Raw genomic sequence first — 43,500 nt, forward strand, 5'->3', positions numbered from 1 at the left:
TGAATAAGTATTCCATCACTTCTGGGGCTGTTGTTGGTGACAGGCTGACAGACATCAACGCTGCCAAAGCTAATGGACTTTCAGCGATAGGGTGCAATTTTGACTTTGCTAAAGTAGAAGAGCTTGCGCAGGCGGATGTGGTGATTGATGATCTCTTTGAATTGAAGGAGGTAGTGAATAAGACTTTTACCATAAATTTGAAGTAGAAACGTAACTTAAGAGAGGAATAAAATGAAATACATCGAATTCGGCATCGGAAACAAATGGCTATTGAGGACAGAAACGGAGCTAGAGGATGGCAGTGAATATGAGGAAAAAGGCATCAAAGGTCCAATAAAGTTACAGTCGGTATACATTAGGGTCTGGATTGGGAGAAGGGTATTTGTTTTGGACTCAAGTGATGGGTTGAAACTGGCACGAAAAGACCGGAATGCAGTAAAGGTGGTTATTGGGATGGTAAGTGGATAGGTAAATCTGTTATGAACAAGTTTAAGGGCGGAGAACTAAAAGGTTTTCCGCCTTGAATTTTGAATAGCGGGTGTCGAAAAATGTCTATTGTTGTCTTTTATGCATAAATTCAGATTTTTCACCGCAAAGCACTTTATGCGATGGTAGGGCCTTTCCGTTAGCCCTATAAAATAAAGAAAAACAAAGGATGGCCCAGAATTTACTCTCTGTTTGCATCTTTTAGTTCAAAAAGCACCTGGTTACGCCGGTACTTCTTACATTTTAAGCCCTAGAGTGCAAAATAAGCAGCAAAATCTTTACTCGAGACTGAATTATAAATAGTTTCCCAATATTCGTTGACAGGAATATTCCTCATGGGGTATATTGTAAATATGAAAGTAATTAATGTGTTAGCTGAACCAAAGCGGATGCTTATTGTTGAACTTTTGCGCCTAGGCCCTCTATCCGTGGGGGAGATTGCTGAACATTTGGGACTCAATCAGCCTCAAGTCTCGAAACACCTCAAAGTTCTCGGCGATGCCGGCATTGTGGAAGTGCAGCCAATAACCAACCGCAGAATTTACAAGCTCCGGCCAGAACCCTTCCAAGAACTTAACACCTGGGTGGAGTCCTATCTCAAGATCTGGGATGAAAGGTTTGACAATCTTGACGACTATCTCCTAAAAATGCAAGGAAAGGATTCTATTTCTGAAGACAAAAAGACCGAATAAGACATCATTGGAGAATAGGTGGAGATTGCTACCAGCTTTGATTTTCTGAAAAAAGTTAATAATTTTATCTAAGGGAGGAAAAAACATGGCCACAAAAATGATCTCAAAAGTAGAGGGTAACGTACTTGTTCTTGAAAGGGAGTTTAATGCTCCAAAAGACTTGGTCTTTAAAGCATTTTCGGAGGCAGAGCATTTAAAGCAATGGTGGGGACCGCGTGGTTGGGTTCTTACTGTATGCAACCTCGATTTTAAAGTCGGTGGCGTCTGGCATTATTGCATGAAATGCGTAGATGAAAACCAAGGTGATTTTTTCGGATTTGAATCTTGGGGCAAAGGGGTATATCAAGATATCATCCAAGATGAAAAGATTGAGTATATTGATTATTTCTCAGATGCAGAAGGTAATGAATCGAAAGAAATGCCTTCTACTCAAACCATTTTATACTTCGAAGAAAATGCAGGAAAAACAAAGCTCATCAACCGTGCCGTATATGCATCTCCAGAAGCACTAAAAACCGTCCTTGATATGGGAATGGAACAAGGAATAACCGAAACTTGGGATCGTCTGGAAGAGCATGTTACCTCCTTAAGATAAAAATTTATAAAAGTGATATCCACGAAACCGAGTATAAAATCGAACATGATTTTATACTCGGTTTTTTTATGTATGAGTGAATTCTTGGATTAATCCGAGTTTCCCTGCATGATTTGGTGCTTGATTGATCCACTAAATTTTATTGAAAAAAAGGGAATTTATGGGTGGGGGGAGAATAGAGTATGAGAAAGGGGGAGATTCATGATGTTTTGGGGAATTGTATTTCTTTTTGTCGTCTCATTTTTACTATTCGGCTATTTAATGGATAAAAGAACGGATCGATACAAGTCCATGAATGATAAGAAAATGAAGGAAGGTATTGAAGCAATTAAAGACGAAACACAGAAGCATCATATTCCTAACAATAATAATCATTTTGTTCCTTAATGACTACAGGGGGTGCACTTTGAAAAGAAAAATTCTCATTCTAGTCCCCCTTCTTGTGAGCTGCCTGAACTTATTTGTAGTTTTTAATCAAAGCAAGAATGATGAACAACCGAAAATCCTTGCTGAGCTTGAAGAAAGTAGACACAGTGACGGAACCGTGCTGTTCACCTTCAGCCTAACAAATATAGGTAAAAGCCAAGTTTCATTAGAGTTTCCGACATGGTTGGAATACAACTTTTCTATTTCCGATCAGTCAAACAATGAAATCGGTGAAAAAAATTGGGAACATTTAGATCTAGATAGGAACCCTACTGAAGGGAGAATATAAGGACTAGAACCTAATGAGAAGATTCAATACCGGTTACGAGTAAGTGAAATACCAGCTGGCAATTATGAAATTACCTTTAGTTCAGCTTCCGGTTATGGGGGTATTCAAAGTAAGGAGTTTATTGGTGAAGATGATTAGGTTGAACAAGAATGATGAAAATGATTTAATTTCATGATAAATAAAAGGAGAATATCGTGGGGAAGGGGCATGATGAAAAAGGATTGAAAGGGGCCAGGATTTTGAAAAAAATTATCTTCTTCATTCTATTATTACTTACTGCAGCATGTTCAAAAGAAACAAACATAGAAAATCAGATAGATAGTTTGGAACTAGTGAGTAGTTCTACTGTTACATATAATGTAAATGGGCAGGAGTTTCAGATCATCCCTTATTATCAAGGATATCTGGATTTTATCCATAATCAGAAAACAAATTAGGGGAATTTGGAGGAGAGCTTTCTAAAATACACGGTAAACCCTCTTAGTACAGCTATATACGGCTATAACCACGGTTTCACCCTTGATGACCCCCACTTTTATCCCCCAAGAAATATGGAGAAGCTCCAAACTTCCATTCAACAGCTAGATCAAGATCACGAAAAGATTACCCAGGCTATAAAAGACGCAATCGATGATTCTGTACGGATTTTGCCGGGTGGCGATTACCAAATTTATATTATTCCAAGTAACCCGGAAAATAGTTTGGCCTACATGAACGGCGCGGCAGGTTTCGCTACAAAAAAAAATGCAATGGTCCTTCAGGTCGATCCAGATGAATATACAGTAGAAAGCGTAAAAACTTTATTTGCACACGAGTACCATCATCTTGTTTTCATGGATGTGACAGATTACAGAATCCGTAAACCGCAGCTCCTTGATATCCTGATAATGGAGGGAAAGGCGGATGCATTTACCAGCCTGGTTTATGAGAACTACTCTGCCGGTTGGATAGAACCTTTAAATGAAGAAGAAGACCAAAATGTGAAGCGGTTCCTCCACGAAAAACAAACCTCCTATGACCATAAAGACTATAGTATCCTCCACAACGGTAATGCGCCGCTCGGTATTCCGCAATGGTCACATTACAGATTGGGCTATCATATTATGCAAGAATTCATCAGCAACCATCCAGAAATGTCTGTGGAGGAATGGACAAGGTTGAAGACGGAGAAGATTTTGGAGGGTAGTGAGGTTGAGATAGGGGAGTAAAAGTAAGGATATTATGAGAGATTTAGATAATATCTAATGTTAAATAGAGAAATTCATTTTCCACTTCTATACCATTTTAATTGGAATATATATGGTATGGAAGGAGGGGGTATCTATTAACTCTACTAATCGTTCTAATCATGCCACAAAGAAAATCGTCGTTTTTTATATTAATGGCACCTTTCTTACCATTCTTATTGCATTTATCATCATTTCTTCTATTAGTACGGTCTTTTCCAACAGAATGTCTTCTGAAATTATAACCAATTGGATGAAGGACATTGAAGTGGAGGATCTCTTTCTAGCGATTGTACAAACTCAAAACCAATATTTTGTGGGGAATGATGTGGAAGTAAAACAGATACCTATAGGAAGCATGCTCTTTCAATTAGCGACAAATATTAAACCGAATGATGTCAGAAGTCTCTTGGGGAATGAGATTCCTGGTTTTTTTGCTTATGATTATAAAATTCATATTGCAGGTGAAGGGACGGATTATACCAATTTGCTTCATGAATCATCTGCCCCGATGGAAGTACTTTTAAAAGAGAGGGAAATTGCAGAACAATCCCTCTTGGATGCAGATGAGATCAATACTCCTCCCGCCCCTGAAAGAATGCTTGAGGAAGAATTGGTTTATATCTATCATTCGCATAGCTGGGAGTCCTTTTTACCATTACTAAAAGGTGTATCAGATCCAGATGAAGCTACGAGCAACAATTCGAGTGCAAATATCATCGCAGTTGGAAATATGCTAAAGAATTCTCTGATGGGTGCAGGGGTAAAGTCAAAGCATAACACTTCCAATGTAACAGAGCAGTTACATGCTAGAGGTTGGAATTACTATAATTCTTACCAGCTTTCAAGAGAAGTGGTGAAGGAGGTAATGTCCGCAAATAAACAGCTTAGGTATGTGATTGATATCCATAGAGATTCGTTTAGAAGGGAAGAAACCACGATAGAAATTTCTGGGAAAAATTATGCCAGATTGCTATTTGTGGTGGGAGAAGATCATGCAAACTTTGAAAAAAACTTGGAATTTGCAGACAAGCTATACTATGCAATCGAGGAAAAGTACCCTGGTCTTTGCCGAGCGGTATTGGTAAAAAATAAATCGCAAGGGGACGGCATTTATAATCAGGATCTTTCGGAGCGCTCCCTTTTATTGGAGGTTGGTGGAGTGGACAACAATCTGGAGGAATTGAATAATGCGGTAGAAGTATTTGGGGAAGAATTCAGCAAGCTTGTATGGGAAGAGAAGAATGCAGGTCAATTTTAGAAGAGGAGCTGAGGAATATCAAAAACAGTTACCGCTGGCTTTTCTTTACATTTGCATCCACCCTCATTTCTATGACCTTCTTCCATTGGCTTGCAACAATCGCTGTTTTCATAGCGGGTATGATCCTTACATCGATTTCAATTTTTGAAGAGTTTAAAAGGGAAGAGCGGTAGTTTAGTATACAGAGACCAATCTGACCACAAGTTTGGGTTGAGCCTAACAGACAAAGAAGCAGAAGTGAAGTCACTCTGCTTCTTTGTCTGATTCCTCCTTTTCCAATCATAGATTAATATTCTGCCCTTTCATCAGTTCCACGACATATCCACCAATCTGCCGGCCTAGTCGCAGGCCTTCGTCATTGTCAGCTTTAAAATGCACCCCAGCATAGAGGCGGGACATTGCAGCATCTTCAGCAATTGATTTAAGATTTACTGCTTCCTGCGGGAAAAAATATCCGATGATGACTTCCGAAGCCCCTGCTATCACGGCATGGGCGGATGGGTAGGCAGGGAACCGCGGAGTGTCAAGGACTGGGCGGAAGCTGCGGCCATATTGGTTTGGGCGTGCCACGTCCCAAAGATATTTCAGGTACCAGGAGATCACGAAGACGTCATTCATCGCTGCCTGGTAGAACCCTTGCATCCTTGCGATGGTCGGTGAGCCTTTTGGATATTTCGTGCCAAGCTCGTAAATCAGCCTACTGTACTTGGCAGTGAATTCGCCTGTTGCCCAGTACCGTGCGCTCTGGATTTGCTGTGGAGTGATGGTATTCATCGTCTGTTCTACTATTTGAAGTTCTGCTGGCCAATCGATATCAAGGGGATTTTTTATCTGCCATTGAATCTGTCTGCCAAAGGGATCGATAAATCTGCTCGCGCTCTCCCTCCTGAAAAAAAACATCGGCCAATACCCCGACTCTGGTGCTCCTCTTGGTGGAACCTGTTCGCCCTGATAAGGATACTCCGACCATTTTCTATAATTGGAACGCATCCGCTTCAGCCCCTTCAGAATGTACTTCTAATTCTTTATGAAAGATAGCGGATTTATATGTCATTTGAACAAGGGGACAGGTCCTTCGGTTCTGATAAATAGAGGAATCTGAAAGCTTTTGGCGAAAGATATACTTGAATAATAGTTTGTTAGTTTACATAAGGAGAAAATCGATATGAATATTATGGTAAGACAGGAGATCCCAAGCGATTATCCCTCAACGGAAAGAGTTATCCAAAAAGCTTTTGCCAACGTGGAAGTCAGCGATAAAACTGAACATGACATGGTGGCGAGGCTGCGTAGATCCGAGGCATTCGTACCTGAATTGTCCTTGGTTGCAGAAGACGAAGAGATAGTAGGTCATATCCTTTTGACAAAAGTGAAAATAAAAAAGGAAGAATACAGTACGGAATCCTTGGCTCTAGCACCTGTTTCCGTACTTCCTGAATATCAGAACAAGGGAGTCGGTACGCGTTTAATGAGTGAGGCTTTGAAGGTGGCGAAAGAATCCGGTTTTCAGTCGGTCATTGTGTTAGGTCATCCAGCCTACTACCCGAAATTCGGATTCAAGCCTGCTTCCCTATGGGGCATAAAAGCTCCTTTTGAAGTACCGGATGAAGTGTTTATGGCATTGGAACTAAAGGAAAACGCGTTGGATGGGGTTTCAGGAGTAGTGGAGTATCCGCGTGCCTTTTTTGAAGGGTGAGTGGGACAAGGGACCTGTCCCTACTCACCCCAGCGAAACTTGATTTCCTTCATTTGGTAAAAGTGATCTTTATATTCGTAAGTAATATAAAAACTTCCGATAAAATTACCTGGACCGATCTGAGCTCCCATTTTCGCGGTTAATTGGTTGCCAATCACATCAAAGCTTATCAAATTATCAGTCACAATATCTGCAAATAAGCCTTCAGGTCCTGTCGCGATTTTTTCAATGTTATATGTCTTTTTTCTATTACGGATGGTGATGATTGCTTCGGAATTGGTCAACTTGGTTTTGACATTTCTTAGTAAGATCGTCCTTGGATCATCTACGATTATTTCTCTATACGTCTCTCCCACATTGGTTTGCGTTTGGTGAAGGACATGTACGTTTTGCTCTAAAATACCTGTTCCATAACCTTGGGTGAGTACGATGATTAAGTCTTTTTTGCCGTCCGTATTAATATCATGGTAAAAGAGTTGTGGAGCGTATGTTTCGTTCGCTACATTTCGCCAATAGGGGAAATACTTTGTCCCCCCACTCACATCCAGACGGAAATCCACTAGTTCGCCATCTCTTTCCTGAGCATATAATGTAAGGTTGATTTCTGGTATATAACCGATCATCTTTTCTTTCGGATCGTTTAGGTTGGATGCAAGAGTTATGTACGGGCTTTCTAATTGCACGAAAAGTAATAGAAGCGTTATGAAAATGAATAGTTGCTTTTTAATAGAATTCTCCCCAATCTTTAGATAATTTCATTAAAGTTTACCCACTTTCTGAAAGAAATATTTTGACTTTAGAGGGAAGAATGAAAAATTATTTAATAGAAATAGCTTGCGAGATTAGGGCACATAAGGAGGAAATCACTATGCATAAAATAGTTCACTTAAAGGAAAATCATTTCATGGAAGCAATCGCATTATCTGAATATGCATTTCAATATAAGGTACCGGAAGCGGACATCCCGAAACGGATGGAGCAGGTGAAGAAGCATTCCATACTTGGGATTTTTGAGGATGAGCAGCTTGCTGCAAAGCTTCACCTTATTCCTTTGGAAGTACATACAGGTGAGCAGAAATGGAAAATGGGGGGCATTGCAGGGGTTGCCACCTATCCGGAGTACCGCCGTAAAGGCTATGTAAAAGACCTAATGAAACAAGCGTTGGAGCAGATGAAGGAAGAGGGATACCTTGTGTCCATGCTGCATCCTTTTAAAATTTCCTTCTACAGGAAGTATGGCTGGGAGCTTCTGACGAATCGAGTCAAATGTACACTTTCCAAAACGGATCTGGTTATGCAGGAGCATGTTCCTGGAAACGTTAAACGTGAGATTAAAAATCATCATTATCAAGAATTGAACGAGATCTATAATCAATTTGCCACTCGATTCTCAGGAATGCTCGTCCGCGAACTTTCATGGTGGGAAAACATATGTGACGGGGAATCTACTGCAATCTACTATAATGATAATCAGCAAGCGATTGGTTATATTCTTTATTCTGTCAAGGATTCCAAAATGAAGGTCGAAGAATTTGTCGCGCTGACTTCTGAAGCAAGGAAGGGCCTGTGGAATTTCATTTGCCAGCACGACTCGATGCTTGAGCAAGTGGAAATGACCCTGGAGGAAAAAGATCCACTGCTATTCTCGCTCAAGGAACCGAATGTGAAGGCGGAGATTGCTCCATATTTTATGGTGAGAATTGTTGATGCGGAAAAATTTCTTAAAGAATACGCTTTCCAGTGGAGTGACAAAGCGGTAGTGCTTCAACTATCGGATCCATATGCGAGTTGGAATGAAAAAACTTTTTCCTTGAAAAATGGAGAAGTAACAGTAGTTAGTGACAAAAATTTGATAGATGATATCTCTATTATTAAGTTGGATATTAATGCTTTATCTACCATTCTATTCGGATACAAACGCCCTATGGAATTGTATCAGCTGGAACTATTGGATGGAAGTTTAGGGGAGATAGAGAAATTGGAAAGTCTCGTTCCACATCGCCCTTCATTCTTTTATGACTTTTTCTGATTTTAAGTGGGACATGGGACATGTCCCCGAAAGGCGGCTTACATCATATTAAACACACCACAAATAGACGATTCAAATGCCCTGGAGGGGGAATTGGATGAAGAAATTTATCCATATATAAGTTCTCCAGAGAAGCTAGAGAGTCTGTATAGAAAAACACTCTTCATAGTGGTGCTTTCGCAGATCTTTGGAGGAGCGGGCCTTGCCGCAGGGATAACTGTGGGGGCGCTTCTGGCACTGGATATGTTGGGGACGGATGCTTTTTCTGGAGTTCCCGTTGCACTGTTTACACTAGGTTCGGCTGGTTCGGCACTAATAGTAGGGAGACTTTCTCAAAAATTCGGCCGTCGTTCTGGTCTTGCAGCTGGTTTCATAACAGGAGGCCTTGGTGCGATAGGAGTCGTACTGGCAGCCATAACAAGTAATGTCCCGCTACTTTTTGCTTCATTCTTCATTTATGGGGCAGGGACAGCTACAAATCTTCAGGCTCGTTATGCCGGTACGGATCTTGCAAATTCCAAACAGAGAGCAACAGCAGTCAGTATAGCACTGGTTTCTACGACCTTGGGTGCCGTGGCTGGACCGAATTTGGTAGGGGTAATGGGTGGTTTCGCATCTTCCATTGGCATTCCTCCGTTGGCAGGCCCGTTTATTTTAGCTGCAGCAGCTTTCATGATTGCCGGTCTTATTCTGCTTACTTTTCTTCGACCAGATCCATTTTTAATCTCAAAAAAGTTGGAGGAATGGAAGAGAAGAAATACCGACAATTTCTCTGATACAAGTATTCTCTCAACATCGAAAAAAGGAGTTGTAGTCGGAGCTTCCGTAATGATCCTGACCCAGGTGGTGATGGTTGCCATCATGACCATGACTCCCATACATATGGGGCATCATGGTCACGGATTAAGCGCAGTGGGTCTTGTGATAGGAATACATGTTGGCGCAATGTATTTTCCCTCATTGGTCACAGGTATATTAGTGGACAGGGTGGGACGTACTACAATGACCGTAGCTGCGGGAGTAACACTTCTTCTATCAGGTATCGTAGCTGCATTTGCACCTCCAGGCAGCCTGATCGGAATCATCATCGCGCTTGCCCTGCTTGGTCTGGGTTGGAACTTTGGCCTGATCAGCGGAACTGCAACTATCATCGATACCACCACCCCATCAACAAGGGCAAAGACACAAGGATCCGTGGATGTGCTGATTGCTTTGTCCGGAGCTTCTGGAGGAGCACTTTCAGGAATGGTTGTCGCTCACTCGAGTTATGCAACACTCTCACTTGCTGGAGGATTTCTCGCACTTTTACTACTTCCAGTGGTGATTTGGTCACGAAAAATATAGGGGTGGTGTAGGGGGTTGTATAAAAAAGTAAGAAATGTCATCAGGTATAGAGATGTTGCGCTGATTTGCCTTTTTGCTTCCGCTTTTTTTCTTCCTCTTAGCCGATGGAGCCGCACGCATCTCAGTACGACAGGAACGATAATAGGAATTATTCTACTACTGATCTTTTTAGTAATCTGTCTTGTTTTTTGGCGCTGTCCGAATTGCCGTAAACGATTGCCGCTTCGCTTCGAAAAAGATGATGATTTTAATTACACATATGTTTGTCCTCATTGCCAAGCAAGATTTTTTGATGACGGAACGATGGAAGAAAAGAAAGAAGAAAATAGGAGTTGATAACTATGTGTGGGATTAACAACTAAGCATAAGGAAAGAGATTTATTATTGGCGGTTCACAGGGAAGTTCTGTTGGAAAATGCAATGAAGGATCTAACTTCCGACAAGGATGTATTGGCAATTTATCTGAGTGGTTCCCTTGCAAAAGGCAGTTATGACGCCTATTCGGATATTGATCTGCATACGATTGTGAAGCCAGAAAAAAAGTATCATTTTATAGAAGAGAAACGGAGTAGGTCAGCTAAATGGGGTAATATACTTTACTTCGAGGACAGCAATCCAAGGTCCCCTGTAGTTGTTACCCATTACGACTGCTTTGTAAAAGTGGACAGTTGGTATCATGCACCCGAAGAAATAGTCCCTTCCATCTGGTTAAAAGGATTGAAGGTTCTATATGACCCCCACAACTTGATCAGCGGTGTTTTTGAAGAGTCATCAAAAATGGAGTATGAACCTTCCAAGGAGGAAGTGGAGTTTTGGAGAGGGAAAGTTGTTGCTTATATTCACGAAACTTATCGAGCTGCGATGAGAGACGAACTTTATTATGCAATGTCAAACCTGGATATGGTTCGCTGGCTTGTGGCAAGTGGATGGTACATGGAGAAGAACCAGCACCTTGATAGCGCATATGGAATCTGGTCGAAGGTGGAGGGGAAACGAAGCAAACTGAACAAAGATCAATTGGCATTGCTTGCTTGTTGGGAATGCGGACGTGACCCGGAGCTCATCTTGTCTACGATCGTGAAAATGTATCCTGAAATCGTCAGGCTGAACAGAAAGCTTTCTGATAAAGTGGGAATAGAGGAGCAAAGGGAGCATTTGGAGAGATTAATAAAAATGGTGATATAGTGTAAAAATAAGGCGACATCCAGTAATCAGGATGTCGTCTTTTGGTTTAACTCATCTTTTTCAATCTCTCCATCTCTTCACTCACCACAAACGCCAGATCATCATTGCCAAACAGTGATAACACACCTAAAAGCGTTTCGTTGCTGATCTCGCCGGCTTCTTCTTTTGAAACGGTCAGTTCCAATGCCTGTAAAAGAGCAGGATTACTCCCTTGATTCGGGTAGGCTTTCGTATAAAGTACCGCAGGATCCAGGTCATGGTTGATGCACCACTGTGCAAACACAAGGATCATCATGTTTTCTTCTTTTTGGTAGTTTTCTATAATTCTCTTTTCGACTTCTTTTTTATCCATCTGTCATTACTCCTTTATCAAATGCTACTAGGGGACAGGTCCCGTGTCCCACCTTATTATATCAAAATGGGACACGGAACCTGTCCCCATATGATATAATTACCTAGGTAACTATTAAAGCGGGAGTGTTTACTATCGTAGCCAATCATAAATTATTCCACTCAATTCATCAGCTTTCACGATTTCTGACGAAAGAAGCAAATAAAGCACTACAGCCATTCGGATTGTTTTCCGCACAATGGTCTGTTATCTATGTTTTAAAAATGAAGGGGAGCTTAACGCAAAAAGAATTATGTGACTATTTATCCGTTGAAGCCCCTCCTCTTACAAGAAATGTTCAAAGGCTTGTAAAAGAAGGGTATGTGAGACAGGTACCAGGAAAGGACAAAAGAATGAAGTTTATTGAACTGACGGAAAAAGCGCAAGCGGAATTTCCGGTATGGGAAAAGGCTGTAATGGAAAAGAATCAATTGCTTCTCAGTGATTTCCCTATGGATTCACAGGAAAAGCTTGAGGAATTGATTTCCGACTGGCTGAAAAATAGAGTGGTGTCCGAGGATGAGTAAAGAAAGATTATGGACAAAAGACTTTATCGCTATTTGGATATGTAACTTTTTAGTGTTTATGACGTTCTACTATTTGCTTGTCACTTTGCCGGTCTTTACACTCCAGGAACTTGGAGGAAGTGAGTCTGCAGCGGGATTGCTGATTACCGTCTTCCTTATTGCCGCAATTTTGATTAGACCCTTTGCAGGACGATGGGCTATTTCGCTTGGTAATAGGGCAGTTCTTCTGATCGGATTGCTGCTATTTGTATTGTGTTCCGGTTTATATATGTTTCCTGATACAGTTGGAGGGTTGATGTTTATTCGCATTCTCCATGGTCTTGGTTTTGGTATTGCAACGACAGCAACTGGTGCATTCGTTGCAAATATTATTCCGGAGAATCGGAAAGGAGAAGGGATGGGATATTATGCCCTTTCTTTGAACATCGCGGTTGTGGCTGGGCCTTTTCTCGGATTGACTGCTGTCCAGCACTGGGAATCAAACGCTTTATTTGGGATTGTATTTGCGTGTAGTTTACTGGCGATAGGTATGACTCTTTTCCTTTCAAATTCGGAGAAAGATCTGAGACGAGAACAATCTTCGGCAATAGTAGGGAAAAAGCAGACAATCCTTGAAAAAACAGCAGTACCAATCTCCATTGTCGCTGCGCTATTTGCTATCATCTATTCCTCCATACTTTCCTTCGTACCTGTATACGCAAAGGATTTGGGAATCATGGAGGCTTCCAGTTACTTTTTCGTTGTATATGCCCTCCTGATGATTCTATCGAGGCCTTTTACAGGAAGATGGCTGGATCTGTATGGCCCGAACATTATTGTCTATCCTTCTATCATTCTATTCGCAGCAGGAATGTTTCTTTTGAGCATGGCAGAGACAACGCTTGTTTTCTTGCTGGCCGCTGCACTTATTGGGTTGGGCTGGGGCACCCTTTTTCCAACATTTCAAACAATTTCTGTTCAGAACACTGCACCGGAAAAAAGGGGAATGGCGATGGCAAACTTTCTTTCCATTTTTGATTTTGGTATTGGTATGGGTTCATTTATTGTTGGAGTAGTTGTTGTACAGTTCAGCTTGCATTCCTTTTATTTCTACAGCTCCTTTATCCTTTTATTTGGAGTGGTGATCTACAATATGATGCATGGTCGTAAGGCTTCATTTAACAATAGTAGCAAAACGGTATAACCATTTTGGTTTGCCGTTTTTATTTTGAATTTGAAATTCACCCTTATGCCCGTGCTTGAGGTAAAATATAGAAACACGAGATTTAAGAAAAAAGGTGGGGTTTCAATGGATAGTCAAATAAAAGAAAAGATTACGCATCTGAAAAAAGCAAAAAACATTGTGGAGCTCGATAAGGGTTTTTCATCTGACAAGAAGTATATCATTGATAATAAATACCTTTTAAGATTGTTCCCGATTGAGGATGTAAAACATAGAAGAAAAGAATACGATACAATACATGCGCTATCAGCCTATTCAAATTATGTTCCTTCAGGTGTGGCTTTCAATACGTTGGAGGAAATTGATCAAGCATATATGATCCTCACCTTCCTGCCGGGAGAAGATGGGGAAGTTGCCATGAAAGGGTTAACGGAAAAAGAACAGTATATTGCCGGATTTCAGGCGGGCAGAGAATTGAAAAAGCTGCATGAACTTGAGGCGCCATATGACTATGAACCATGGCATATCCTTAAAAAGAAAAAAAGTGATAGATATATAGAAGAACTTAAGAAGATAGATATAGATGAAAGGCTAAAGCGATTGCTTGAAAACTACATCCGAAAGAATGAACATTTAATGAAGGAACGGCCAAATCGTTTCCAACATGATGATTTCCATCCATCCAATCTTGTCATACATCATAAAGAGTTTGCTGGTATCATCGATTTTCAAAGAATGGACTGGGGAGATCCAATCCATGATCTGCAAAAGCTTGGGTTCTTCTCCAAGCGTGTGAGTGTCCCTTTTACTAAAGGAGTTGTCGATGGATATCATGAAGATGGAGGGGTGACCCGGGAATTTTGGGAGCTTTACAGTTTATACAGTGCGATGCATGTCGTGTCAGCCATTGTCTGGGGCAGGAAAATGGGTCCGGAACAGTATGAGGTTCTTTATGGTTATTCCATGGATGTGTTGAGCGACCATGATAACTTTACAAAGATTATTCCGGATTGGTACAGACACTGAATAATAAAAAGATTTGGCGCTTTCTCTAACTGGAGAAGCGTTTTTTTAACAAAAAGAGGAAATTATTTTATTTTGGTGAATAATAGAATAATAGATAAGTATGACAAAATTAATATATGTAGGTGTTGGTATGCAGACAATAACGAAAGTGACGAAGAGGCCATGGTTTCTTGGAATATTGGTTTTGGTATTTCTAAGTTTGATACTATGGAATATTCCAATCGAAAAAAGAAAATATGGGCTTACACAAAGCAATCTCGCAACGGATTATACTGGGCTCCTTCCTGAGAGAGTCGAACGAGTAATGGAGGCTAATAACCGCCCGGACTTGCAGAAAATTATCAAAGAGGCTAATGAGAAGGGGTACAAAATTTCCCTTGCCGGACTGCAGCATTCACAGGGCGGCCATACCTACTATAAAGATGGTGTCGTGCTGGATATGCGCAGCTTGGATAAAATTCTGGAAATTGATGAAGAGAACAAGACGATCCGAGTTGAAGCGGGAGCGTCTTGGGAGGATGTCCAGGAAGCAATCACACCATATGGCCTTGCGCTGAAAGTTACACAGTCCCAATCGATTTTTACTATCGGAGGCTCCCTGTCTGTAAATGCCCATGGTAGGGATATCCGATTTGGCCCGATGGCTGGGACGGTGAAGGAAATGACCCTGCTCACCCCGACTGGTGAAATCATTTCAGTTACACGGGCGGATTCCGAGGAATGGATGAAATACGTATTCGGGGGATATGGTTTATTCGGAATCATATTGGATGTCACATTGGAATTGACGGAAAATGACGTCTATACCATCCGGACGGAGGAATTGAAAACTGAAGAGTATGAAGATTACTTTAATGAGTTAATGGACGATGATAAGACCGCCATGCACTACGCGAGGGTCAGTGTAGCACCAGAAACGTTTCTCGAGGAAATGTATGCTATCAACTATGACTACACAGGAGAGATTGACAAGGAAACACCTTTAAAAAATGAACAAGGAATTCGCATAAGTAAGCTTGCCTTGGATATTGGCCGGAAAGGCGGCAAACTCGAGGACCTGTTCTGGGAATCGCAAAGGCATTATATTGGTTCAATCGATGGTAAAAAGATTACTAGGAATAATGTGATGCGTTCAGAGTCAACTTTCATGGAATACACCACGCCGGGACGTGTTGAGGTGCTGCAGGAATATTTTGTTCCTGTCGATTCCTATGAAGAGTATCTTCAGGATCTGAAGAAATTGCTCGCTTCCAATGACAGCAAAGAGGACTTCAAAGTGCACAACATCACTGTCCGCTATGCGTCAAAGGACGAGGTGACCTCATTGAACTATGCTACAGAGGATATGTTTGGACTCGTGATTCTCATTCAGCATGGTTTGCAGGAAGAAGAGATCGAGGGGGCAAAAGACATCATTCAGAATTGGACGGATCTGACACTCGACCATGGCGGGACCTATTATCTTCCTTATTACCGCTATCAGACGAAAGAGCAGTTTAGGAAGTCTTATCCTGATTGGGAAGAGTTTCAGGTGGAGAAAATGCGTAGAGATCCGAATGAAGTCTTCCAGAACCTTTTTTATGACTATTATCTTAAAGAAGGAAGCACATCATGAAAAATATCCCCCTTATTGTAACAGTTGGGCAAGTCGCCATCTTGCCATATTACATCATTTGGCTGAAAGAAGCCTCCATGACGTATACACTATTTGCATGGTTCTTTGCTATGTTCTCTTTTGCAGCAGCATGGGGATATCGGGTTTATCAGACGAAAAAAAATAAGGGGCGACCCTACATATTTTTTGTTTACGCAGGGATGGGGACGGTTTATCTCGCAGTGGGGCTTATTCGTACCCCGTTTGACTCCCTACCCTATGTTGTACTGCTGATCCAAATTTTATTGGGATTCCTGCAGGGATATTTCCGGGCCTGGCATATAGAGCAAAAGGAATATCATTTACATGCGGTGCATCATTATTTACTTGTTGGATGTGCAATGATAGGGCTGTCGCTTGTATATGTGCTTTCGCCAAGCTTTTTCCTGAATTTATTTGGGTGTTTGATGATGGTTTGCGCTATTGGAGAGTTTTTTCGAAAAAAGGATGCTATGGAAAAATCCAATGAAATAGGAGACTGATAGATATGGTGGTGGTAAAGCCAATCGGTATTGCAAAAAACGATAGAGCGGAAATCGAGGACGACAATTGGGAAGGAATCGAAACGAGGATCATTCTGGATGATGCCTTCCTGACTGATGCACTGGACGGGATAGAGGAGTTTTCGCATCTGGAGGTACTTTTCCACTTTCATAAAGTGGAAGAAGAAAAAATCATTGCAGGAGCAAGGCACCCTAGAAATGACGAAAGACTTCCCAAGGTCGGAATCTTTGCCCAAAGAGGAAAGAACAGGCCAAACCGCATTGGACTCACAACGGTAAAGCTTCTGAAACGTGAGGGAAGAATACTTGTAGTCGCTGGCATGGATTGCATAGACGGAACTCCGGTTATTGATATCAAGCCTGTGATGAAGGAGTTTTTGCCAAAGGGGCAGGTACGGCAGCCTGCCTGGGTGGATGAGATCATGAGGAATTATTGGTGATGGTGGTGAATTTGATGGGATAGTGAACGTGTCCCAAAGGGGGGAAAAGTGTGATTAGGGGAGGAACGCATTTACTTAAACTCATGATATTGGTTACAGTTTTATCGGTGCTAATTTATCCAGCACCTACTGCAATGGCTTGTGATTGTGACCCTCCTGACACTGCAACCGAAGCGATGGAAGTTGCCACAGCAGTATTCAGGGGCACCGTGCTAAAAATACATAAGAATCAGACTATGTCTGACGGGGAGCGATACGAAAAAGTGCTCTTTTCCGTGTCTGAATCCTGGAAGGGAATGGAGGATTCGCAAGCTATCATTTATACCGACAGCTCTAGCAGCTGTACATTCGGGTTTCAGGAAGGAAATGAATACCTTCTTTATCCTTACTTGCGTGACGGGGTAATGTATATTATGGACTGTGGCAGAAGCAGTGATATTTCACTCGCAGAAGAGGACCTGAAGGAGCTTGGGAAAGGGAAAGAGCCGACAAATATAGTGGATTTGGAAGATAGGAATTTTGGTTTCAAACGGTTTGAGAGTGCGTTGAAATGGGTTGTAGGAATAGTGTTTGGGGTTGCGGTTTTGGTGATGATCGGGATAAAGCGGAGTAAGAATTGATATCGTAGGAGCCTTGTCCTCTGTGTTGTGAACATGGAGGGGAAGGCTCTTTTTGGTGCGGAATTGAGACCACGAAACAAGCGAAAAGAAGAAATCGCGGTCTCAAAAACGCGGAATGAGACCACGAAACAAGCTAGAAAAGATGGAAGTGGAGTCTCTCAAAAAAACAAAAAAATTGCCTGGCAAGGCTCAATGCGAAGATAATCTAAATAACTAAAAAACCGGTTGACCCATCAACCTGACAATGGTATCTTTATTTTATAAATATTCAGTAAATATAAATCCAATCGAGGGGGATACATTGGCAATGTTTAATAAGTTCGAGACGAAATGCATCAGTTCCCTTGCAAAAGTATTCGCTGAAAAGGACTTGGAGGAGAAAAATTATTCAAAAGCATCTGCATTAAGGAATGAAATCTTCTCTTTTCAGGTTGCTTATCGGAATAATGGACCATTGATGAAAAAGGTCCGTGTTAAATCGGAATCAGTATTTGGTGCCAGGCTTCATTTTCGAACAGTAGGATTGGTACCTTCAGAACTTCCATCCTATCATGATCATGATGAATGGGTTCTTCGTTCAACGCCTGGTTTGTATCCAGATCCGTTGTACCCTATCAATTTCACAGGCATCACGTGCCTTCCCAACCAATGGCGATCCATTTGGTGCACAGTAGAATTAGATGAAAGCATCGAGCCGGGAACATACAGCATTTTAATCAAATTTGAAACTGAAGATGGGGAGCACCTGTCAAGACAGTCATTTGATTTGACCGTCCTGTCAGAGACATTGCCTGAGCAAAAGCTGATACACACAGAATGGTTTCACACAGATTGCCTGGCTGAGCACTATCGGGTGGAGGTTTTCAGTGAAGCACATTGGGATTTGATTGCAAAATACATGGACACTGCTGTAAAACATGGAATCAATATGATCCTTACTCCTATTTTTACCCCGCCATTGGATACGGAAGTTGGAGGGGAAAGGCCTACAGTGCAGCTGATAGATGTAAGTAAGCGCGGGGATCAATACAGTTTTTCTTTTGAAAAATTAGGTCGCTGGATTCAGCTTTCTTTGGATAAAGGAATTAGATATTTTGAAATGGCGCATCTTTTTACACAATGGGGAGCGGCTCATGCACCAAAGATCATTGCCGTTGAAAATGGAATAACAAAAAGAATATTCGGATGGGAAACAGTTGCCTCAGGTGAGGAGTATCGAAATTTCCTTTCACAGTTACTTCCTGCCTTGACGAACTTCATCAAGGAAAAGGGTATGGAGAATAGGGTTTACTTTCATATATCGGACGAACCAAGAACAGAGCACCTTGAGTCCTATAGAAGGGCAAGTGAAATGGTAAGGGTACATCTCGCTGAATTCCCCATCATTGATGCACTATCAGACTATGACTTTTACAAGAACGGACTTATCGAACATCCCATCCCTGCTAATAATCACTTAGGGCCTTTTCTGGAGAATCATGTTTCTGGTCTGTGGACGTACTATTGCTGTTCACAGTATAAGGAAGTGTCAAACCGGTTTATGAACCTTCCATCTGCACGAAATAGAATCATCGGTATGCAACTATACAAATATAACATTCAGGGCTTCCTTCATTGGGGTTATAATTTCTGGTTTTCCCAGCTATCCAAAAGGAAAATAAATCCTTTTCAAAACACTGATGCTGATTGCAGTTATCCTTCTGGAGATGCATTTCTCGTATATCCAGGAAAGGATGGGCCTATTGAATCCATCAGGCTCGAGGTATTCTTTGAAGCACTACAGGATCTATGTGCCCTGCAGCTTCTTGAAAAAAAGATTGGCCGAGATGATGTCCTGGAATTATTGGAAAGAGACTCGGAAAAGCCATTGACTTTTCATGAATATCCACGAAGCAGTGAATGGATCCTGAATAAGAGAGAAGAAATAAATCAGCTGATAGCACAACTCAGCCGCATATAAAAATGTAGAAGAGATTGAAAGGAAGAAAAGTATGAAAGCATTGGACTCATCAAGTTTTGTACCACTTTATCATCAATTAAAAGAAATCCTCAAAGAAAACATCTTAGATCAGAAGTGGAAGCCGGGAGATAAGATCCCTTCCGAGCACCAATTGGTGGAGCAATATAAGGTAAGTCGCAATACGGCGAAAAAAGCGATTGAAGATTTAGTGAATGAGGGGATCCTTTATAGAGTTCAGGGCACTGGCACCTTTGTCAACAAGCCAAAAATCGAGCACTCATTGTCAGGTTTCTATAGCTTCAGTCAGATTCTGCGGGAGAAGGGTCTCAACCCCAAAGACATCATCCTGGAAATAAAGACGGTAAGTGTTGATCAGACCATTGCAAAGGCTCTCAAGCTGAACCTTCATGAAGAGGTGATACATTTGAAACGGCTTCGATGTGCCAATGACGAGCCCATCATCCTCGAATCTTCCTACTTGCCCAAGAAATTCATCCATGACCCAGATAAGATGACGATGGTTGGAGATATACCATTATATGATTTGCTTGCCAATGAATTTGAGACAAACGTGGTTTCTGCAAAAGAGTCTTTTGAACCTATATTGATTCTGGAAAAAGAAGCCATTATGCTTGGTGTCGAAAAAGGAAATCCGGCATTGTTGCTTGAGAGGGTCGCTTTTAATGAAAAAAAGGAACCGGTGGAATATTGCAAATCAATTGTCAGGGGCGACAGATGCAGATTTTATACAGAGTTAATCTAAAACTCTGTTTTGTCGCAAGTTGACCCGTCAACCTATCAACCTAATGAATTTAGGTTAAATAAAGGAGATATGATAAATGGCTTTAGTATCCAGTAAGGAAATGTTGGAGGACGCCTATAAAAACCATTATGCCATTGGAGCGTTTGCAGCGCATAACCTTGAAATTTTAAAAGCAATATGTGACAAGGCGGACCGGTTGGGTGCCCCGATAATCATTCAGGCCACTCCAGGGACGCTGAAATATTTGGAAATAGGCCGGTTGGTAAGCATGGTGAAGGCAACTGCCGAGAAAGTGAAAATACCCATTGCACTCCATCTGGATCATGGTGACTCCTTTGAAACTGCGATGAAATGTCTGAGAGCTGGATTTACATCGATTATGGTAGATGGATCTCATTTACCGTTTGAAGAAAATGTGAAACTGGTTGAAAGTGTAGTGAAAGTTGCAAGGCCGATGGGAGTGCCTGTGGAAGCGGAGCTGGGGACCATCGGAGGTGTAGAAGATGATCTTGAGGTGGAAGAGGCAAATGCCTTAATGACAGATCCTGGAGCAGCTAGTATTTTTGTGAAGCAAACAGGGATTGATTCTTTTGCCCCTGCCTTTGGGACTGCACATGGGCTTTATAAAAAGGAACCTGACCTTCGGTTTGGCCTCTTGGAAGAGATTTTCAACTTGACGAACATACCGATAGTCATGCATGGTGCGTCGGGGGTCCCGGATGAAAGCGTAACGAAGGCCTTGCAATATGGAGTAGCAAAAGTAAATTTTTCTACCGAGTTGAAGGTAGCATTTGCGAGTGAATTGAAAAATTACCTACAGGAGAATCCAGACCAGATTGACCCGAGAAAGTATCTAGTCCCAGCCATGGAAGCGGTATCGACTATTGTTGAGAAGAAAATCGAGCTTCTCGGTTCGTCACAAAGGGTCGCTCAAAGTTGATTACTACTGTCACGCTGAATGCTGCCATCGATAAGACCTATTGGATTTCTCCATTTCAGATGGGGAAAACCAACAGAATATCGAAGCAAAGGGTTGAACCCGGCGGTAAGGGAGTCAACGCTGCAAAGGTACTATCCTCATTAGGAGTCAATGTGACGGTTACTGGTTTTGTTGGAGGTACAAGTGGAAGCGAGCTAAAACGCCTGCTAAGTGTATATCCAATCCAGCAAAGGTGGAAAGAAGTGGCCGGTGAAACAAGGACCTGCCTTAATCTCATTGATGAATCACAATCGATGGAAACCGAACTCCTTGAAAAGGGGCTTCAAATAAACCAAGAGGATTGGAAAGGGTTTAAAGAACTATTAAAAACAATAACAGCAGGAAGCAGTCTTGTCCTTCTTTCTGGAAGCCTGCCTGATGGTCTCGGGTCTGGCGCTTATCGGGAGTTGGTATCCATGATCCGGAATATGGGGATAAGTGTCGGTGTTGATGCCAGTGGATCTGCATTCAGGGATTGCATCGCAAGCAGGCCTACCATCATTAAACCGAATATTCATGAGTTGGAAGAGTATTGTGGGAAGCCTTTGGTTTCACAAAAGGAAATCATTGAAGAAGCAAGTAAAATCTATAAAAAAGGCATATCCTATGTTTTTGTATCAATGGGAAAGGACGGCGCAATCGGAATATCCAATGATGGAATATATAGAGCTCGTATTGCACCAATCCAAGCGGTGAATACGATTGGTTGTGGAGATGCAACCTTTGCAGGGATGGCATTGGTTCTTGAAAGATCAGAGGACGTGGTGAAAGCATTAAAAAGCGGCATGGCAGCTGGAATGGCCAATGCGCTGAGTGAAGGTGCCGGTATTGTGATAAGAAAGGATTATGAGAGGTTTTATGAAAATATAGCCGTTGAAAAAATAGAAGAGGTGAGTGGATGAACAGTCATACTTGGAATGAGATATCAAATCAACATGAAGCACTTCGACAAACTTTAGTCGTTATGGAGGGCTTTCACCTTCCGTCAGTATCTGCAGATGAGATTCATATTTTCACAGGTTGTGGAACGTCCTATTATCTGGCGCATTCGGCAGCAAAATATTATCAGAAAACGACCGGGAAAACAGCGATTGCTGTTCAGTCTTCTGAAATTCTAATAGAAGAAGACAGCGTGTTTGCAAAAGGGTGCTCCTATCGGCTTGTTGCCATCTCCCGATCGGGGACCACAACCGAAGTAGTCAAAGCTCTTGAGCATGTCAAGAACAGACAAGACATAAAAACGGTGGCCATCACGTGTAATAAAGATAGCAAAACGGCTGTTCTCTCGGACCGTTCGATCGTTTTGGACTTTATTGATGAAAAAAGTGTCGTGATGACCCAATCGTTTTCGTGTATGTTGTTTGCCCTGCAGTTGTATGCAGCTTTTTCTACAGACGATTTAACGAAGAAAAACTTCCTTAAAGGTTTGCCGGAACTGTCAAAAGAAGTTATGAAAGAAAAAGAAATGCTGAAATCTCTTGCCCAAAATAAAAAGCTTGGAAGATATATATTTTTGGGTGCAGGTGCTTTTCATGGACTTGCCAAGGAAGCGACATTAAAATTAAAGGAAATGACCCAGACGGAATGCGAAAGCTACTCGACGTTGGAATTTCGTCATGGCCCTATATCTATAGTGGACGAAACGACAGTGGTTGTCCTTTTATCGTCCGAGAATTCAGAGTATTATGATAAGTCGGTGGTTTCTGATATCCAAAATAAAGGAGGGACAGTGGTAGTCATGACCAAGGATGATTCATCCTTGACTGGGGATTTTACAGTAAGGCTCCCAACTTCAATGCCTTCTGACGAGATGCTGGTAGCTTGCATGCCTCATCTTCAACTGCTGGCATTCTATAAAGCTCTTGATTTGGGACTTGATCCTGATCGACCAAGAAATCTGACACAGGTCGTTCGGTTGAATATTTAATAGGTTGCTTGAAAATGGAGGGATGAGATGGGTTATACATTGGCAGTGGATATTGGGGGCACCAAAATAGCGGCAGGGATAATGGATGATAAGAAGGAGTGGGTTTCTGATTTTACTCAGAAAAGCGATGTGGCAACCCGGGAGGCAATGTATGATTGTCTGCTATCGACAATGTATCAAGCGATTGGTAAAGCCGGTTTGAAAAAGGAACAGATTGATAGGTTCGGAGTGGCATTACCAGGAATACTGGACATTGAATCGGGAATTGCCATCTATCAAAATAATCTTCCATGGCGGAATTTTCCTCTCAGAGGGATGCTTCAGAAGGAATTCCCAAATGGGACATTTTGCTTGGAGCATGATGTTTCAGCTGCGGCACTAGGTGAATATGCAGTCCGAAAGCATGTCTCGGAGATTTTTATTTATGTAACCGTAAGTACAGGGATTGCTGCAACGATACTTCATAGGGGTGAACCTATTCGTGGGGACGGGTCGGCAGGGGAGATCGGATTTTTCCCTATTGGTAAGGGGACGCTGGAATCCAATGCCTCCGGGTCTGCTATGGAAAGGGAATTGAATGAAGTATACAAGATAAACTCGATAGATGAAGGAATGAAGTTATGGCATTCAGGAAATCTAGAAATGGAAGGATTTTTTTCAGAAAAAGCCACTAGGTTAGCACTCGCGATTTTTCAGCTGACTGCTTCACTTGGTCCGGAAAAGGTCGTCTTGGGCGGAGGGGTGATCAATAATCAGCCTGAATTCTTTGAACTGATTTATAAAAAATTCAAGCTATTATGTACGCATCCCATCCAAAATGACTGGATTCTGAAGCTTGAAAAAAGCGTTTTGAAGGAGAAATCCGGATTGTTTGGAGCAGCTACAAAAGCCCGTTATCTAAAAAGAAATGCCATTATGTTTGGGGAAATCAGACCGGATAGCCTGTAAAAGGTAAATGAAAAGTGATGGGAGGGAATCATCGTTGAAAATAGGAGTGATTGGATATGGAAAACGTGCAGGGCATATCATGGCAGCTTTGCAACAGATGGAGCCGCAATGTGATGTGACTGCCATTACGGATACAAGTCCGGATATCATTAATGAGAGTTTAGGTGAGAAATCAAACAACATCCATTTCTACGAAGTTCCCGAACATATGCTTGAGAAGGAGAAACTGGATGGTATTATCATCGGCACGAGATGCTCCCTTCATACCAAGATGGCACTAAAAGTATTTCCGTATAACCTCCCGTTGTTTCTGGAAAAGCCGGTGGCGATCAATGAAACGGATCTCCTGAAATTGAAAAAAGGACATGAGGAATTCCCTTCTCCTGTGATGGTGTCATTCCCTTTAAGGGCAACTCCAATCATCGAGCAGGTAAAAAAAATCATTGATTCAGGACTTGTAGGTACAATTGAACATGTTCAGGCAGTAAACAATGTACCCTATGGAGGGAATTATTATCAGGGGTGGTACAGGGATGAGGAGGAAACAGGGGGACTGTTTCTGCAAAAAGCGACGCATGACTTCGATTATATCAATTATCTTGTTGGGAGCACCCCAGTTCAGATATCTGCGATGCAATCAAAACAGATCTACAAGGGGCAAAAGCCTGCTGGGTTGATGTGCGTGAATTGCGAGGAAAAGTATACTTGTCGAGAAAGCGCTGTCATGAAGAGGTTGAATGAGGAACAGGTCTTTGGTGAATACTGCTGTTTCGCAAACGATACTGGTAACCATGATTCCGCAAGCGTCCTCATCCGCTATGATACCGGCATGCACGCTGTCTATTCGCAAAACTTCTTTGTGCGCAAGGAAGCAAAAGCAAGAGGAGCAAGGCTGATGGGGTATAAAGGGACAGTAGAATTTGATTTTTACACCGATACGATAAAGGTGTTCATGCATCACAATAATAGGGTGGAAACACACGTAATAAACGAAAAAGACAGGGCCCATTTTGGCGGGGACAGGAATCTCGCGCGAAATTTTATAGCTATGATGAGGGGCAATGCCCTATCCATTTCAACATTGGAGGATGGAATTCTCAGCGCTCTTATGTGTATAAAAGCAAGGGAATCTGCAATGGGTGAACGATTTGAGGAAATCACATTTAAAAGAATATGAAACAGGTGGGGGTGACAAAAATGAAGTTTGGCATAAGTTCATACAGTTTATATAAAGCCATGAAGGCTGGAGAGATTTCATTTCTTGATGCCCTTGATTGGGTGAAGAATATTGGTGCTGAACATTTTGAGGTGGTACCACTGGGTTTTGACCTGCTTGAAGATGACTCCTTAGTAATGGAAATAAGAAATCGAGCGGAGATGCTAGATTTGGAGCTTTCGAACTATGCAATAGGAGCGAACTTCATTCAACAGACAAATGCAGAAGTGGAAAAGGAGATTGATAGGGTAAAAAAGCACGTGGATATTGCAAACGAACTTGGAATGAAGTTCATGCGCCATGATGTTGCTTCAAGACCTCCTAAAGAAGCTGATATATCACAATTTTATGATGATCTTCCTATTTTAGCAGAAGCATGCAGGGAAGTGGCAGCACATGCCGAACAATACGGGATAATCACCAGTGTGGAAAATCACGGATTTTTTGTCCAGGAAAGTGATAGGGTCAAACTGCTTGTAGAACTAGTGAATCGACCGAATTTCCGTACCACTTTGGATATTGGGAATTTTCTATGCGCGGATGAGAATCCTGTAATAGCTGTCCGTAATAACCTTTCCTTGGCTTCGATGGTGCATATCAAGGATTTTTATTACAGGACCCAACCCGTACAAGATCCAGGGGAAGGGTGGTTTAAAACAAAAGCAGATAACTATCTGAGAGGAGCCATAGCAGGACACGGAGACCTTGAAATGCAGGAAATACTGAAGATCATCAAGTATTCGGATTACGATGGATACATATCCTTGGAGTTCGAAGGGATGGAAGATTGCAGGCTTGGTACAAGAGTGGGCTTTCAGAACTTACGCTCTTTATGGGAGAAAATTTAGGTATTTTTCAAATAATGTTTAAAAAAGAACAAAGGGGGAGTAAACGAATGCTTAAAGTAGGTGTCATTGGACTTGGGTCCATATCAGAACATCACATAAACCCGTATTTAAAAAATGATGATGTTGAACTGGTAGCTTTTTGTGATATTAACGAGCAACGTCTAAAGGATAAAGGGCAACAGTATAACGTTCCGAAGCTTTATTCAGATTACAGGGAGCTTTTGAATGATCAGGCCATTGATGCAGTCAGTATCTGCACTTGGAACAATTCCCATGCAGAAATAGCAGAGGCATGTCTTCAAGCTGGAAAACATGTACTGGTGGAAAAACCGCTCAGCATCACTTTGGAAGAAGCGGATAAAGTCAAAAAAGCGGCAGAGGAGTCCAATAAGGTAGCCCAGGTCGGTTTTGTAAGACGCTTTGGAAACAATACAAAAATCCTGAAGGAATTCATCGATTCAGGGGAATTGGGAGAGTTATATTATGCAAAAGCCTCCATCCTGAGAAGACTGGGTAACCCTGGTGGATGGTTTTCGGATAAGGAACGCTCAGGTGGCGGACCCCTCATCGACCTTGGCGTGCATGTCATTGACCTTTGCTGGTATCTGATGGGAAAACCAAAGCCGATTTCGGTTTCAGGGAATACCTATTCCAGGCTTGGAAACAGAAACAATATCAAAAATCTTGATTTCTATAAAGCGGCAGACTACGATCCGATTAAAAATGATGTAGAAGACCTAGCAAATGTACTGATCCGATTTGAAAACGGAGCATCACTTTTTGTTGACGTCAGCTTTACCTTGCATATGAAGAAGGATGAAACATCCATCAAATTGTATGGAGATCAAGGTGGCGCAGAAATCGAACCTGAGCTTTTACTGGTAAAGGAAATGAATAATACAATCATGAACATTGATCCTCAAATAGACAAAAAAGCCTTTGATTATCGTCAGGCATTTCATAGCGAAGTGAACCATTTCATCGACTGCTGCCTTGGAAGATCGGTATTATTGGCGCCGATAAGTGATGGCTATGAAATTATGAAAATATTGACTGCTGTCTACGAGTCAGCAGAAAGTAAAAGGGAAATTTATTTTACGTGATCAACAGCGTTATTTTTATATGTCATAAGTAAAACAAATTCTTTCAAGCAGGAGGGTGATGGACCAATGCAAATGATTATATATATGGATGATAATATCGATGTGGGCAATGGGATGTTAAAGATTGATACCAGTGAAAAGTTGCAAGATGCCTTATTTAATGGCATTTGGGAAGAAAGTAGTTTGCTATTGGTCAGTGGAAGAATATCCGGATTGGAAACACTAATGGCAAGGGCAGAGGTTATCTTTGTATCACCTGAATATTATCTGCAGCATATAGAAAAATGGAAGGACCATAAGCCTGGTACCATTAACTTATATGCTGATCTGCATCACCAGGATTCTACTAGAAGGATGCTTGAGGAAATAAAAGGGCATTCTAATAATAAAAAAGGGGTTTTTAGGCTCCGAAGACAGTTTGACCATTCCTCAATTTTTAACAAAGCATTGGGGGATATGCTTGTGTCCGGCAGCGTATTCGGTGGGATGAAAAATATCTATGCTAAATCTGTCATGGACGATCATGCAGAGACAGGACACCTGATCATGGCTGTGAGATTTGAGGGAAATGTCATGGCACATCTCGAATACACTGTTCTTTGTTCCAATAAGGAGTTATTGGAAATGGAATGGTCTTCACTAAATACAGTCATAGAATATTCAACCGAAAATCAGGCAATGAGCTATTTATCAAACGATAAAAGGCAGCGGGTGAAATTGGATCCGTGGTCCATAGTGGAAAATTCCATGATCGTGGATGCATCTTTGCAAAAGGAAATGGTTGCTCTTATGGAAAACATGCCGTTTATTAAAAGGGAGGTCTCATAATGGTGAAGGTTGGAATTATGAGCTTTGCCCATATGCATGCATATAGCTATGCAAAATGTCTGCAGCAGCTTCCGGGAGTGGAACTCATCGGAATATTTGATGAGAATATGGATAGAGGAAAAGAGGCGTCAAGCCAATTTAACACAAAATACTTCAACGATATGGACTTGTTTTTGCTTGAAGAAATGGATGCAGTCATCGTCTGCAGCGAAAATAACAGGCACAAGGAAATGGTTGTAAAAGCTGCCTATGCAAAAAAGCAAATATTGTGTGAAAAGCCATTGGCTACAAACTTGCAGGACGCCAAGGAAATGATAGCTGTTTGTAAAGAAAATGGGGTTATTCTTCAAACTGCTTTTCCGGTCAGGTTCAGCAAAGCGATCCGGGAGCTGAAGAGTTTGATAGATTGTGGTGAGATCGGGGAAATAGTAGCCATGCGAACAACCAACCGGGGGCAAAACCCTGGAGGTTGGTTTATCGACAAGGAACAATCCGGTGGAGGAGCAGTACTTGACCATACCGTTCACATGGTTGATATTATGCGATGGTATCTGGGTAAAGAAATAAAAGAGATTTTTGCCACAGTCGATTGTCTCTTCGGGTTGGAAAATATCGATGACGCCGGCTTGCTTACGATAGAATTTGAGGATGGGACTATTGCCTCACATGATACGAGCTGGTCAAGGACTTCCGCGTATCCATCCTGGGGTGATGCAACGATAGAAGTGATAGGGACGAAGAGAACAGTACGTGTCGACGCCTTTGGAGATATGCTGAAACTCTATAAAGATGAAACTGAACAAAAGTTTTCCTATGTTTATGCAGGGAAAGATATAGATTTGGGATTGATAGGGGATTTTGTTTCTGCTGTAAAAGACGGAAAAGCCCCATCCATCAGTGGGTATGATGGTTTGAAAGCGATGGAAGCTGCCTTAGCGGCATACAAATCCTCAGAATCCGGGAAACCTGTAACGCTATAATCATATCAAGGGAATTTTTAAAGGATACCCCATGTGGTGCTGCTCTTACTATGAGCTGCACAATAGGAAGGGGGTGTCCTTTTCTTTGGGAGAAAAACTCAAATTACCGATAGAACCTGACTCTCCTAATTTCCAAATTAATATATACGTAAGACAAAAATGGTGTTAAATTATATTTATAATATTTCGAAAACAGAAGTGTTTTGGCAATGTATGGGACAAGGGGGATGTTAATGAAGAAGAAAAAGTTCTTTAGATTGCTGTTTCTTTCGTTTTTGGTCATTATCCTTGCTTATACAGGAATCGTTTCAGGCGTCTATTTTTATAAAAATAAACAATTGGTACAGCTTGAGCGTAACAGCAGCTCACAAATGTTGATTACACAAACCCAAAAGACGATGGATCAACGGATACAAGTGGCACTAAGCGGGATAAGTCAGCTTCAAACAAATAATAATTTTAAAAATTACAGCTCAAACTTGGATGAAAATCTAGAAAACTATCATATAGTTCAACTTTACAATGAACTCCAGAGAATGAGCAGAAGTTTTGACCAGTTTAACTTTAACATCGGAATTTTGAAAATTGACGATAATACTGTCATTACGCCTCAAAATACTTTGCGTAAACAAGCGTTTCTTAAGAATATTGGGGTGGTCGAAGAAAAGGAAGAGCAGCTGCAGAAGTTCATTGAAGATAATAGCTGGTCCAGTTATTTCAGAATATTACAGATTAAATCTGATAGTGAAAAAAAACGATTGACAATTGTAAAAAAGCTGAGGGTGGACAAAGGGGGAGCGATTCTTTTCTTTTTGACCTTCCCGATTAATAATCCCTTTATCGATTTAAATTCGTCGATAGAAAACGCCTTTGCCATCACATCCAATGAGGACATTATTTTAATGGACTCTACCATTAAGGAAGGGAATGCAAGCTCCGTGTTGAGCTCAAAGGTTTTAAACGCAATAAGGAGCAATAGTCAAACCACCCCGACCTATTCGGTAAGTTCTGTCTCAGACTATAAGGTTCATTCCATTGGCTCTGAAATATTCCGGGATTGGAGTTATGTTTATGTGACAGAGGCGGATGTAGCAGGAGCAGGCAACCTGGTTTCAAATGGCTTGGCGGTTTTGATCATCCTATTGGCATTGGGGCTTTTACTGACGCTGGCTTTTGCAAATTATACATATCGGCCTGTAAAGAAAGTGGTAAGCGCTTTAAATTTGGAGCAGGACATGGATGACAAAGATGAATTTTCATTTATTCATAAGGTTGCCATGGATATGCAGAAGATGAATAAACACCTGCAGCTTACCATCGAGCAAAATCAACTTCCTTTAAAGGTCAAATTCCTAAGAGATCTTCTCTTTGGATTGATTCCAAAGGAAAGGATAGCTGAAAAGGTCAAGCAATTAAATCTTGATATTCTTACAGATGAATTTTCGCTAGTGATTGTATCCTATGGAAAGAATAGCGACCTTAATGAGCAATTGTCACGAGAGGGACTCCATCAGTTGAAATCCAAAATGGTCACACTGCTTGAAAACACACTGAAAACCCAGACTGATATAGAAGTAATTGAGCTGGAGTCAGAAAAGCTCGTAATTATCATTAAAGAAACTGATACAGAAACCTTAAAGAACTTGATTGTTCAATTTTATAATCATCTTCCGGAAAATCTCCTTGGAAATATAGTTACAGCCATAGCTTCCCCTTCTTCATCGTTCGACGAGCTGGAAAATGCCTACAAACAGGCTACCAATCTATTGGAATATAGGATAATGATCGATAAAAAAGGGATTCTTACGATGGAAGACATTGCGCATCTCGAGAATGATTCTTTTTATTATCCGATGGATGTAGAAAAAGATCTTATTCAATTTATCATTAACGGAAATAAGGAAAAAGCTTTTCTTATGTTGAATCATATTCTGAAAGAAAACCTTTATGAAAGGAAATTGAATAAGCAGGCACTTTCACAATTTGTATTCATCATTGCAGCGACAGTAAGCCGAATTCTTCAAAACATCAACAAGCCGGTTCAAGATATATTCACAAAAAACGATGAGATGTATATCGAACTTTCCTCTATTGATGATAAACGGACACTGGAAAAGAGGATTTTGCATGTTTTTGAGGAAGTTTTTCAAGAGATTGTCTCTGAAAGCACACCTGAAGCCAATTCGATAGCAGATGATTTAGTACGCTATATCCATGAAAACTATCAACAAGATATTTCTTTATCGGAACTAGCGGAGCACTTTAATTTATCTTCAAGTTATATCAGCACCATCTTCAAAGCGAATACAGGGGAAAACTTCAAGGAATTTCTGAATAGATACCGTATTCAAAAGGCAAAGGAAATACTTTCTTCCGAAGATATGAAAGTAAACCAGGTTGCTGAAATGGTTGGTTATAATAATGTAAATACTTTTATCCGTATTTTCAAAAAATATGTCGGTTTGTCTCCCGGACAATATGATAAATCCATTTAGGTGTACCGGTTATTCGGTGCACCTTTAATATTTATAGAAGCATTGGAAGAAAAGAATATATAAAATTTTGGATGCATCTACATTTCTTTCACTATAATTCGCGTTATTGAATATTCAGAACATTTAAATATCTAATGAAAAAACTCACCATATCCTTCAGTGAGAAAAGTGATTTAGTATTAATCTTAACAAGCCGGCTTGTTTCCAGGAAAACAGTAAGCGTTTACAAATTCATTACATAAGGAAAGGAGGGAATGTGTGTGCAGTCATCTATTCAGACGGAGCAACCTCGATCTGAAGTGAGACAAGTAAGAATGACGAGATTGCAAAAAATTAAAAGGAACTTGATAAGAGATAAATACCTCTATCTGATGCTTATCCCATTTATCCTATGGTATATCATTTTTCAGTATAAACCGATGTATGGTCTGCAGATCGCTTTTAAAGATTACAGTCTTTTCAAAGGGATTGCGGATAGCCCCTGGGTTGGTTTTGAGAATTTCGTCAGATTCTTTGAGAGTGAGTATTTTCTCAGAACATTGAAAAATACCGTACTGATCAGTTTCTATGGATTGATTTTCGGATTTCCGGCACCAATCATACTTGCATTATTATTAAATGAAGTTAAGCATATGACATTCAAAAAAACAGTGCAAACCATGACATACCTTCCGCATTTTATCTCCATTGTGGTAGTGGCAGGGATCGTGACCAACTTTTTGGCACCTACCAATGGCCTGGTTAACATTGTGATTGACAAATTTGGGGGAGAAAAGACATATTTTCTGACTGAACCTGGCTATTTCCGCTCCATCTTTATCGGAATGGGGATTTGGAAAGACGTAGGCTTCAATGCAATCATCTACCTTGCAGCCATAGCAGGAATAAACCCCCAGCTCTATGAGGCGGCTAAAATGGATGGCGCAAATAGATGGAAACAGATATGGCATGTTACCATACCGTGCATCATTCCTACCATTGTCATTCTCTTTATCATCAATATCGGAAACTTTCTCGAGGTCGGATATGAAGCAATCATCCTTTTATACCAACCCAGCACCTACGAAACTGCTGATGTCATCAACACCTATGTATACCGGGCAGGTCTTCAGGGTGGACAATATGAAATCGGCGCAGCTGCAGGGCTATTCAATTCAGTAGTGGGACTGATTTTGGTCGTGCTTGCAAATAAAATCAGCAAAAAGCTAACTCAGAATGGTTTATGGTAGGTGAAGAAAATGAAAAAATCACTAGGTGAAAAAATATCCGACAGCATAATCTATGGTTTTTTGGCTCTTTTGGCCATTGCTTGTGTTTATCCGTTTATCTATGTATTTTCAGCCTCGATCAGCTCGTCACAATCCGTATTATCCGGTGATGTGCTGTTGCTACCCAAAGATATTAACTTTAATGCATATGCAAGGGTTCTCACGGAACCAGGAATCTGGATGGCGTATGGAAATACGCTCTACTATACCCTCCTCGGTACCATTGTAAACCTCTTGTTTACAATCTGCGGGGCTTACCCTTTATCGAAAAAGAGGTTGATGGGAAAAAGCTTTATCGCATTTTTCATTGCCTTCACGATGTGGTTTCAAGCAGGTATCATTCCAACCTTTTTGAACTTTAAGGAGCTTGGGTTACTGGATACCCGAACTAGCGTAATTATAGGATTTGCCATCTCGACCTTTTTGGTCTTTATCATGCGAAGCTTTTTTCAATCAATTCCGGATTCATTAGAGGAATCGGCCAAGGTGGATGGTGCAAATGATCTGCAGATTTTATGGAAAATCTATTTACCTTTATCAAAACCGGCATTGGTGACTGTAGGATTATTCTATGCTGTTGCCAGGTGGAATGGGTACTTCTGGGCAATGATACTTTTAAATGATGAAAGCAAGATTCCATTGCAGGTCTTATTGAAGAAATTGATAGTGGAAATGAGCTTGAGTGAGGAAATGATGGGTGTCATGGATGTTGCATCCCAGTATTCCAAGGAAACGATCATCTACGCCACCATCATTGTATCCATAATTCCTATCATTCTCGTATATCCATACCTGCAAAAATACTTTGTGAAGGGAACCATGCTAGGCGGCATCAAAGAATAGTGATAATGGTACGCCTATAGCTGGATCAATAAACCCTAATGTATTTATTTAATGGAGAGGAGGGTCCGATCAATACTTAATACTTTTTATAAAAAAACATTAACAGGGGGAAAGATGGATGTTTAAAAAATATTTTATGGTATTTCTAGTGGTGATAATGGCATTGGTAAGTGCTTGCAGTAACGATACTTCGGCACCAGAGGAGAAGGATGAAGAAAAGACTCCTAATGAAGGTACTGAAAATTCCACCCTTGTCAGTAAAGACCCGATGGAGATGACAATTCATCTACATTATAACAATGGTAATGTGGTATTTGACGATAATTGGAAGACGTTTGAAGTTGCTGCCGAGAAAACAAATGTGTCACTAAAGGGAGTTGCTCCGAAATCTTCCACAGATAGCGCGGAGGCTTTCAATTTGATGGTAGCCTCCGGTGAAATTCCCGATCTTGTACAAGGTTCAAAGGTAAATTTGAATAAATACGGCAAAGAGGGTGCATTCCTGCCGTTACAGGATTTAATCAAAGAGCATGCACCGAATATCCAGAAGTATCTGGATGAAATGCCCGAAATCACAAAAATCTCCAATGCATCTGATGGGAATCTCTATCACATTCCATTTATTGCTGATGGAGAAGCTGCAGAAGGCTGGTTTGTTCGCCAGGATTGGCTGGATAAATTGGACTTGGAAGTGCCACAGACAACAGAAGAATTATATACCGTGCTGAAGGCATTCAGGGAGCAGGATCCAAATGGAAACGGCAAAAAGGACGAAATACCATATTTCACAAGAATCAACTATCGTGTTGCTGATTTAGCGACATTGTGGGGCGGGTTCGGCTCCTTCTATATTAAAGATGGGAAAGTGGCTTTCGGCCCTTATGAAAAAGAATTCTCTGATGCAATGGAAAATATCGCGAAATGGTATTCCGAAGGACTCATTGATCCTGAGATTTTCACAAGAGGCAATAATGCACGTGATGAGCTTTTAGGAAATGACATCGGTGGCGCTACTCACGACTGGTTTGGTAGTACTGCAAATTACAATAATACATTAAAGGCGCAGATTCCAGATTTTAACTTTGTCCCAATGGCACCACCAGAAAATACGAAAGGCAACCGTGTAGAACCGACTATCCGCTCTCCATTCGGTAACCTTTCAGGCGTGGCAATTGGTTACTCAAATGAAGACCCTGTTGCAGCAATTAAATATTTGGACTTCTTCTTTACTGAAGAAGGCAGAAAGCTTATGAACTATGGCGTAGAGGGCGAAACCTATACATTGGAAGGCGGCAAGCCTGTATTTACAGAAGAAGTGCTGAGCAGCAGTGATATACCGGGCAAATTGCGTGAGATCGGTGCACAGGTCATCTTCCCGTATCATCAGGATTTTGAGTACGAAAAGCAATGGATGAATCCAATAGCTGTTCAAGGTGCAGAAGACTATATTAAAAACGATTACTTTATGGAGCATTATCCATTCGTAACCATGACGGATGAAGAGGAAAAACTCTACAACGACCTTCAACCGCAGATCATGACTTATATCAATGAAACGATGCAAAAGTGGATTCTTGGGGCAGAGAATGTAAACTATGAGAACTTTAAGAGTCGCCTGGACCAAATGGGTGTGAAGGACCTTATCAAAATCCATGAAGATGCATATGAACGTTATTTGAATGATTAATGACGATTTGACAAGGGTGCCATCGCACCCTTGTTAAATAATTGAACCATAAGAGGAGGAGCTTTATGTCAAATGTGAGATTTGATGCAACTGAAGTCAAGGATGAAGGCATCTTTCAAAGCACCAAGTATGGAGAGACCGAGAAGATTACACGTGATTATGTAGAAAATGCAATCGGACATGTGCTAAAAAAAATTGATCAAAGCCTTGACCAGTTTACCGATCAATTCCCGGCACCAAGCAGCAATAATCAAGTATACAAGGCAATTGATAATGTAGAGTGGACTACCAGTTTCTGGACTGGCATGCTTTGGCTGGCTTATGAAGTGACGAATGATGAGAAATACCGAAGGGTTGCGGAAAAGCAAGTTCAGAGCTTCAAAGAAAGAATTGAAAACAGAATATCTGTGAATCACCATGATGTTGGATTTCTTTATACCTTGTCCTGCGTAAGCGCCTTCAAATTAACGGGAAATATAGATGCAAAAAATGCAGCATTGGAGGCTGCGGACCTGCTCATTACCCGATATTTTGAAAAAGCCGGTATCCTCCAGGCATGGGGAGATTTAAAGGACCCTAAGCAAAGAGGCCGGATGATCATTGACTGTAATATGAATCTGCCTTTATTGTATTGGGCAAGTGAAGTTACAGGTGATCAGAAGTATCGGGAAATTGCTTCTAGTCATATAAAACAGGCGGCAAAATATATAGTCAGGGAAGATGCCTCCACATTCCATACCTTTTATATGGATCCGGATACAGGGTCTCCATTAAAAGGTGATACGCACCAGGGTTTTTCTGACGACTCCTGTTGGGCTCGAGGTCAGGCATGGGGAATGTATGGTTTTCCACTCAGCTATACATATATAAGTGACTGGGACCTGATGGAACTGAGCAAAAAGATCACCAATTATTTTCTGAATCGCTTGCCGGAAGACCATGTCTGCTATTGGGACCTGATTTATACGGAAGGGGAGGAAGAAAGGGACAGTTCTGCGGCAGCCATTGCTGCTTGCGGCATGCTGGAAATGGTGAAGTGCCTGCCACTTACCGACCCTTATCGTGATTACTATCAGAATGCAGCCATCAAAATTATCAAATCCTTGCATCAAAACTATACAACGGAGGTTGAAGTGGAAGCCAATGGAATTCTGAAGCATGCTGTCTATTACAAGGGAGGCAACATGGGTGTAGATGAAAGCTGTATTTGGGGCGATTACTACTATTTCGAAGCCTTGGTAAGACTCTTGAAAGATTGGAAGCTTTATTGGTAAGTAGATATCTATTTTTATGGAAAGTCAACGGTCGTTAATCAGTGTCAATCGTCTATTCGGGAGAATAATAAAAATAAATGCGGAGGTTGAATATGAAAAAGATATTCATCGTTGTAGTGTCCCTATTATTGGTGTTGACCACCTTTATACAGCCGAAAGACAGAACCGCAAAGGCTGCTGCAGAGGATCTGATCGTGAATGGTGGATTTGAGGAAGTTACAACAGCAAGTGGATGGAAGGATAATGTTGCACCAGTTGGAACATCAAAATATACATTCAGCGGTGGACCAATCTACTCTGTAGATACCGGGGAAAGTCACACCGGGAGCAATTCAGTGAAAATTGAATCTGAAACAGCAGCCAGAGGGGCGGTAATCCAACAAACCACAGACTTTCAGATAGGGGAAACCTATTTATTGAGTGGGTGGATAAAAACTGAAGATGTAACAAAGGCCCTGGTTCGTTTTCAAATCAACAGATCCGGTGCATCAAACACTCTGGTAAATATCAAGGAAGTAACTGGTACCAGTGACTGGACTTATTTTGAACGTGTTATTACGGTACCTGAAGCCTCTACTCTTATAAAAGTGGAATCTTTCTTGGAGAACTCAACAGGGAAGGTGTGGTTTGACGACTACTCTATCAGAAAAGTAGTGGAGTTGGAACAACTGAACCTGACACCTTCAACTGTATCCATGAATCAAGGAGATACCCAGCAGCTTGAGCTGACATATTTTCCTGAAAATACATCCCAGCGCATGGTCACCTGGACCTCCTCCAATGAAGAGGTGGTGACTGTAACGGCAGATGGCTTGGTAAGTGCAGTAGGAGATGGTTATTCCTTCGTACAGGCAGCCTCCATCGACGGGAATATCACTTCTACAGCTGCTATAAGTGTAGGTGCTGCGGAATCACTCACGGTAGATGATTTTTCAGGTACTTCACAGGAAGGGATACTCGAAGGACAGCTTAGTGCAACGGACAGCAATGGAAGCGCGATTACTTACTCACTTGCAGTAGAGCCGAAGCATGGTGTAGTAAACGTTCGCCAGGATGGTACCTTCTCTTATTATCCTGATGACCAATATAGCGGGGAGGATCGATTCATATTTATGGCCAGTATTGAAAATGGTGGACCGAAATTTGGTACAGCTACTATAACTACGGACGGTGGATATTCAACACCTGACTTAGATCTTCTCTGGTATTCGACCCCGAAAAATACAACACTTGAAAATCAACTGCAAAAAGTGATCTATCCGAACCCAGATGAATTAGTCTGGGCAAAGGCTGGGGAACCAGAAAACGGACAATTGGAGTTACAAACGGACGGTACATTCCGGTATACACCTTCAGAAAATTATGTCGGATTTGATCATTTTGAAGTTTCAGTAGAAAATCCATCAGGAGAAGTAGTGAAGGATAAGGTAACAGTATTTGTCCTACCGGATACAGGAGATTTTATTTCTCAATTTAATGAAAACAATGAGTCCGGAAGCCATCCAAGGTTATTGGCAGACAACCAGCGATTTGAAGAGATCCGCAGTATGGTGGAAACAGATCGCTATATGAAGGAATGGTTTGGTCTGTTGAAAGATGCAGCAGATTCAGTCCTCCAGACGAAGCCGATTGCTTATGATGGCGGGTCAAGTTATGGAATCATTCGTGACCGGCTAATCAATACGGCACTTATGTACAGGATAAGTGGGGAAGAAAAGTATGCACAAAGAGCGGTGGAAGAACTTGATGCCATATCTGCATATAAGGATTGGTATGGTAAAACAAATAATATGATCCCTCTTTCAGAGCTGACATTTAGCGTAGCCTTGGCCTATGACTGGCTACATAATTACATGACAGAAGAACAGAAGGAGAAATTCGCTACAGCGATCCGCGAAAAATCGTTGAGTGTCGGATTGGAATGGTACCAGGATAAATTCCGGCATAATGGTGAGTACAATAATATCAATCTAGTTAATAATGGTGGTTTTCCATTGGCAGCCCTTGCCATAATGGATAAAGATGAGGAGTCACAAGAGATGGCTGCGCAGGTACTGCGAGGCGCCTATTATAAGCTTCAGCAAACCCTCCGATTCTACCAAGAGGATGGGTCTTGGCTTGAAGGTCCTGCATATTGGCATTACGGAGGGCAATATCTTACCTATATGATGGCTTCAATGAATAACGTCCTGGGGGAGGATTACGGATTATCACAGCTGGATGGTGTCAAGAACTCCGGGGAATTTCCAGTCCATCTACTAGGTGAGGGTGGTTTCTTCAATTTTTATGATGGCGGCATTTCAATGGCACAGCCTGAATCCATGTGGTTTGCAGATTTCTATGATCGACCGGACAATGCGTGGCATCTTGGTGATCTTTACGATAGAAAAGGAGTTTATGATCCTTTGTATCTCGTATTTTATAAGGATGGCATGTTCGATCAGCAACCTGTGAAATTGGATCGTACTTTCGATGGGATAGAAGGGATATCCATGAGAAGTGCATGGAATGACCCTAATGCTCTATTTGTTTCGATGAAAGGCTTCAATGATACATTATTAAGCCATCATGACCTTGATGCAGGAAGCTTTGTCTTTGATGGACTTGGAACAAGATGGGCCATGGACCTTGGAAACGAATCGTACAGTCTTCCAGGATTCTGGGACTACAAAAATACTAGATGGAGCTATTACAGAAAAACGGCGGAAGGGCACAATACTTTAGTTGTAAACCCAAAGGAAAATCCGATCATGCAACAGCAGCATGATGCCAAGGCAATGCTGATCAATAGTGAATCCAAGCCACAGGGGTCGTTCGGCATCCTGGATTTGACCGAACGTCATCCTAATGATGCTGTTTCAATGAAACGTGGTATGATGCTCTCCAATCAGCGTAGAGAGGTTATCCTTCAAGATGAAATGAAATTCATGAAGCCATCTGAGCTTTATTGGTTTATGCATACACAGGCTGACATTGAAATTATTGAAGATGGAAAAGCGGCTATATTATCACAAGAGGATAAAAAGCTTTATGTAATGATGCTCAATGCTCCCGAGCTTGCCGTCTTTTCTGAAATGAATGCAGAGCCTTTGCCTACATCTCCAAATCCGGATGGCCAAACACCAAATCATGGTGTCAGAAAGCTGGCCGTCCATATGACAGATATAGAGGAGGCGACCCTATCCATTTGGATGGTACCGCTATGGGAAGGGGAAGAACTTCCGGATGCACCATCATTTGCCCCATTAACTCAGTGGCAAATACCGGATGGAGATCTTATTCCAAAACCAACCAGACCTGAAGTAACGGATTTAAAAGTGAATGGCACGACAATACCTGGATTTCATCCTGACAACACTTATTACGAACTGATTGTTCCTTTTGATGTGGAAGATGTTCCATTAGTAGAAGCGGACTCAGACTATGATGTAACTGTCATTCCTGCAGAGAATCTTCCTGGCAGAACGATTGTGGAAGTGGTGGATCCAGCTGACCCGGATCGAAAAAACAGATACACCATTCTCTTTGAAAAAGGACCGATTGAAGGCGAACTGCCTGCAGTCAATAAACTCCCGGTTGTAGATATTACAGCAAGCGCTGTTCCAGAAGCTGCACAAGGGAATACACCTGACAAAACTGTTGATGGTGACTTGAACACAAGGTGGGCAGCGTCCGGGGAGCAATGGATCCAATACAATCTAGGTGCAGAAAAGGAAGTCGGTGCAGTGTCCATCGCATATATGAATGGACATCAAAGAAATTACTTCTTCAATATCCAAGCTTCAATGGATGGGGAGAATTGGACAGAAGTATACAAAGGACAAAGTTCAGGGAATACCATAAAGCCGGAAGTGTTCCCGTTTGAGACGGTTACGGCTAGATATATCCGAATCAATGGGTCCGGGAACACAAGCAATAATTGGAACAGCTTGACGGAAGTTGGCATTTTTAAACCGGCACCGATCTACATGAAAGTGGATAACCCAGAAAGCATTAAATTGAAAAAAAATACTAAATTGAACGTATCATGGGTCTATTTCGATGGGAATGAGGTAAAAGCAGAAGATCTTATTATTTCTAGCAGTGATTCTTCCATAATTGAAGTGAAGAAAAATGGAAAACTAAAAGGTTTAAGGGTAGGGAAGGCAACCATTACGGTCACGGATAAACGATTCGGTTATGAAAAGACCTTCGAAGTTTTAGTCGAAAAACCCGGCAAAGGTAAAGGGGAAAGCGAATAAGGATAATTTAAAAAAATATTGTATTAAGGTGAATATCTGTTATAGGTTGCAGGGTGGAATCGAGATAACAATTGATTCTGCCCTGTAATAAGTGAGAGTCACCCAAGTGGAGGTGGAAGACAGTATGATTACTAATGGACAAACTACAGCTCTATACCGTTTTATGGAATGGATTATGAGATTTGCTTACCTGCAATTCTTGTGGATAGCCTGCATATGTTTAGGCCTATTTGTTGGAGGGATATTTCCTTCAACAACTGCAATGTTTGCGGTAGCTAGAAAATGGATTCGAAAAGAGACGGACGTTCAAATCGGCCCGTTATTCTGGAAACAATACAAATCAGATTTTATAAAAGCGAATGCAGTGGGATGGTTGATGCTGGCTGCAGGGTTTGTCCTATATTTTTATATGCGCTTTTTCCAGGGGAATGAAGGCGTCACATCACTTATTATGTTCGTAATCTTGGTTATTCTGATATTCCTATATTGTATGACGTTCATCTTTATTTTCCCTATTTTCGTCCACTACAGAATGTCCATCTTCCATTTGATTAGACATGCCACCATATTTGCCTTGGCTCATCCTTTTCATGGTATTACCATGGTCGTATTCATTGCTCTATTCATTTTAATAATTACTTTATTACCAGGCCTATTACCATTTTTGAGTTTTAGTATCCTTGCATTTTCCATGATGTGGATCGCAAATCTGGCATTTGAAAAAATAGATCACGCAACAAGTAGATAATAAGGAGGAAACAAAATGGAAATCAGACATGCAACCAATCCAATGGAAGCGAAGAACTATACCACAGAGCAACTGCGTAATCACTATCTTGCAGAGAAATTGTTTGAAAAAGGTGAATTGAAAATGCTTTACTCCCATGAAGATCGTATGGTAGTAGGAGGGGCAATTCCGTTTAAGGAGCCATTATTATTAGAAGCAACAGAATCATTGAAGACAAACTATTTCCTTGAAAGAAGAGAACTGGGTATTATCAATGTGGGAAATCAAGGAAGTGTAACAGTGGATGGGGAAAGGTACATATTAGGGAAAAAGGACTGCCTCTATATCGGGATGGGAAAAGAGGACGTGAGGTTCGAAAGCGAGGACAGTGATAACCCCGCAAGGTTTTATCTTGTGTCCACCCTTGCGCACAGGGAGTATCCAACGAAGAAGGTTGCGATTGATCAGGCGGAGCCGAATAGATTGGGATCCATTGCTGAATCGAATGAGCGAACCATATATAAATATATCCATTTTGAGGGAGTGCAAAGCTGTCAGCTCATGCTTGGCATGACACTATTGGAACCCAATAACATGTGGAATACGATGCCTGCCCATATTCATGACCGACGCAGTGAAATTTATTTTTATTTTGATATGCCGGATAACGGAAAGGTATTTCATTTCATGGGCCAGCCGGATGAAACAAGACATTTGGTCGTTGGGAATGAACAGGTTGTAGTTTCTCCTGCATGGTCAATCCACTCGGGTGTTGGCACAAGCAACTATTCTTTTATTTGGGCGATGGCTGGTGAAAATTACTCGTTCACAGACATGGATTTCATCGACATGAATGAATTGAAGTAGGTGATGGATATGAATCTATTTTCTTTGGAAGGAAAAACAGCCCTGGTGACTGGTGCGGCTGCCGGGATCGGGCAGGCAATAGCTGTCGGCTATGCGAAAGCCGGGGCTCGCCTCTTGTTACTTGGTCATCGGGATAATCTAGGAGAAACTAAGAAACTAGTGGAGGAAGCAGGAGGTATGGCGGATGAGATTATTTTGGACCTGCAGGAAGTAGACGGCATCAAAGACAAGTATCAATCACTATTATCAAATTATGAAATTGATATTCTAGTGAATAATGCAGGAATCATACGGCGTGAACCTGCCCTGGAGTACAGCAGGCAAAATTGGGATGCAGTCATGGATACCAACATAAACTCTGTATTTGTACTTTCACAGGAAGTGGCAAGGGGGATGATTGGCCGAAAAAGAGGGAAAATCATCAATATAGCTTCTTTATTATCTTTTCAAGGGGGAGTTTTCGTCCCAGCTTATACAGCAAGCAAGCATGCCATTCAAGGCTTGACAAAGGCATTTGCAAACGAATGGGCGAATGATGGCATTCAAGTGAATGCCATCGCTCCTGGGTATATAGCTACCAATAACACTAAGGCACTGCGTGATGATGAAGCAAGAAATTCATCCATTCTGGAACGTATCCCTTCTGGTCGATGGGGTAGACCAGAAGATTTAGCAGGTGCTGCAGTTTTTTTGGCATCTTCTGCATCGGACTATGTTACTGGACATACACTCGTTGTGGATGGCGGATGGATGGCAAGGTAGATTATTGGTTGTTGACTAGAAGAGTTTAACGATGGACCTGACACTCAGAGATTTAATTACTGAGGGTCAGGGATTTTTTTCTCTATGGCATTGCATGTGACCTTAGTAAAGAAAAAGGAGAGTGTGTAGGTCTCAACTGGGTCTAGACTATAAAGTAGACACGGTTTGGAGAGACTTGTAAAAACAAGTATCTGGACTGGAGCGTGTTACGATGAGTAAAAGATATGACCCT

The 43,500-nt window shown here is 41.4% G+C and carries 44 protein-coding genes (1 of these 44 cut by a window edge); 41 read left to right on the forward strand and 3 right to left on the reverse strand.

Going from position 1 to position 43,500, the window contains the following annotated elements; all coding sequences use genetic code 11:
* The 9 genes from ACFVAD_RS19465 to spoIIP form a co-directional block, all read left to right on the forward strand.
* Window positions 1-206 carry the end of an HAD family hydrolase gene (locus ACFVAD_RS19465; RefSeq protein ID WP_386644087.1) on the forward strand. The gene continues 466 nt to the left of window position 1, outside the view, so the window shows 206 of its 672 coding nt (coding positions 467-672); its start codon lies off the left edge, out of view; the stop codon is at window positions 204-206.
* A 25-nt stretch (window positions 207-231) separates the two neighbouring features.
* Window positions 232-468 carry a DUF3977 family protein gene (locus tag ACFVAD_RS19470; RefSeq protein ID WP_386643978.1) on the forward strand — a complete coding sequence of 79 codons (237 nt, stop codon included), beginning with the start codon at window positions 232-234 and terminating at the stop codon, window positions 466-468.
* 371 nt (window positions 469-839) lie between these two features.
* The gene (locus ACFVAD_RS19475) at window positions 840-1,178 is read left to right on the forward strand and encodes an ArsR/SmtB family transcription factor (RefSeq protein WP_386643981.1); all 339 of its coding nucleotides are present in this window, start codon (window positions 840-842) and stop codon (window positions 1,176-1,178) included.
* 85 nt (window positions 1,179-1,263) lie between these two features.
* Entirely contained in the window at window positions 1,264-1,773 is a 510-nt protein-coding gene (locus ACFVAD_RS19480) for an SRPBCC domain-containing protein (protein WP_386643984.1), read from the forward strand.
* Window positions 1,774-1,974: 201 nt separating this feature from the next.
* Complete coding sequence (locus ACFVAD_RS19485; RefSeq protein ID WP_386643987.1) at window positions 1,975-2,160, forward strand: hypothetical protein; 186 nt, start codon at window positions 1,975-1,977, stop codon at window positions 2,158-2,160.
* Between the two features lie 19 nt (window positions 2,161-2,179).
* Window positions 2,180-2,488: a BsuPI-related putative proteinase inhibitor gene (locus ACFVAD_RS19490; protein ID WP_386643990.1), complete on the forward strand. Its 309-nt coding sequence runs from the start codon at window positions 2,180-2,182 to the stop codon at window positions 2,486-2,488.
* Window positions 2,489-2,682: 194 nt separating this feature from the next.
* Window positions 2,683-2,925, forward strand: a complete 243-nt coding sequence (locus ACFVAD_RS19495; protein WP_386643993.1) for a hypothetical protein — start codon at window positions 2,683-2,685, stop codon at window positions 2,923-2,925.
* Between the two features lie 6 nt (window positions 2,926-2,931).
* The gene (locus ACFVAD_RS19500; RefSeq protein WP_386643995.1) at window positions 2,932-3,696 is read left to right on the forward strand and encodes a DUF2268 domain-containing putative Zn-dependent protease; all 765 of its coding nucleotides are present in this window, start codon (window positions 2,932-2,934) and stop codon (window positions 3,694-3,696) included.
* 91 nt (window positions 3,697-3,787) lie between these two features.
* Window positions 3,788-4,975, forward strand: coding sequence for a stage II sporulation protein P (gene spoIIP, locus ACFVAD_RS19505; RefSeq protein ID WP_386643998.1), 1,188 nt, complete (start codon window positions 3,788-3,790; stop codon window positions 4,973-4,975).
* 279 nt (window positions 4,976-5,254) lie between these two features.
* On the opposite strand, the gene ACFVAD_RS19510 is transcribed toward spoIIP, so the two are convergent.
* Window positions 5,255-5,965: a vanadium-dependent haloperoxidase gene (locus ACFVAD_RS19510; protein ID WP_386644001.1), complete on the reverse strand. Its 711-nt coding sequence runs from the start codon at window positions 5,963-5,965 to the stop codon at window positions 5,255-5,257.
* A gap of 175 nt (window positions 5,966-6,140) precedes the next feature.
* Here ACFVAD_RS19510 and ACFVAD_RS19515 point away from each other — a divergent pair, with 175 nt between their 5' ends.
* Complete coding sequence (locus ACFVAD_RS19515) at window positions 6,141-6,671, forward strand: GNAT family N-acetyltransferase (protein WP_386644004.1); 531 nt, start codon at window positions 6,141-6,143, stop codon at window positions 6,669-6,671.
* Window positions 6,672-6,691: 20 nt separating this feature from the next.
* Here ACFVAD_RS19515 and ACFVAD_RS19520 read toward each other — a convergent pair whose 3' ends face one another.
* Complete coding sequence (locus ACFVAD_RS19520) at window positions 6,692-7,294, reverse strand: hypothetical protein (RefSeq protein WP_386644006.1); 603 nt, start codon at window positions 7,292-7,294, stop codon at window positions 6,692-6,694.
* 245 nt (window positions 7,295-7,539) lie between these two features.
* Between ACFVAD_RS19520 and ACFVAD_RS19525 the strand changes: the two genes are divergently transcribed.
* From ACFVAD_RS19525 to ACFVAD_RS19540, 4 genes are all read left to right on the forward strand, one after another.
* Window positions 7,540-8,700 (forward strand): GNAT family N-acetyltransferase, encoded by a 1,161-nt coding sequence (locus tag ACFVAD_RS19525; RefSeq protein WP_386644009.1) that lies wholly within the window; start codon window positions 7,540-7,542, stop codon window positions 8,698-8,700.
* 93 nt (window positions 8,701-8,793) lie between these two features.
* Window positions 8,794-10,044: an MFS transporter gene (locus tag ACFVAD_RS19530; RefSeq protein ID WP_386644012.1), complete on the forward strand. Its 1,251-nt coding sequence runs from the start codon at window positions 8,794-8,796 to the stop codon at window positions 10,042-10,044.
* Window positions 10,045-10,059: 15 nt separating this feature from the next.
* Window positions 10,060-10,380 carry a hypothetical protein gene (locus ACFVAD_RS19535; protein WP_386644014.1) on the forward strand — a complete coding sequence of 107 codons (321 nt, stop codon included), beginning with the start codon at window positions 10,060-10,062 and terminating at the stop codon, window positions 10,378-10,380.
* Window positions 10,381-10,389: 9 nt separating this feature from the next.
* A complete protein-coding gene (locus ACFVAD_RS19540; protein ID WP_386644017.1) occupies window positions 10,390-11,229 on the forward strand; it encodes a nucleotidyltransferase domain-containing protein in 840 nt (279 codons plus the stop codon).
* A gap of 46 nt (window positions 11,230-11,275) precedes the next feature.
* Here the strand turns inward: ACFVAD_RS19540 and ACFVAD_RS19545 are convergent, their stop codons facing one another.
* Window positions 11,276-11,581 carry a hypothetical protein gene (locus tag ACFVAD_RS19545; protein WP_386644019.1) on the reverse strand — a complete coding sequence of 102 codons (306 nt, stop codon included), beginning with the start codon at window positions 11,579-11,581 and terminating at the stop codon, window positions 11,276-11,278.
* Between the two features lie 125 nt (window positions 11,582-11,706).
* Between ACFVAD_RS19545 and ACFVAD_RS19550 the strand changes: the two genes are divergently transcribed.
* From ACFVAD_RS19550 to kduD, 27 genes are all read left to right on the forward strand, one after another.
* Complete coding sequence (locus ACFVAD_RS19550; protein WP_386644020.1) at window positions 11,707-12,147, forward strand: MarR family winged helix-turn-helix transcriptional regulator; 441 nt, start codon at window positions 11,707-11,709, stop codon at window positions 12,145-12,147.
* Entirely contained in the window at window positions 12,140-13,330 is a 1,191-nt protein-coding gene (locus tag ACFVAD_RS19555; protein WP_386644022.1) for an MFS transporter, read from the forward strand. Before ACFVAD_RS19550 ends, ACFVAD_RS19555 begins: the two co-directional genes overlap by 8 nt.
* Window positions 13,331-13,435: 105 nt before the next feature.
* Entirely contained in the window at window positions 13,436-14,335 is a 900-nt protein-coding gene (locus tag ACFVAD_RS19560; protein WP_386644024.1) for an aminoglycoside phosphotransferase family protein, read from the forward strand.
* Window positions 14,336-14,465: 130 nt separating this feature from the next.
* Entirely contained in the window at window positions 14,466-15,950 is a 1,485-nt protein-coding gene (locus ACFVAD_RS19565) for an FAD-binding oxidoreductase (protein ID WP_386644026.1), read from the forward strand.
* Window positions 15,947-16,471, forward strand: coding sequence for a hypothetical protein (locus tag ACFVAD_RS19570; protein WP_386644028.1), 525 nt, complete (start codon window positions 15,947-15,949; stop codon window positions 16,469-16,471). Before ACFVAD_RS19565 ends, ACFVAD_RS19570 begins: the two co-directional genes overlap by 4 nt.
* 5 nt (window positions 16,472-16,476) lie before the next feature.
* The gene (tsaA, locus tag ACFVAD_RS19575) at window positions 16,477-16,932 is read left to right on the forward strand and encodes a tRNA (N6-threonylcarbamoyladenosine(37)-N6)-methyltransferase TrmO (protein ID WP_386644031.1); all 456 of its coding nucleotides are present in this window, start codon (window positions 16,477-16,479) and stop codon (window positions 16,930-16,932) included.
* A gap of 50 nt (window positions 16,933-16,982) precedes the next feature.
* Window positions 16,983-17,552, forward strand: coding sequence for a hypothetical protein (locus tag ACFVAD_RS19580; protein ID WP_386644033.1), 570 nt, complete (start codon window positions 16,983-16,985; stop codon window positions 17,550-17,552).
* Window positions 17,553-17,859: 307 nt separating this feature from the next.
* Entirely contained in the window at window positions 17,860-19,512 is a 1,653-nt protein-coding gene (locus tag ACFVAD_RS19585; protein ID WP_386644036.1) for a DUF4091 domain-containing protein, read from the forward strand.
* 31 nt (window positions 19,513-19,543) lie between these two features.
* On the forward strand, window positions 19,544-20,275 hold the full coding sequence (locus ACFVAD_RS19590; RefSeq protein WP_386644039.1) for a GntR family transcriptional regulator: 732 nt from the start codon (window positions 19,544-19,546) through the stop codon (window positions 20,273-20,275).
* A gap of 76 nt (window positions 20,276-20,351) precedes the next feature.
* On the forward strand, window positions 20,352-21,215 hold the full coding sequence (gene fba, locus ACFVAD_RS19595) for a class II fructose-1,6-bisphosphate aldolase (RefSeq protein ID WP_386644041.1): 864 nt from the start codon (window positions 20,352-20,354) through the stop codon (window positions 21,213-21,215).
* Window positions 21,212-22,156 (forward strand): 1-phosphofructokinase family hexose kinase, encoded by a 945-nt coding sequence (locus tag ACFVAD_RS19600; RefSeq protein WP_386644043.1) that lies wholly within the window; start codon window positions 21,212-21,214, stop codon window positions 22,154-22,156. The genes fba and ACFVAD_RS19600 overlap by 4 nt, the downstream gene beginning before the upstream one ends.
* The gene (locus ACFVAD_RS19605) at window positions 22,153-23,181 is read left to right on the forward strand and encodes an SIS domain-containing protein (protein WP_386644045.1); all 1,029 of its coding nucleotides are present in this window, start codon (window positions 22,153-22,155) and stop codon (window positions 23,179-23,181) included. The genes ACFVAD_RS19600 and ACFVAD_RS19605 overlap by 4 nt, the downstream gene beginning before the upstream one ends.
* Before the next feature lie 27 nt (window positions 23,182-23,208).
* Window positions 23,209-24,129, forward strand: a complete 921-nt coding sequence (locus ACFVAD_RS19610) for an ROK family protein (RefSeq protein ID WP_386644047.1) — start codon at window positions 23,209-23,211, stop codon at window positions 24,127-24,129.
* A gap of 34 nt (window positions 24,130-24,163) precedes the next feature.
* Entirely contained in the window at window positions 24,164-25,306 is a 1,143-nt protein-coding gene (locus ACFVAD_RS19615; protein ID WP_386644050.1) for a Gfo/Idh/MocA family protein, read from the forward strand.
* Window positions 25,307-25,326: 20 nt separating this feature from the next.
* Window positions 25,327-26,193 carry a sugar phosphate isomerase/epimerase family protein gene (locus ACFVAD_RS19620; protein WP_386644052.1) on the forward strand — a complete coding sequence of 289 codons (867 nt, stop codon included), beginning with the start codon at window positions 25,327-25,329 and terminating at the stop codon, window positions 26,191-26,193.
* A 47-nt stretch (window positions 26,194-26,240) separates the two neighbouring features.
* The gene (locus ACFVAD_RS19625) at window positions 26,241-27,296 is read left to right on the forward strand and encodes a Gfo/Idh/MocA family protein (protein ID WP_386644055.1); all 1,056 of its coding nucleotides are present in this window, start codon (window positions 26,241-26,243) and stop codon (window positions 27,294-27,296) included.
* 66 nt (window positions 27,297-27,362) lie between these two features.
* A complete protein-coding gene (locus ACFVAD_RS19630; RefSeq protein WP_386644057.1) occupies window positions 27,363-28,124 on the forward strand; it encodes a hypothetical protein in 762 nt (253 codons plus the stop codon).
* Between the two features lie 2 nt (window positions 28,125-28,126).
* Window positions 28,127-29,104 carry a Gfo/Idh/MocA family protein gene (locus ACFVAD_RS19635; protein WP_386644089.1) on the forward strand — a complete coding sequence of 326 codons (978 nt, stop codon included), beginning with the start codon at window positions 28,127-28,129 and terminating at the stop codon, window positions 29,102-29,104.
* Between the two features lie 233 nt (window positions 29,105-29,337).
* Window positions 29,338-31,599, forward strand: a complete 2,262-nt coding sequence (locus ACFVAD_RS19640; protein ID WP_386644060.1) for a helix-turn-helix transcriptional regulator — start codon at window positions 29,338-29,340, stop codon at window positions 31,597-31,599.
* Between the two features lie 254 nt (window positions 31,600-31,853).
* The gene (locus ACFVAD_RS19645) at window positions 31,854-32,828 is read left to right on the forward strand and encodes an ABC transporter permease (RefSeq protein WP_386644062.1); all 975 of its coding nucleotides are present in this window, start codon (window positions 31,854-31,856) and stop codon (window positions 32,826-32,828) included.
* A gap of 9 nt (window positions 32,829-32,837) precedes the next feature.
* Window positions 32,838-33,710, forward strand: a complete 873-nt coding sequence (locus tag ACFVAD_RS19650; protein WP_386644065.1) for a carbohydrate ABC transporter permease — start codon at window positions 32,838-32,840, stop codon at window positions 33,708-33,710.
* Window positions 33,711-33,828: 118 nt separating this feature from the next.
* Window positions 33,829-35,397, forward strand: a complete 1,569-nt coding sequence (locus ACFVAD_RS19655; protein ID WP_386644068.1) for an extracellular solute-binding protein — start codon at window positions 33,829-33,831, stop codon at window positions 35,395-35,397.
* Between the two features lie 65 nt (window positions 35,398-35,462).
* A complete protein-coding gene (locus ACFVAD_RS19660) occupies window positions 35,463-36,671 on the forward strand; it encodes a glycoside hydrolase family 88 protein (RefSeq protein WP_386644070.1) in 1,209 nt (402 codons plus the stop codon).
* Window positions 36,672-36,763: 92 nt separating this feature from the next.
* Entirely contained in the window at window positions 36,764-40,912 is a 4,149-nt protein-coding gene (locus tag ACFVAD_RS19665) for a discoidin domain-containing protein (RefSeq protein WP_386644074.1), read from the forward strand.
* Window positions 40,913-41,036: 124 nt separating this feature from the next.
* Complete coding sequence (locus ACFVAD_RS19670) at window positions 41,037-41,660, forward strand: YesL family protein (RefSeq protein ID WP_386644077.1); 624 nt, start codon at window positions 41,037-41,039, stop codon at window positions 41,658-41,660.
* A 15-nt stretch (window positions 41,661-41,675) separates the two neighbouring features.
* Window positions 41,676-42,506: a 5-dehydro-4-deoxy-D-glucuronate isomerase gene (gene kduI, locus ACFVAD_RS19675; RefSeq protein ID WP_386644080.1), complete on the forward strand. Its 831-nt coding sequence runs from the start codon at window positions 41,676-41,678 to the stop codon at window positions 42,504-42,506.
* 3 nt (window positions 42,507-42,509) lie between these two features.
* Window positions 42,510-43,268 carry a 2-dehydro-3-deoxy-D-gluconate 5-dehydrogenase KduD gene (kduD, locus tag ACFVAD_RS19680; protein WP_386644083.1) on the forward strand — a complete coding sequence of 253 codons (759 nt, stop codon included), beginning with the start codon at window positions 42,510-42,512 and terminating at the stop codon, window positions 43,266-43,268.
* The last annotated feature ends 232 nt before the right edge of the window (window positions 43,269-43,500 follow it).

The sequence above is a fragment of the Sutcliffiella sp. NPDC057660 genome (genome assembly GCF_042800035.1).
In the GTDB taxonomy this organism is placed as follows: Bacteria; Bacillota; Bacilli; order Bacillales; family Bacillaceae_I; genus Sutcliffiella_A.

What these genes read in the sequence shown, in the direction of transcription:
- ACFVAD_RS19620 (WP_386644052.1), top strand. Translation starts at nt 25,327, where the DNA reads ATGAAGTTTGGCATAAGTTCATACAGTTTATATAAAGCCATGAAGGCT.
- ACFVAD_RS19525 (WP_386644009.1), top strand. Translation starts at nt 7,540, where the DNA reads ATGCATAAAATAGTTCACTTAAAGGAAAATCATTTCATGGAAGCAATC.
- ACFVAD_RS19655 (WP_386644068.1), top strand. Translation starts at nt 33,829, where the DNA reads ATGTTTAAAAAATATTTTATGGTATTTCTAGTGGTGATAATGGCATTG.
- ACFVAD_RS19470 (WP_386643978.1), top strand. Translation starts at nt 232, where the DNA reads ATGAAATACATCGAATTCGGCATCGGAAACAAATGGCTATTGAGGACA.
- ACFVAD_RS19510 (WP_386644001.1), bottom strand. Translation starts at nt 5,965, where the DNA reads ATGCGTTCCAATTATAGAAAATGGTCGGAGTATCCTTATCAGGGCGAA.
- kduI (WP_386644080.1), top strand. Translation starts at nt 41,676, where the DNA reads ATGGAAATCAGACATGCAACCAATCCAATGGAAGCGAAGAACTATACC.
- ACFVAD_RS19670 (WP_386644077.1), top strand. Translation starts at nt 41,037, where the DNA reads ATGATTACTAATGGACAAACTACAGCTCTATACCGTTTTATGGAATGG.
- ACFVAD_RS19640 (WP_386644060.1), top strand. Translation starts at nt 29,338, where the DNA reads ATGAAGAAGAAAAAGTTCTTTAGATTGCTGTTTCTTTCGTTTTTGGTC.
- ACFVAD_RS19555 (WP_386644022.1), top strand. Translation starts at nt 12,140, where the DNA reads ATGAGTAAAGAAAGATTATGGACAAAAGACTTTATCGCTATTTGGATA.
- ACFVAD_RS19630 (WP_386644057.1), top strand. Translation starts at nt 27,363, where the DNA reads ATGCAAATGATTATATATATGGATGATAATATCGATGTGGGCAATGGG.
- ACFVAD_RS19660 (WP_386644070.1), top strand. Translation starts at nt 35,463, where the DNA reads ATGTCAAATGTGAGATTTGATGCAACTGAAGTCAAGGATGAAGGCATC.
- ACFVAD_RS19565 (WP_386644026.1), top strand. Translation starts at nt 14,466, where the DNA reads ATGCAGACAATAACGAAAGTGACGAAGAGGCCATGGTTTCTTGGAATA.
- ACFVAD_RS19610 (WP_386644047.1), top strand. Translation starts at nt 23,209, where the DNA reads ATGGGTTATACATTGGCAGTGGATATTGGGGGCACCAAAATAGCGGCA.
- ACFVAD_RS19625 (WP_386644055.1), top strand. Translation starts at nt 26,241, where the DNA reads ATGCTTAAAGTAGGTGTCATTGGACTTGGGTCCATATCAGAACATCAC.
- ACFVAD_RS19645 (WP_386644062.1), top strand. Translation starts at nt 31,854, where the DNA reads ATGTGTGTGCAGTCATCTATTCAGACGGAGCAACCTCGATCTGAAGTG.
- ACFVAD_RS19520 (WP_386644006.1), bottom strand. Translation starts at nt 7,294, where the DNA reads ATGATCGGTTATATACCAGAAATCAACCTTACATTATATGCTCAGGAA.
- ACFVAD_RS19485 (WP_386643987.1), top strand. Translation starts at nt 1,975, where the DNA reads ATGATGTTTTGGGGAATTGTATTTCTTTTTGTCGTCTCATTTTTACTA.
- ACFVAD_RS19585 (WP_386644036.1), top strand. Translation starts at nt 17,860, where the DNA reads ATGTTTAATAAGTTCGAGACGAAATGCATCAGTTCCCTTGCAAAAGTA.
- tsaA (WP_386644031.1), top strand. Translation starts at nt 16,477, where the DNA reads ATGGTGGTGGTAAAGCCAATCGGTATTGCAAAAAACGATAGAGCGGAA.
- spoIIP (WP_386643998.1), top strand. Translation starts at nt 3,788, where the DNA reads ATGGTATGGAAGGAGGGGGTATCTATTAACTCTACTAATCGTTCTAAT.
- ACFVAD_RS19665 (WP_386644074.1), top strand. Translation starts at nt 36,764, where the DNA reads ATGAAAAAGATATTCATCGTTGTAGTGTCCCTATTATTGGTGTTGACC.
- kduD (WP_386644083.1), top strand. Translation starts at nt 42,510, where the DNA reads ATGGATATGAATCTATTTTCTTTGGAAGGAAAAACAGCCCTGGTGACT.
- ACFVAD_RS19515 (WP_386644004.1), top strand. Translation starts at nt 6,141, where the DNA reads ATGAATATTATGGTAAGACAGGAGATCCCAAGCGATTATCCCTCAACG.
- ACFVAD_RS19545 (WP_386644019.1), bottom strand. Translation starts at nt 11,581, where the DNA reads ATGGATAAAAAAGAAGTCGAAAAGAGAATTATAGAAAACTACCAAAAA.
- ACFVAD_RS19480 (WP_386643984.1), top strand. Translation starts at nt 1,264, where the DNA reads ATGGCCACAAAAATGATCTCAAAAGTAGAGGGTAACGTACTTGTTCTT.
- ACFVAD_RS19590 (WP_386644039.1), top strand. Translation starts at nt 19,544, where the DNA reads ATGAAAGCATTGGACTCATCAAGTTTTGTACCACTTTATCATCAATTA.
- ACFVAD_RS19650 (WP_386644065.1), top strand. Translation starts at nt 32,838, where the DNA reads ATGAAAAAATCACTAGGTGAAAAAATATCCGACAGCATAATCTATGGT.
- fba (WP_386644041.1), top strand. Translation starts at nt 20,352, where the DNA reads ATGGCTTTAGTATCCAGTAAGGAAATGTTGGAGGACGCCTATAAAAAC.
- ACFVAD_RS19605 (WP_386644045.1), top strand. Translation starts at nt 22,153, where the DNA reads ATGAACAGTCATACTTGGAATGAGATATCAAATCAACATGAAGCACTT.
- ACFVAD_RS19570 (WP_386644028.1), top strand. Translation starts at nt 15,947, where the DNA reads ATGAAAAATATCCCCCTTATTGTAACAGTTGGGCAAGTCGCCATCTTG.
- ACFVAD_RS19560 (WP_386644024.1), top strand. Translation starts at nt 13,436, where the DNA reads ATGGATAGTCAAATAAAAGAAAAGATTACGCATCTGAAAAAAGCAAAA.
- ACFVAD_RS19475 (WP_386643981.1), top strand. Translation starts at nt 840, where the DNA reads ATGAAAGTAATTAATGTGTTAGCTGAACCAAAGCGGATGCTTATTGTT.